The sequence below is a fragment of the Micromonospora sp. CPCC 206061 genome, assembly GCF_036906915.1.
GTDB lineage: Bacteria > Actinomycetota > Actinomycetes > Mycobacteriales > Micromonosporaceae > Phytohabitans.
The window spans coordinates 1-57671 of the sequence record NZ_JBAKHX010000019.1 but is presented as its reverse complement, the minus strand read 5'-3'; the positions used below and the strand labels follow the sequence as shown (position 1 = coordinate 57671).

General features: G+C 71.2%; 51 protein-coding genes and 2 pseudogenes (1 of these 53 running past the window's edge). 24 read left to right on the top strand and 29 right to left on the bottom strand.

Going from position 1 to position 57671, the window contains the following annotated elements; all coding sequences use genetic code 11:
* Nucleotides 1–475: the start of a circularly permuted type 2 ATP-grasp protein gene (locus V6V89_RS15930; protein ID WP_334619886.1), read on the bottom strand. 1109 nt of this gene lie to the left of the window's left edge; the window shows 475 of its 1584 coding nt (coding positions 1–475); the start codon lies at nt 473–475; its stop codon lies beyond the left edge, outside the window.
* Nucleotides 476–736: 261 nt separating this feature from the next.
* Between V6V89_RS15930 and V6V89_RS15925 the strand changes: the two genes are divergently transcribed.
* Complete coding sequence (locus tag V6V89_RS15925) at nt 737–1438, top strand: DedA family protein (protein ID WP_334619885.1); 702 nt, start codon at nt 737–739, stop codon at nt 1436–1438.
* Here the strand turns inward: V6V89_RS15925 and V6V89_RS15920 are convergent.
* Nucleotides 1395–2798 carry an NAD(P)H-quinone dehydrogenase gene (locus tag V6V89_RS15920; protein WP_334619884.1) on the bottom strand — a complete coding sequence of 468 codons (1404 nt, stop codon included), beginning with the start codon at nt 2796–2798 and terminating at the stop codon, nt 1395–1397. The genes V6V89_RS15925 and V6V89_RS15920 overlap by 44 nt on opposite strands.
* Before the next feature lie 72 nt (nt 2799–2870).
* Here V6V89_RS15920 and V6V89_RS15915 point away from each other — a divergent pair, with 72 nt between their 5' ends.
* Nucleotides 2871–3326 (top strand): gamma-glutamylcyclotransferase, encoded by a 456-nt coding sequence (locus tag V6V89_RS15915; RefSeq protein ID WP_334619883.1) that lies wholly within the window; start codon nt 2871–2873, stop codon nt 3324–3326.
* On the opposite strand, the gene V6V89_RS15910 is transcribed toward V6V89_RS15915, so the two are convergent.
* From V6V89_RS15910 to V6V89_RS15900, 3 genes are read right to left on the bottom strand one after another with little or no spacing between them, the layout of a single operon-like run.
* Complete coding sequence (locus V6V89_RS15910) at nt 3278–4288, bottom strand: GNAT family N-acetyltransferase (protein ID WP_334619882.1); 1011 nt, start codon at nt 4286–4288, stop codon at nt 3278–3280. The genes V6V89_RS15915 and V6V89_RS15910 overlap by 49 nt on opposite strands.
* A gap of 8 nt (nt 4289–4296) precedes the next feature.
* Nucleotides 4297–5148, bottom strand: coding sequence for an SCO6745 family protein (locus V6V89_RS15905; RefSeq protein WP_334619881.1), 852 nt, complete (start codon nt 5146–5148; stop codon nt 4297–4299).
* Complete coding sequence (locus tag V6V89_RS15900) at nt 5145–6053, bottom strand: hypothetical protein (RefSeq protein ID WP_334619880.1); 909 nt, start codon at nt 6051–6053, stop codon at nt 5145–5147. Before V6V89_RS15900 ends, V6V89_RS15905 begins: the two co-directional genes overlap by 4 nt.
* An 83-nt stretch (nt 6054–6136) precedes the next feature.
* Here V6V89_RS15900 and V6V89_RS15895 point away from each other — a divergent pair, with 83 nt between their 5' ends.
* Nucleotides 6137–7009 (top strand): DUF4349 domain-containing protein, encoded by an 873-nt coding sequence (locus tag V6V89_RS15895; protein WP_334619879.1) that lies wholly within the window; start codon nt 6137–6139, stop codon nt 7007–7009.
* A gap of 7 nt (nt 7010–7016) precedes the next feature.
* On the opposite strand, the gene V6V89_RS15890 is transcribed toward V6V89_RS15895, so the two are convergent.
* Together V6V89_RS15890 and V6V89_RS15885 are read right to left on the bottom strand one after the other, a co-directional pair.
* Nucleotides 7017–8282, bottom strand: a complete 1266-nt coding sequence (locus V6V89_RS15890; RefSeq protein WP_334619878.1) for an amidohydrolase — start codon at nt 8280–8282, stop codon at nt 7017–7019.
* A gap of 344 nt (nt 8283–8626) precedes the next feature.
* Nucleotides 8627–10210, bottom strand: a complete 1584-nt coding sequence (locus V6V89_RS15885; protein ID WP_334619877.1) for an acyl-CoA mutase large subunit family protein — start codon at nt 10208–10210, stop codon at nt 8627–8629.
* A 186-nt stretch (nt 10211–10396) separates the two neighbouring features.
* On the opposite strand from V6V89_RS15885, the gene V6V89_RS15880 reads away from it, so the two are divergent.
* Nucleotides 10397–12277 carry a serine/threonine-protein kinase gene (locus V6V89_RS15880; protein ID WP_334619876.1) on the top strand — a complete coding sequence of 627 codons (1881 nt, stop codon included), beginning with the start codon at nt 10397–10399 and terminating at the stop codon, nt 12275–12277.
* Between the two features lie 67 nt (nt 12278–12344).
* A complete protein-coding gene (locus V6V89_RS15875; protein WP_334619875.1) occupies nt 12345–13961 on the top strand; it encodes a phospho-sugar mutase in 1617 nt (538 codons plus the stop codon).
* Between the two features lie 6 nt (nt 13962–13967).
* On the opposite strand, the gene V6V89_RS15870 is transcribed toward V6V89_RS15875, so the two are convergent.
* Together V6V89_RS15870 and upp are read right to left on the bottom strand one after the other, a co-directional pair.
* Complete coding sequence (locus V6V89_RS15870; protein ID WP_334619874.1) at nt 13968–14648, bottom strand: GOLPH3/VPS74 family protein; 681 nt, start codon at nt 14646–14648, stop codon at nt 13968–13970.
* 71 nt (nt 14649–14719) lie between these two features.
* Nucleotides 14720–15352: a uracil phosphoribosyltransferase gene (gene upp / locus V6V89_RS15865; RefSeq protein WP_334619873.1), complete on the bottom strand. Its 633-nt coding sequence runs from the start codon at nt 15350–15352 to the stop codon at nt 14720–14722.
* A 162-nt stretch (nt 15353–15514) separates the two neighbouring features.
* Between upp and deoC the strand changes: the two genes are divergently transcribed.
* From deoC to V6V89_RS15815, 10 genes and pseudogenes are all read left to right on the top strand, one after another.
* Nucleotides 15515–16465, top strand: coding sequence for a deoxyribose-phosphate aldolase (gene deoC, locus V6V89_RS15860; RefSeq protein ID WP_334619872.1), 951 nt, complete (start codon nt 15515–15517; stop codon nt 16463–16465).
* Nucleotides 16466–16468: 3 nt separating this feature from the next.
* Entirely contained in the window at nt 16469–17893 is a 1425-nt protein-coding gene (locus V6V89_RS15855) for an aldehyde dehydrogenase family protein (protein ID WP_334619871.1), read from the top strand.
* Nucleotides 17886–18710, top strand: coding sequence for an aldehyde dehydrogenase family protein (locus tag V6V89_RS15850; protein ID WP_334619870.1), 825 nt, complete (start codon nt 17886–17888; stop codon nt 18708–18710). The genes V6V89_RS15855 and V6V89_RS15850 overlap by 8 nt, the downstream gene beginning before the upstream one ends.
* A gap of 91 nt (nt 18711–18801) precedes the next feature.
* Nucleotides 18802–19140 (top strand): annotated as a pseudogene (locus tag V6V89_RS15845) (BlaI/MecI/CopY family transcriptional regulator); the annotation flags it as partial.
* Nucleotides 19141–19172: 32 nt separating this feature from the next.
* Nucleotides 19173–20066 (top strand): M56 family metallopeptidase, encoded by an 894-nt coding sequence (locus V6V89_RS15840; RefSeq protein WP_334619869.1) that lies wholly within the window; start codon nt 19173–19175, stop codon nt 20064–20066.
* 88 nt (nt 20067–20154) lie between these two features.
* Complete coding sequence (locus V6V89_RS15835) at nt 20155–21420, top strand: cytochrome ubiquinol oxidase subunit I (RefSeq protein WP_334619868.1); 1266 nt, start codon at nt 20155–20157, stop codon at nt 21418–21420.
* 10 nt (nt 21421–21430) lie between these two features.
* Nucleotides 21431–22378: a cytochrome d ubiquinol oxidase subunit II gene (locus tag V6V89_RS15830; RefSeq protein WP_334619867.1), complete on the top strand. Its 948-nt coding sequence runs from the start codon at nt 21431–21433 to the stop codon at nt 22376–22378.
* On the top strand, nt 22375–24033 hold the full coding sequence (gene cydD / locus V6V89_RS15825; protein WP_334619866.1) for a thiol reductant ABC exporter subunit CydD: 1659 nt from the start codon (nt 22375–22377) through the stop codon (nt 24031–24033). Before V6V89_RS15830 ends, cydD begins: the two co-directional genes overlap by 4 nt.
* Nucleotides 23964–25679, top strand: a pseudogene (gene cydC, locus V6V89_RS15820) (thiol reductant ABC exporter subunit CydC); the annotation flags it as partial. The gene cydD and the pseudogene cydC, both read left to right, overlap by 70 nt.
* A gap of 50 nt (nt 25680–25729) precedes the next feature.
* On the top strand, nt 25730–26398 hold the full coding sequence (locus V6V89_RS15815; RefSeq protein ID WP_334619865.1) for a permease prefix domain 1-containing protein: 669 nt from the start codon (nt 25730–25732) through the stop codon (nt 26396–26398).
* A gap of 12 nt (nt 26399–26410) precedes the next feature.
* Here the strand turns inward: V6V89_RS15815 and V6V89_RS15810 are convergent, their stop codons facing one another.
* Nucleotides 26411–26737 carry a PadR family transcriptional regulator gene (locus tag V6V89_RS15810; protein ID WP_334619864.1) on the bottom strand — a complete coding sequence of 109 codons (327 nt, stop codon included), beginning with the start codon at nt 26735–26737 and terminating at the stop codon, nt 26411–26413.
* A gap of 96 nt (nt 26738–26833) precedes the next feature.
* On the opposite strand from V6V89_RS15810, the gene V6V89_RS15805 reads away from it, so the two are divergent.
* The gene (locus V6V89_RS15805; RefSeq protein WP_334619940.1) at nt 26834–27799 is read left to right on the top strand and encodes a DNA primase; all 966 of its coding nucleotides are present in this window, start codon (nt 26834–26836) and stop codon (nt 27797–27799) included.
* A gap of 37 nt (nt 27800–27836) precedes the next feature.
* On the top strand, nt 27837–30449 hold the full coding sequence (locus V6V89_RS15800) for a transposase (RefSeq protein WP_334619939.1): 2613 nt from the start codon (nt 27837–27839) through the stop codon (nt 30447–30449).
* Nucleotides 30450–31199: 750 nt separating this feature from the next.
* Here the strand turns inward: V6V89_RS15800 and V6V89_RS15795 are convergent.
* The 5 genes from V6V89_RS15795 to V6V89_RS15775 all read right to left on the bottom strand — a co-directional run bounded on the left by V6V89_RS15795 (nt 31200) and on the right by V6V89_RS15775 (nt 37587).
* Complete coding sequence (locus V6V89_RS15795) at nt 31200–31808, bottom strand: GTP-binding protein (protein WP_334619863.1); 609 nt, start codon at nt 31806–31808, stop codon at nt 31200–31202.
* Nucleotides 31789–32166 (bottom strand): DUF742 domain-containing protein, encoded by a 378-nt coding sequence (locus tag V6V89_RS15790; RefSeq protein WP_334619862.1) that lies wholly within the window; start codon nt 32164–32166, stop codon nt 31789–31791. The genes V6V89_RS15795 and V6V89_RS15790 overlap by 20 nt, the downstream gene beginning before the upstream one ends.
* Nucleotides 32167–32237: 71 nt before the next feature.
* Nucleotides 32238–32642, bottom strand: coding sequence for a roadblock/LC7 domain-containing protein (locus V6V89_RS15785; protein WP_265253123.1), 405 nt, complete (start codon nt 32640–32642; stop codon nt 32238–32240).
* A complete protein-coding gene (locus V6V89_RS15780; RefSeq protein ID WP_334619861.1) occupies nt 32642–36067 on the bottom strand; it encodes a sensor histidine kinase in 3426 nt (1141 codons plus the stop codon). Before V6V89_RS15780 ends, V6V89_RS15785 begins: the two co-directional genes overlap by 1 nt.
* Before the next feature lie 446 nt (nt 36068–36513).
* On the bottom strand, nt 36514–37587 hold the full coding sequence (locus V6V89_RS15775) for an adenosine deaminase (protein WP_334619860.1): 1074 nt from the start codon (nt 37585–37587) through the stop codon (nt 36514–36516).
* 69 nt (nt 37588–37656) lie between these two features.
* Here V6V89_RS15775 and V6V89_RS15770 point away from each other — a divergent pair, with 69 nt between their 5' ends.
* Nucleotides 37657–38487, top strand: a complete 831-nt coding sequence (locus tag V6V89_RS15770) for a putative RNA methyltransferase (RefSeq protein ID WP_334619859.1) — start codon at nt 37657–37659, stop codon at nt 38485–38487.
* On the opposite strand, the gene V6V89_RS15765 is transcribed toward V6V89_RS15770, so the two are convergent.
* From V6V89_RS15765 to V6V89_RS15725, 9 genes are all read right to left on the bottom strand, one after another.
* Nucleotides 38442–39119 carry a DUF4272 domain-containing protein gene (locus V6V89_RS15765; RefSeq protein WP_334619858.1) on the bottom strand — a complete coding sequence of 226 codons (678 nt, stop codon included), beginning with the start codon at nt 39117–39119 and terminating at the stop codon, nt 38442–38444. The genes V6V89_RS15770 and V6V89_RS15765 overlap by 46 nt on opposite strands.
* A gap of 114 nt (nt 39120–39233) precedes the next feature.
* Nucleotides 39234–40511, bottom strand: coding sequence for a thymidine phosphorylase (locus tag V6V89_RS15760; protein ID WP_334619938.1), 1278 nt, complete (start codon nt 40509–40511; stop codon nt 39234–39236).
* Between the two features lie 11 nt (nt 40512–40522).
* Nucleotides 40523–41212 (bottom strand): cytidine deaminase, encoded by a 690-nt coding sequence (locus V6V89_RS15755; RefSeq protein ID WP_334619857.1) that lies wholly within the window; start codon nt 41210–41212, stop codon nt 40523–40525.
* A 9-nt stretch (nt 41213–41221) separates the two neighbouring features.
* The gene (locus tag V6V89_RS15750; RefSeq protein WP_334619856.1) at nt 41222–42502 is read right to left on the bottom strand and encodes an ABC transporter permease; all 1281 of its coding nucleotides are present in this window, start codon (nt 42500–42502) and stop codon (nt 41222–41224) included.
* 5 nt (nt 42503–42507) lie between these two features.
* Nucleotides 42508–43770: an ABC transporter permease gene (locus tag V6V89_RS15745; RefSeq protein ID WP_334619855.1), complete on the bottom strand. Its 1263-nt coding sequence runs from the start codon at nt 43768–43770 to the stop codon at nt 42508–42510.
* The gene (locus V6V89_RS15740; protein ID WP_334619854.1) at nt 43767–45284 is read right to left on the bottom strand and encodes an ABC transporter ATP-binding protein; all 1518 of its coding nucleotides are present in this window, start codon (nt 45282–45284) and stop codon (nt 43767–43769) included. Before V6V89_RS15740 ends, V6V89_RS15745 begins: the two co-directional genes overlap by 4 nt.
* Nucleotides 45285–45349: 65 nt before the next feature.
* Nucleotides 45350–46414, bottom strand: a complete 1065-nt coding sequence (locus V6V89_RS15735) for a BMP family lipoprotein (protein ID WP_334619937.1) — start codon at nt 46412–46414, stop codon at nt 45350–45352.
* A gap of 269 nt (nt 46415–46683) precedes the next feature.
* A complete protein-coding gene (locus tag V6V89_RS15730; protein WP_334619853.1) occupies nt 46684–47028 on the bottom strand; it encodes a hypothetical protein in 345 nt (114 codons plus the stop codon).
* A 75-nt stretch (nt 47029–47103) separates the two neighbouring features.
* Complete coding sequence (locus tag V6V89_RS15725) at nt 47104–48105, bottom strand: hypothetical protein (RefSeq protein ID WP_334619852.1); 1002 nt, start codon at nt 48103–48105, stop codon at nt 47104–47106.
* Nucleotides 48106–48201: 96 nt separating this feature from the next.
* On the opposite strand from V6V89_RS15725, the gene V6V89_RS15720 reads away from it, so the two are divergent.
* Together V6V89_RS15720 and V6V89_RS15715 are read left to right on the top strand one after the other, a co-directional pair.
* On the top strand, nt 48202–48792 hold the full coding sequence (locus tag V6V89_RS15720; protein ID WP_334619851.1) for a TetR/AcrR family transcriptional regulator: 591 nt from the start codon (nt 48202–48204) through the stop codon (nt 48790–48792).
* 34 nt (nt 48793–48826) lie between these two features.
* Nucleotides 48827–49735, top strand: coding sequence for a MerR family transcriptional regulator (locus V6V89_RS15715; protein ID WP_334619850.1), 909 nt, complete (start codon nt 48827–48829; stop codon nt 49733–49735).
* 53 nt (nt 49736–49788) lie between these two features.
* Here V6V89_RS15715 and V6V89_RS15710 read toward each other — a convergent pair whose 3' ends face one another.
* The 4 genes from V6V89_RS15710 to trpS are packed head-to-tail and all read right to left on the bottom strand — an operon-like array spanning nt 49789 to nt 52669.
* Nucleotides 49789–50205, bottom strand: a complete 417-nt coding sequence (locus V6V89_RS15710) for a hypothetical protein (protein WP_334619849.1) — start codon at nt 50203–50205, stop codon at nt 49789–49791.
* A gap of 5 nt (nt 50206–50210) precedes the next feature.
* Nucleotides 50211–51089, bottom strand: coding sequence for a YhjD/YihY/BrkB family envelope integrity protein (locus V6V89_RS15705; protein ID WP_334619936.1), 879 nt, complete (start codon nt 51087–51089; stop codon nt 50211–50213).
* A 2-nt stretch (nt 51090–51091) separates the two neighbouring features.
* The gene (locus tag V6V89_RS15700) at nt 51092–51628 is read right to left on the bottom strand and encodes a 2'-5' RNA ligase family protein (RefSeq protein WP_334619848.1); all 537 of its coding nucleotides are present in this window, start codon (nt 51626–51628) and stop codon (nt 51092–51094) included.
* Between the two features lie 3 nt (nt 51629–51631).
* Complete coding sequence (gene trpS, locus V6V89_RS15695; protein ID WP_334619847.1) at nt 51632–52669, bottom strand: tryptophan--tRNA ligase; 1038 nt, start codon at nt 52667–52669, stop codon at nt 51632–51634.
* A gap of 82 nt (nt 52670–52751) precedes the next feature.
* Here trpS and V6V89_RS15690 point away from each other — a divergent pair, with 82 nt between their 5' ends.
* Both V6V89_RS15690 and V6V89_RS15685 read left to right on the top strand, forming a co-directional pair.
* Nucleotides 52752–53252 (top strand): RNA polymerase sigma factor, encoded by a 501-nt coding sequence (locus V6V89_RS15690; protein ID WP_334619846.1) that lies wholly within the window; start codon nt 52752–52754, stop codon nt 53250–53252.
* Nucleotides 53245–54414 carry a WD40/YVTN/BNR-like repeat-containing protein gene (locus V6V89_RS15685; RefSeq protein ID WP_334619845.1) on the top strand — a complete coding sequence of 390 codons (1170 nt, stop codon included), beginning with the start codon at nt 53245–53247 and terminating at the stop codon, nt 54412–54414. Before V6V89_RS15690 ends, V6V89_RS15685 begins: the two co-directional genes overlap by 8 nt.
* Here V6V89_RS15685 and V6V89_RS15680 read toward each other — a convergent pair.
* Nucleotides 54407–55357 (bottom strand): hemolysin family protein, encoded by a 951-nt coding sequence (locus V6V89_RS15680; RefSeq protein WP_442935151.1) that lies wholly within the window; start codon nt 55355–55357, stop codon nt 54407–54409. The genes V6V89_RS15685 and V6V89_RS15680 overlap by 8 nt on opposite strands.
* 155 nt (nt 55358–55512) lie before the next feature.
* Here V6V89_RS15680 and galE point away from each other — a divergent pair, with 155 nt between their 5' ends.
* Both galE and galK read left to right on the top strand, forming a co-directional pair.
* A complete protein-coding gene (galE, locus tag V6V89_RS15675) occupies nt 55513–56487 on the top strand; it encodes a UDP-glucose 4-epimerase GalE (protein ID WP_334619843.1) in 975 nt (324 codons plus the stop codon).
* The gene (galK, locus tag V6V89_RS15670; protein ID WP_334619842.1) at nt 56484–57587 is read left to right on the top strand and encodes a galactokinase; all 1104 of its coding nucleotides are present in this window, start codon (nt 56484–56486) and stop codon (nt 57585–57587) included. Before galE ends, galK begins: the two co-directional genes overlap by 4 nt.
* Nucleotides 57588–57671: the final 84 nt, after the last annotated feature.

Below are 57671 nucleotides of genomic sequence, written 5' to 3'. Positions count from 1 at the left end.
GGAACGTGCCCTGCTCGTCGCGGATCAGGTCGACGCCCGCCACGTGGATGCGGACCCCGTTGTGCGGCGTGATGCCCGCGGCCTCGCGATGGAAGTGCGCGCTGGTGACCACGACTTTCCGGGGCACCACCCCGTCGGCGAGCACCTGCGCGGCGCCGTACACGTCGGCGAGGAACGCCTCCAGCGCGCGGATGCGCTGCCCCACCCCCGCCTCGACGGTGCGCCACTCCTCGGCGGCGATGATGCGGGGCACGATGTCGAGCGGAAAGGGCCGCTCGACGCCCTTCAGCGCGAACGTGATGCCCTGATCGAGGAAGGCGCGCGCCAGGACCTCGGCGCGGACACCCAGCTCGGCACTGGACAGCGGCTGGAGAGTCGCGTGCAGCGCCTCGTACGACGCGCGCGGCATGCTGGCCTCGCCGAACATCTCGTCCCAGCCTGGGCCGAGGCGATAGTCCTCGAAAAGATCCGCCATGGCCCGACGCTACGCCGATCTCGTTGCGCACGCGTAACGCGAGTTACATGGTGGACCGGCGGCACGGGACCTGCCGCCGGTCCGTGAGCGCTTCGGGAGACCAGGAACGGGGGACCCGGCCTCAACGCGCTCATATGCAACGGTACGCCCCCGGCGGGCGGCGGCGGCGCAAGACGCTTACTGAGATATGGCTGAGCGAGAATTCCCAGCTTGACAGGGGTCCGGGAAACTATTCTGACCGCGGGTGGAGGGAGGTCCGGCGTGCTCGAGCTGCTGAGCGGCGTCGCCTCGCCCGTAGCCGCGTATCTGCTGCTCATGGCCCTGTTGTGGATCGACGCTTTCGTCCCGATCGTGCCTACCCAGGCGGTGATGATCACCGGTGGGGCATTGACGGTGTACGGGGGCCTCAACTTGCCCTTGATCGTGGCGGTTGGCGCGCTCGGCGTGTTCTGCGGTGATCTGGCGTGCTATCTCCTTGGTCGGCTGACCCGGCAGTCCCGCTCGTCCAGGCCGCAGATGGGTGCGGGCCGGGTACGCGCCACGGCTGAGCGGCTCACCCGCGGGCTGCGCCGGCCCGGTCCGGTGACGATCTTCCTGTGCCGGTTCGTGCCCGGTGGCCGGATGGCCGCCTGCTTCCACGCCGGCCGGATGCGCTACCCGTACCGGCTGTTCCTGCCCTACGAGGGCGCCGCCGCGCTGGCCTGGGCCGCGTACGGCGGCCTGGTGGGGCACCTGGGCGGCGCGGCCCTGACCGCGTCCGCCTGGCGCCTCTTCGCCGTCGCCGCCACCGCCGCGACCATCTTCGCGGCGGCGGGCTGGGCGCTGGCCCTCACTGGCCATTCGCACTGGCGTCCGGGCCCACGGCCTGGAGAGGGACACAGCGAGCACTACGGCGCTCAACCACTGCCCGAAGGGCGGTCTACTCCAGTCCGTGAAGCATCAGTTGCCGCGCCGCCTCGGTGATCGAGCCGGACAGCGACGGATAGATCGTGATGGTGTGGGCCAGTTGGTCCACTGTCATGTGGTTTTCCACCGCCATCGTGATCGGCAGGATCAACTCGCTCGCCTTGGGCGCCACCACCACGCCACCGATCACCGTGCCGGTGGCGAGACGGCAGAAGAGCTTGACGAACCCGTCCGTCAGGCCGGCCATCTTGGCCCGCGCGTTGCCTGACAGCGGCAGCATCACCTGACGGGCCGGCACCTTGCCCGAGTCGACCTCGTCCTGCGAGACGCCGACGGTGGCCAGCTCCGGGTCGGTGAAGACGTTCGCCGAGACGGTGCGCAGGCGCAGCGGCTGGACCGCCTCGCCGAGCGCGTGCCACATCGCGATCCGGCCCTGCATGGCCGCGACGCTCGCGAGCGGCAGCACCCCGGTGCAGTCGCCCGCCGCGTAGATGCCGGGCACGTTGGTACGCGAGACGCGGTCGACGGTCAGGTAGCCACCCTTGGCGACGGCGACGCCGTACTGCTCCAGCCCCAGGTCGGCGGTGTTGGGCACCGAGCCGACCGCCATGAGCGCGTGCGTGCCCGCCACCGCCGCGCCGCCGGCCAGCTCGACGAGCACCCCGTGGGCCGTGCGGCGAACCGCTTCGGCCCGGGAGTTGCCGAGGATGGTCATGCCCCGGGCCCGGAACACCTCTTCGATCGCCATGGCGGCGTCGGCGTCCTCGTGGGGCATGACCCGGTCGCGGCTGGACACCAGCGTGACCTTGACACCCATGGCCAGGTACGCACTGGCGAACTCGGCGCCGGTCACGCCGGAGCCGATCACGATCAGGTGCTCGGGCAGCTCAGGCAGGTCGTAGACCTGGCGCCAGGTCAGGATGCGCTCGCCGTCCGGCACCGCGCTCGGCAGCACCCGCGGCGTCGCCCCGGTGGCAATCAGCACGGTTGAGGCGTCGACCGAATACTCTCCGTCGTTACCTTCAGAAGACACGAGCACACGGTGCGTGTGACCGAGCGTGTCTTCGCCCAGGCGTGCCCGGCCGTGGACAAAGGTCACACCCGCCTTGATCAGCTTCGCCTGGATGTCGCTGGACTGGGCCAGCGCGAGCCGCTTGACCCGCTCGTGCAGGGCTGTGGCGTCGACGGTGACCGCCTCCAGCCCGCCGGAGTGCACGCCGAACTCATCCGTGTCGTGGTAGCCGGTCACCACATCTGAGCTGGCAATAAAGGTCTTCGATGGGACACAGTCGGAGAGCACGCAGGCACCACCGGCACCTTCGGCCTCAACCACCGTCACGTCGGCGTCGAGCTGGGCGGCCACGAGTGCGGCCTCGTACCCAGCCGGACCCCCGCCGATGATCACGATGCGGCTCATTTTCCCCCCAGAAGGACTCGACACGCTCCGTCGTATTCTCCCCTACCCGTCCGCCGGGCTATCGTCATCGCCGTGCGTCATTACGCCGCGTACGGCTCTAACCTCGACCCCGCTCGGATGCGTGCTTACTGTCCGCATTCGCCCATGGTGGGCACCGGCTGGCTGGAAGGCTGGCGTCTCACCTTCGCAGGCGAGGGGGTGCTCGGATGGGAAGGGTCGGTCACGACGATCGTGGAGTCACCAGGTGACCGCGTCTTCGTGTCGATCTACGACGTCCACCCGTGGGACGCCTCCCAACTCGACGAGGTCGAGGGCGTGGTGGCAGGCACCTACCGCAAGCTGACCGTGCGCGTGGTCACGCTCGACGGGGAGATGACCGCCTGGGTCTACGTCTTCGACGGGTACGAGGGCGGCATGCCGACCGCCTGGTACCTGTCCGAGATCGCCAACGCGGCGGAGAAGGCGGGCGCTCCCGACGACTACGTGGCGGAGCTGCGGTCGCGCCCCACCCGCACCGCGTCGCCGTAGCCGGCGGCGCTCACCTTCCGCTCGTACATCTCGACCTCGAACGCCGGGCTCATGCCCATCGCCGTGTAGAGGTTGGCCGCGCGGGTCGGGTTGGTCAGGTCGACGCCCAGCCCGGCGGTGTCCCGCCCCTTCGCCGCGTACGTGGCGAAGGCCCGCGCCAGCAGTGCCGCACCCAGCCCTCGGCGGCGGTGCTCGGCCAGTACCGCCAGGTGCTTCACCCAGCCCTCGTTCTGGTCGAGCGCCTGGTCGGCAGATTGCAGGATGCCGGCCGGCACGCCGTCGACCGAGGCGACGAACCACTCGTCCCACGTCACGCTCGGCAGGGCGGCGACCCGCTCGCGCCACTGCTCGTAGGTGAGCGGCACGTAGTCCGGCGTGTCGCGGAAGGCCGTGTCCAGGATGCGGTGGAAGTCGCGCATGTCGACGTCGTCCTCGGCGCGCAGCAGCCGGACGGTCACCCCGTCGGGCAGCACCGGCTCCGGCGGCAGGTCGGCGAGGGTCCGGCGCATCCGGGCGTACCGCTTGACGAACCCGAAGCCGGCCTCGCGCAGGGCCGCGAGCCAGCTCTCCTCGTTGGGTATGCCCCCGCCGCGGACGGTGACCTCGGGGTGGCCGAACGCGGCGGCCCGCTCCGCGACCCGGGCCAGGACCAGCGCGAGCAGCGGGCGCTGCGCGGGTACGCCGTACTCGGGGTGCACGTAGACCTCGATGAACTCGCGGTCGCCGGCGTTCGGGTTCTCCAGGTACGCCCAGCCGGCCAGCGTGCCGTCGGGGGTCACTGCTAGCCAGGAGTCGACGGCCGGGTCGACGTGTGGCGAGGTCAGCGCCTCGCGGACGTCGTCGGCGGTAAAGTCCGGGTGCCCAACCGCCGCGATGTCGCTGGCGTGCACCATGGCCAGGATCGCCGGGACATCGTCATCGAGCGTCGGGCGGCGGGTCGTCCATCCGGTAGGCAGGTCCACCCCCGCATTCAAGCGGCCGGCGGCTTGCCCCGCTCCCCATTTACCGGGCCCGACTCCCCCATCACGCGGCGCGCGGCCGCTCCCAGGTCGTCGGTGATCCCCTCTTTCGGCCCTGCCCCGGTGCGCGCCTGCACCATGTGCAGGGCGCTGTCGAGCAGGCCGACGAGCTCGACCCGCTCCGACGACTCCAGCACCGCGAACGCGCTGGAGCTGATCCGGTCGGTGACCGCCTCGGCCCACATGCGACGGCGCACCAGGGGACCGATCGGCGGGTAGGGCGGCTGCCAGCCGAACGCCACCGCCCCGGCTTCCCCGTCCGGCCCGGCGATGATCGCCTCCAGCGGCGTGAGGCCGCTGGCACGTACGGCCAGCAGGTGACCGCCGCCCCGGTACTCGCGAAGCAGGTGGAGCAGCACCGCAGCGCGGGCCGCGGGTGCGTCGTCGGGCACCGGCATCGCCCGCCACGCGGCGAACAGGGGCATGCCGGCCGGGTCTGCCGAGACCACCAGCCGCTGGACCAGCTCGGTCAGCCTGTCGAGCCGCGCGAAGTCGCCGAGGTTTTCCACGCCCCACCGGCAGCACTCGGCGAGCCGGGCGGAGGCGACCTCCATGGGCGGCACGACGCGGCGGGCGGCCTCCCAGCCGTCGACCACCGCTTCCGGCGCGATGAAGCCCAGCGCTGCGGCCACTGTGTCGGTGCGCACGTCGCCGAGGGCGCCGCCCCGACCCGCCACATAGAACGCCCAGCCGGACAGCCCCATGAGCCGGGCGCGGCGCAGCGTACGCGGATCGTCGCTGAACGCCCCACCCAGCTCCAACACACCGGGCTTGGCGGCGGTGGCGGCCTGTTCGGGGGTCACGCGCCAGATTGTGCCCTTCCCGCCCCTTTCCGGTCGAGCGCTTCTAGTGCGCCTTCCACTTCACCGGTGCGCCGCCGGGCCACCGCCGCGGCTCTCTCGGCCGTTTTTCGCGCCAGCTTGCGCTGGCTGACGTCCTGCTCGGCCGCTGCCCGGCGGCGTTCTAGGTCGGCGAGGGCGGCCACGATCTCGGCAAGGGCCTCGGCGCCGCGCCGCTCGTCGTCGACGGCGCGAGCCAGGTCCTTTTCCGCCCGTTTCTCTCCGGTACGCGCGACCGCCAGCTCCTTGGCAAGGGCGTCCCGGCGGTCCTCTTCGGTCCGCTCGGGTGCCGGCTTGGCCGGCGACGGTTCGTCGTCGCTGTGTCTGATGCCCTCGCCTCGCTCGGGTCGCTCGTGCGAGCGTGCGCCGACCAGCCGCAACCGCGGCCTCGGCACCTCTCCGAACCCCGCGTACGTGGCCGCACGCACCAGCCGGCCGGAGCGCACCTGGGCGGCGATGTCCTCGTCGGACATGGCCGCGTTCAGGGTGTTCTCCACGTCGGCGAGCGGGAGCTTCGCGCGGGCGAGCAGGGGGTCTTCGGCCACCGCGAGGGCTCGTGCCGCCGCGACCAGTGCCGCGACCGCCTGCCGCCGCTGCTTGGACAGGTCGCGCAGCTCGGCGCCGCGCAGGTTGCGCTGCGCCGCGCGCAGCGCAGCCGACAGGTCGGCGAGCTCGTCGACCAGCTCGGGCCGCCGGTGCGCGAGCAGGTTGACCAGCCAGGCGGCCACGGTCGGCTTGCGCAGCTTGGCGATCTGCCGCGCGGCGTCGAGGTCACCGGCGGCACGCGCCTTAGCCACCGCCTCGTCGCGGGCGGCCACGAACCGGTCCGGCGCCTCCGTGTACAGCCGGGTCGCGACGTCCTGCTGCATCGTGACCTCCTCGTCCCCGAACCGTGACGCTACCGGGGCCAGCCTTCCGGAACCGGTAACCGGGCGGGCCCGTCGGAGGAACCATGCGAATCAGGTGGTGGATAGGTGCGACGAGTGTCGCGGCAGCGGTGTTGCTGGCGGGCTGTAGCAGCGGGGACGACGGGGGCGGCAGCACGGGCAGCGCCACGGACGAACAGGCCGCGGTGGCCCCGCAGGGTGCCGCACCCGCGGACAAGGCCGAAGGCGGCCAGGCCGGTGCGCCCATAGAGTTCCGGCAGGACGACCGGGCGATCATCTACACGGGCTCGATCGCAGTGCGGGTCGACGACGTGGAGCAGGCCGCGACCCGGGCCACGTCGATCGCCAGCGGAGCCGGCGGGTTCGTCGGTGGCGACAAGCGCAGCAGCGACGACTCGTACACGCAGGCGACGCTCACGCTGCGGGTGGCGGCCGACAAGTTCGCCGGCGTGGTCGACGAGTTGGCCAAGCTCGGCGAGCAGGAGCGCCGGGACATCAACACCGAAGACGTCACCGAGGAGGCGCTGGACCTCGACGCCCGGATCGCCACCCAGCGCGCGCGGGTCGACAGCGGCCGCCGGCTGCTCGCACAGGCCAAGACGCTCAGCGACCTGGTGATGCTGGAGAGCGAGCTGGCCAAGCGCGAGGCCGACCTCGCTTCGCTGGAGGCCAAGAAGCGCCGGATCGACGACCTCACCGCGCTCTCGACGATCACGGTGGAGCTGCTCGGGCCGGGCGCGACGATCCCGGAGGACGACGATGACGCGACCGGGTTCCTGGCCGGCCTCAAGGGCGGCTGGAAGGCCCTGACCGCGACCTTCGTGCTGTTGGTGACGGTGCTGGGCGCGCTGCTCCCGTGGATGATCGCGATTGGCGTGCCGGCCCTGGGCGGCGTGTGGCTGTATCGCCGACTTCGCCGCCCGCGGCCGTCTACGTGATCGTGACCTACAGCGAGGGTGTGGACAGGGCGGCCAGCGCGGTGTGGACCATCACCCGGACGCCGTACCCGATGGCCCGCTCGTCCACGTCGAAGCCGGACTGGTGGATGTCGAGCTTGACGCCCGAACCGGGCGTGCTCGTGCCCAGCCGGATCATCGCCCCCGGCACCTGCTCCAGGTAGAACGCGAAGTCTTCGCCGCCCATGCTGATCTCGGCCTCGACCACCCGGTCGGGGCCGAGCGCGGCGCCGGCCGCACCCGCGATGATCGCCGAGGCCATCCGGTCGTTGATCACCGGCGGCACGCCGCGCGTGTAGATCACCTCGGCGTCGGCGCCCGTGCCCGCGACCACGTCCTGCACGAGCTTGGTGATCAGCTCGGGCGCCTCGCGCCAAGCGTCGCGGTTCAGCACCCGCACGGTGCCCTTGATGCTGCCCTCGCCCGGGATCGCGTTGTAGGCCTCACCCGCGTGCACCCGGCCCCACACCATCGACACGCCGGCACGCGGGTCGACCCGCCGGTCGAGCAGCGACGGCACGTCGACGATCACGCGGCCGAGCGCGTGGATCAGGTCGGCGGTCAGGTGCGGCCGGGCGGTGTGCCCACCGGGACCGATCAGCTTCACCTCGACGGTGTCGGCGGCCGCGGTGAACGGGCCGGAACGCACCCCCACCAGGCCGGCGGGCAGCTGCGGCGCGCAGTGCAGAGCGTAGATGCCGGCGACGTCCTTCAGGCCGCCCGCGTCGATCACGTCGGGGGCGCCGGACGGGATGCACTCCTCGGCCGGCTGGAAGATCAGCCGGACCCGGCCGGGCAGCTCGTCGCGCTCGGCCAGCTGCGCCAGCGCCAGCCCGACGCCGAGCAGGATGGTCGTGTGCACGTCGTGCCCGCAGGCGTGCGCAACGCCTTCCACAGTGGATCGGTACGGGACGTCCTTGCCGTCCGGCAACGGGAGCGCGTCGAGGTCGGCCCGGAGGGCGATCACCCGCTCGCCGTGGCCAATATCACAGATCACTCCGTTTCCTTTGGGCAGGAAACGGGGGTTCAGACCGGCGACCGCCAGCTCGCGGGCGATCAGGGCAGCGGTCTCGAACTCCTGGCCCGAAAGCTCCGGATGGGCGTGAATGTGACGGCGTACGGCTACCAGCTCGGCACCTCGGGAGGCGAGCCAACGGTCCAGCTGACCTGGCAAAGGGTCTGCCCCGGGTGGCGTCTCGGGCCAGGACGATGCCAGTGGACTGCCGCTCTCGGGCAGCGTCAACGCAGTCGTCACGTCTGATTCTCGATCACTGTGAATGGGATAGGACTTGGACAGCCTAGACCGAAAACGGTGACGCTGCGCAACATCGTTCTGGTAGTGGTCTGAGCGCGCTGCGTCACGAATGCCCTGGTAGGAGCGCTCCGCAAGCCTAGGAACACTGTTAGCGTCGTTATCGAACGCTGACATGTGTCCCACACCTCCTACAACGAGTAACGGTCACGTCGGTCACGAGCGACACGTGAAACCCGACAAATTGCCATCGGGTAGGTGCCCGACAGCCTGATCTTCAAGCCTGGCACGCTGGTGATCGCAGCGCCGGACACCCCGTCCGTTAACCCAATACCCCGTTACGCCCGCTAGAAGCGATCTGTCGGGCGGTAGACACCCCAGATCTCCCGGAGCGCACCGCTGACCTCCCCGACCGTGGCACGGGCCCGCAACGCCTCCTTCATCGGATAGAGCACGTTGCCGGTACCCGACGCCGCTGCCCGAAGATCATCGAGCGCGCGCTCGACGGCGCCCGCGTCGCGCGTGGCCCGCAGCTCCGCCAAGCGCGCGGCCTGCGCCTTTTCGATCGTCGGATCGACCCGCAGCGGCTCGTAGGGCTCCTCCTCGGACACGGCGAAGCGGTTGACGCCGACCACCACGCGCTCGCCCGAGTCGATCTGGAGGGCCACCCGGTACGCGGACGTCTCGATCTCCCGCTTCTGGAACCCGGCCTCGATCGCGTCGACCGCCGAGCCGTACCCGAAGACCCGCTCCATCAGCGCGACCGCTTCCTCCTCGACCTGGCTGGTCATCGCCTCGACCACATAGGAGCCGGCAAATGGATCCACAGTGGAGGTCAGGTCGGTCTCGTACGCCAGCACCTGCTGCGTGCGCAGCGCGAGCCGGGCCGCCTTCTCGGTGGGGAGCGCGATCGCCTCGTCGTAGCTGTTCGTGTGCAGTGACTGGGTACCACCCAGGACGGCACCCAAACCCTGTACGGCCACCCTGACCAGGTTGATCTCGGGCTGCTGGGCGGTCAATTGCACGCCCGCCGTCTGGGTGTGGAAGCGCAGCATCCACGACTTCGGGTCCCGCGCGCCGAACTCCTCGCGCATCAGGCGGGCCCAGATGCGCCGCGCCGCGCGGAACTTGGCGACCTCTTCCAGCAGCGTGGTGCGGGCGACGAAAAAGAACGACAGGCGTGGCGCGAAGTCGTCGACGGCCAGCCCGGCGGCCAGCGCGGCCCGCACGTATTCGGCGCCGTTCGCCAGCGTGAACGCCACCTCCTGCACGGGCGTCGCACCGGCCTCCGCCATGTGGTAGCCGGAGATCGAAATGGTGTTCCATTTCGGAGTCTCCTTGCGGCAGTACGCGAAGGTGTCGGCGACCAGCCGCAGCGAGGGCTTGGGCGGGAAAATGTACGTCCCGCGTGCGATGTACTCCTTGAGGATGTCGTTCTGGATCGTGCCGTTGAGCGCGTTGCCCGGCACACCCGACTCTTCCGCCACGAGCTGGTAGAGCAGCAGCAGCACGGACGCCGGCGCGTTGATCGTCATCGAGGTCGAGACCCGGTCGAGCGGGATGCCGTCGAAGAGCAGGCGCATGTCGTCGAGCGAGTCGATCGCGACACCGACCTTGCCCACCTCGCCGTGCGCGACCGGGTCGTCGGAGTCGTATCCCATCTGCGTGGGCAGGTCGAACGCCACGGAAAGGCCCATCGTGCCGGCGGCGAGCAGTTGGTGGTACCGGGCGTTGGACTCGGCGGCGGTGCCGAAGCCGGCGTACTGGCGCATCGTCCACGGCCGCGACGTGTACATCGTCGGGTAGACGCCCCGGGTGTACGGGTACGTGCCGGGGGCGCCGAGCCGCGAGTCGAGGTCTTCCGGAACATCCGCCGCGTCATAGACGGGCTTGATCGGGAACCCCGACTCGCTTAACCGCCGTTCACTCATAGCGGGATCGTATGGCCACGAAGGGCGGTGCAGGGTGAGGGATACCACACAATTCCCGCACGCAGTGCGGTTGGCCAAGCACGAGGGGTCATGTTCCTGCGTCTGGCTTTTCTCTGAGGCGAGCACCCCGCAAGATAGGGGGGTTGGTTTCCTCGGCCCCTCGATCCCCCCTCGGTGGCATTAGCAGTGACTCAGATTCCGACGTGGAGTGGCGGACAAGTCAGCCCCACCAACGGACGCGCGGCACCAGGCACCACCATCGGCGGACGGTACACATTGCGTGCGGCCGTGGGACACGGCGGCATGGGCACGGTCTGGCGCGCGGCCGACACGCTGCTCCGCCGCGACGTCGCCGTCAAGGAGGTCGTCCTGCCGCCAGGCTTGGCGCCGAGCGACCGCGACGCGATGTACGAGCGCACTCTCCGCGAGGCACGCGCCGCGGCCGCCCTGCAGCACCCGGCGGTCGTGCAGGTCTACGACGTGGTCCACGAGGGCGGCCGCCCCTGGATCGTCATGGAGCTGCTCGACGCCCGCAGTCTCGCCGACATGATCATTGAGGACGGTCCAGTCCCACTCCGTGCCGTCGCGAAGATCGGCATCGCCCTGCTCGGCGCGCTGGAGGTGGCCCACGCGATCGGTGTGCTGCACCGCGACGTCAAGCCCGCCAACGTGCTGATCTGCTCCGACGGCCGCTGCGTGCTCACCGATTTCGGCGTCGCCCGGATGCCCACCGAGGTGCAGCTCACCACGCCCGGCATGGTGCTCGGCTCACCCCACTTCATCTCCCCCGAGCGGGCCATGGGGCAAGACTTCGGTCCGCCCAGCGACCTGTTCTCGCTCGGCGTGACGCTGTACACCGCTGTGGAGGGACGGCCGCCGTTCGACAAGGGCGACCCCATCGAGACCATGCACGCCGTGGTCGAAGACCCGCCCGCACCGCCGACCCGGGCCGGAGCGCTCACGCAGGTACTCATGGGCCTGCTGGAGAAGGACCCGGCCCGCCGGTACGACGTCACGATGGCCCGCACGATGCTCCGCGAGCTGCTCGCCGGGCCGCTGGCCAGCAAGGCGCCGGGCCACATGATGACCGACCCGTACGCGGTCGTGCCCGCGCAGCGCAGCACCTGGCAGCCACCGGTGCCGGCCCCGGCGCCCACGCCGCCACCCGGTGGCCAGATCGGTGGCCGCGCGATGCTCCAGCCGGGTGAGTCGCTCACCGACCGGCTCAAGGAGCTGGGCAACAAGCCCAGGCCCGCGCCGGTCGAGTTGCCCCCGACCGGGGCGTTCCCGGCACCCGCCGCCGCACCCGCTGGGCCGTCAGCGGACCGCACCGTCCCGATCCACTCCGCCCCAGCGCCCTACGAGATGCCCACCGGGGTCCAGCCGGCGCCGCAGTGGGCCCAGCCGCAGCGGGCGCCCAAGCCCGCCGCCCTCGACACCGCCAAGCGGATCGGCACCGACCTGGTGTCCACCGTCCAGAGCTGGCCACGCAAGGTCCAGATCGGCGCGGCTGCCGGGCTGGCCGCGGTCGTGCTGCTCGGCGTCATCGTGCTCGCCAGCGGCGACGACGCCGAAAACAAACCGGCCCAGGTCGGCTCGACCGAGCAGGCAGCGCCGAGCTTCCCCACCCAGACCCACTCCGAGCGCGGCGTCACCGTCAACGTGCCAGACGGCTGGAAGAAGAGCAGCGCCACCCTGTACATCGACTACACGGACCCCGATGACAGCGGCCGCCGGGTGCGCATCCTGGTGGAGCAGGCCAACTCCAACCCGGCGCCCACCCGCTTCATGGAGATCGCCGAAAGCGGGCTGAAGAAGAACACCAAGTCGTGCGTCAAGCCGTACAAGCAGGTGGCGCTTACCGAGGTCGAGGTCGGCGGCAAGCCGGCCGGCGAGCTCGAATACACCTGTGGCTCCGGCGACACGATGCGGCACGGCGTGTGGCGGGCGATCGTCCAGAACGGCAAGGCGTACTCGTTCTACCTGACCGCCGCCGAGAGCCGGTTCGAGGAGAGCAAGGCGATCTTCGACGAGATGGTCCGCACGTTCCAGGTGAGCGCGAGCTGACTTCGCCCTCGGCCTGATTTCGCCCTCGGTCGCCGAACCCTAACGGACACGTGCTATCAAAGCTGACATGGATGAACTTCGCGAGCGCGCGGAGGCCTGGCTCCACGACGACCCCGACCCGGTGACCCGCGAAGAGCTGCGCGGCGTCATCGATCGGCTCCCGGAGACAGCCGCCGACCTGGCCGACCGCTTCGCCGGCCGGCTGGCGTTCGGCACCGCCGGGCTTCGCGGCCCGCTGCGTGCCGGCCCCAACGGCATGAACCTCGCTGTGGTCACACAGGCGGCGGCCGGTCTGGTCACGTGGCTCTCGGCCCGCGGCACATCAGGTCCGCTCGTCATCGGGTACGACGCCAGGCGCGGCTCGAAGGCGTTCGCCGAACAGACCGCACGGGTGGCCACCGGCGCGGGACGGGCCGCGCTGGTACTGCCCAGGCCGCTGCCGACCCCGGTGCTCGCTTATGCGATCCGCACCCTGGGCGCGGCCGCCGGCGTCATGGTGACCGCCAGCCACAACCCGCCCCAGGACAACGGGTACAAGGTGTACCTGGACGACGGCGCCCAGATAGTCCCGCCCGCCGACCGCGAGATCGAAGCGGCCATCCAGGCGGTCGGCCCACTGGCGGAGGTGCCGCTCGGCGCGCCGGGCGAGATCCTGGGCGAAGAGCTGATCGCCTCCTATGTGGATGGCGCCGCCGCAGTCGTCGAACCCGACGGGCCGCGTGAGCTGGCCGTGGCGTATACCCCGCTGCACGGCGTCGGTGCGGTGGTGTTGGCGGCGGCGTTCTCGCGAGCCGGCTTCGCCAAGCCCGCCGTGGTGGCCGAGCAGGCCGAGCCCGACCCCGACTTCCCGACCGTGGCGTTCCCCAACCCCGAGGAGCCGGGCGCGATCGACCGGCTGATCGCGCTCGCCGCCGCCAACGGTGCCGACATCGCGATCGCCAACGACCCCGACGCAGACCGGTGCGCGGTGGCGGTGCCCGACCCCGTGCGCGGGTGGCGGATGCTACGCGGCGACGAGGTCGGCGTGCTGATCGCCGACCACCTCATGCGCCGGGGCGTGCGCGGCCGGTACGCCACCACGATCGTGTCGTCGTCGCTGCTCAAGGCCATGTCCGCGGCCCGCGGCGTGCCATACGGCGAAACGCTGACCGGCTTCAAGTGGATCGTGCGGGCCGGCGACGACCTCGTCTACGGGTATGAGGAGGCGCTCGGCTACTGCGTGGCGCCGCGGCACGTGCGCGACAAGGACGGCATCACGGCCGCGCTGCTGGTGGCCGAGCTCGCCGCGGGCCTGAAGGCGGAACTGCGCACCCTCACCGACCGGCTGGACGAGATCGCGGCCGAGTTCGGCGTGTACGCCACCGACCAGCTCTCCGTGCGGGTCGACGCGCCACACGAGATCCAGGAAATCATGGCTCGCCTGCGTGGCAAGACCCCCGACGCGCTCCTGGACGAGCCGGTCACCACGGTCGAAGACCTGCTGCCCGACGCCGACGTGGTGATCCTGCGCACCGACGCGGCCCGGGTCGTGGTCCGGCCATCGGGCACCGAGCCGAAGCTCAAGGCGTACCTGGAAGTGGTCGAACCCGTCGTGGAGGACGACATCCCCGCGGCCCGCGAACGCGCGGCGGCGTCCGTCCGCGCCCTCCGCACCGAGACCGCCGCCGCATTGGGCATCTGGTGACACGGGTTACGGGCGGGGGGCGCCCAGGGCAGCGTGGATGGCTCGGGCCAGGGTCGCGATCACGAGGGCGACCGATGGGCGGATCGTGGACTCCTCCAGGCTCACCTCGCCGGTGAACCCGGCGATGCCGCCGACCTTCTCGAGCTGGTTGTGCGCCTCGCGCAGCTCGTCACCGGTCAGGCCGAGCGCCGGCTCCATGCGCACCGCCGCAACCAGCGTGGCCAACGCCGCCGTCCGCTCGTCCGGGGGCTCGCCGCCGCCGAGCGCCTTGGTGAGCCGGGCGCGGATGTCGACCTCGACGCTGCCATCCACGGTCGGGTAGCGGTGCACGTGGATGAAGCCCAGCGCGGTCTCGTCCACATCCCGGATCACGCCGCGGGAGCACAGGTCGGCGAGCACCCGGTCGCGCAGGCCGTGCCGGAGCCGCTGTACCCAGGACGCGGGCGTGTGCGGCGCGTCTTCCGCCATCCGCCGCAGCACGTCGTCGGCGATCGGCTCGCCGGTCGGCGTGTCGTCGGTAACCACGATCATTCCGTCGGAGTACGCCACCTTGCCGGCGAGCGCGAGCTCCACCAGCACAGCGGCGGCCATGCCCAGATCAAGCCCGATGCGCGAGCCAACCGCCTTGCCGGACACGTCGTCGTAGGCAAGCAGGAGGAGCTCTTCGGGCAGCGCAACGGTGGTCATGGCCTGGAACGGTAATCGCTCGCGGCATCCTGTGCATTAAAGCGCGCGCTGAGCTGGTCCTATACCGAGATCTAGAAGCGCGGCATGCCGCCGAACTGGCGGTCGCCGGCGTCGCCGAGGCCGGGCACGATGAACGCCTTGTCGTTGAGGCTCTCGTCGATCGCGGCCGTCACCAGGCGCAACGGCAGACCGGATCGTTCCAGCCGCTCGATACCGGCGGGCGCCGCGAGGACGCACAGGACCGTGATGTCGGTCGCGCCGCGCTCGGTGAGCAACCGGCAGCAGTGCTCCAGCGAGCCGCCCGTGGCAAGCATCGGGTCCAGCACCAGCACGGGCAGGTTCGTGAGGTCGACGGGCAGCGACTCCATGTACGCCCGCGGCTCGAACGTGTGCTCGTCGCGAGCCAGCCCGACGAAGCCCATGGACGACTCCGGCAGCAGGGCGAGCGCCGAGTCGGCCATGCCCAGGCCGGCACGCAGCACGGGCACCAGCAGTGGCGGGTTGGCCAGCCGGGTGCCCTCGGTGGGCGCTACGGGCGTGTCGATCTGGTAGTGCTCGACCGCGGTGGTGCGGGTGGCCTCGTACACCAGCATGGTCGTGAGTTCGTGCAGCGCGGCGCGGAACGCCGCCGAATCGGTGCGGGCATCGCGCATCGCGGTCAGCCGCGACTGGGCAAGGGGATGATCAACCACGAGTACGTCCACGGCCGTCAACCTACCGGTTGCGAGCGCGCCGCCGTCCGCAGACGCCGCCAAGCGCAAGGACCGGAGCGACCGGAGTGACCGGCGTCTACAGGGCGGCTTTCCAGGCGCGCGAGCCGCCCGCGCGCAGGGCGGGCCAGAATTACGATGTCTAGACTCGCGGGTATGACGGCGACAGCTACCTCGGCGTTCGCCGACATCGGGCGGTCAGACGCGGCGTTACGCACATTCCTGCACGGATTGCCCGGTGTCGACCAGGTCGGCGCCGAGCAGCGCGCCGCGATGCTGGGCACGCGTTCGATCAAGACGACCGCCAAGGCGTGGGCCATCGACCTCGCCATCCGGATGGTCGACCTCACCACGCTGGAGGGTGCCGACACCCCCGGCAAGGTGCGGGCGCTGTGCGCCAAGGCACGCCGCCCCGATCCGGCCGACCCCTCGACGCCCGCGGTCGCGGCGGTGTGCGTGTACCCGTCGATGGTGCCCGTAGCGGCGCCGGAGCTGGCCAGCTCCGGCGTCCACCTGGCCAGCGTCGCCACCGCCTTCCCGTCCGGCCAGGCCCCGCTCGACGTCAAGATCGCCGACACCAGGGCGGCGGTCGCGGCCGGTGCTGACGAGATCGACATGGTGATCAGCCGGGGCGCCTTCCTCTCCGGCCGGTACGCCGAGGTGCACGAAGAGATCGTGGCCGTCAAGGAGGCCTGCGGCGACGCGCACCTCAAGGTGATCCTGGAGACCGGCGAGCTCGCGACGTACGACAACGTGCGGCGCGCCTCGTGGCTCGCCATGCTGGCCGGCGGCGACTTCATCAAGACCTCCACCGGCAAGGTCCCGGTGGCCGCCACGCTGCCGGTGACGCTCGTGATGCTGGAGGCGGTGCGCGACTTCCGGGCCGCGACCGGTCGGCAGGTCGGCGTCAAGCCGGCGGGCGGCATCCGCACCACCAAAGACGCGATCAAGTACCTCGTCGTGGTCAACGAGACCGCCGGCGCGGACTGGCTCGACCCGGACTGGTTCCGCTTCGGCGCCTCGACGCTGCTCAACGACCTGCTGATGCAGCGCACCAAGCTCAGGACCGGGCACTACTCCGGCCCGGACTACTTCACGGTGGACTGAACCATGTTCGAATACGCTCCGGCGCCCGAATCCCGCTCGATTGTGGACATCAAACCGTCGTACGGCCTGTTCGTCGGCGGGGAGTGGGTCGACGGCGAGGTACGGAACAAGACCGTCAACCCGGCGTCCGAAGAGGTGCTCGCCGAGGTCGCCTGGGCCACCGAGGCCGAGGTCGACAGCGCTGTGCGCGCCGCGCGGACGGCGTACGAGCGGATCTGGTCGCGGACCTCTGGCCGCGAGCGGGCCAAGTACCTCTACCGGATCGCCCGGATCATCCAGGAGCGCTCGCGCGAGCTGGCGGTGCTGGAGTCGCTCGACAACGGCAAGCCGATCCGCGAGTCGCGCGACGTCGACGTCCCGCTGGTGGCGGCGCATTTCTTCTACTACGCCGGCTGGGCCGACAAGCTGTCGTACGCCGGGTTCGGCCCGTCGCCGCGCCCCCTCGGCGTCGCCGGCCAGGTCATCCCGTGGAACTTCCCGCTGCTCATGCTCGCGTGGAAGATCGCACCTGCGCTGGCCTGCGGCAACACCGTGGTCCTCAAGCCCGCCGAGACCACCCCGCTGACCGCGCTGCTCTTCGCAGAGATCTGCCAGGAGGCCGACCTGCCTCCGGGCGTGGTCAACATCGTCACCGGCGCCGGCGAGACCGGGCACGCGCTCGTGTCGCACCCCGAGGTCGACAAGGTGGCGTTCACCGGCTCGACCGACGTGGGCCGGGCCATCGCCCGCGCCGTCGCCGGCTCTCGCAAGAAGCTCACGCTCGAACTGGGCGGCAAGGCAGCCAACATCGTCTTCGACGACGCGCCGATCGACCAGGCGGTCGAGGGCATCGTCAACGGCATCTTCTTCAACCAGGGCCACGTGTGCTGCGCCGGCTCCCGCCTGCTCGTGCAGGAGTCGGTCTACGACGAGGTGCTGGAGTCGCTGAAGCGGCGGATGGCGCTGCTGCGCGTCGGTGACCCGCTCGACAAGAACACGGACATCGGCGCCATCAACTCGGCCGCCCAGCTCGACCGCATCCGCACCTTCTCGGAGATCGGCGCCGAAGAAGGCGCCGCGCGGTGGTCGCCGCCGTGCGAGCTGCCCGAGCGGGGCTTCTGGTTCGCCCCCACGATCTTCACGGGCGTCACCCAGGCGCACCGGATCGCCCGCGAGGAGATCTTCGGGCCGGTGCTGTCGGTGCTCACCTTCCGCACGCCCGCCGAGGCCGTCGAAAAGGCCAACAACACGCCGTACGGGCTGTCTGCCGGGGTCTGGACCGACAAGGGCTCGCGCATCCTGTGGACGGCAGACCGGCTGCGCGCCGGCGTGGTGTGGGCCAACACGTTCAACAAGTTCGACCCGACCGCGCCGTTCGGCGGGTACAAGGAGTCGGGCTACGGCCGCGAGGGTGGCCGGCACGGGCTGGAGGCGTACCTCGATGTCTGACCGGTTGGCGGTCCGGAAGACCTACAAGCTGTACGTCGGCGGGAAGTTCCCGCGCAGCGAGTCGGGACGGTCGTATCTCGTGCAGGACTCCAACGTGGCGCTGGCATCCCGCAAAGACGTCCGAGACGCGGTGCTCGCCGCCCGCGCGGCCGTGAAGGGCTGGTCGGGCGCCACCGCGTACAACCGGGGGCAGATCCTCTACCGGGTCGCCGAGATGCTGGAAGGCCGCCGCGACCAGTTCATCGGGCTGGGCGAGGTACCCGCCGACGTCGACGCGGCGATCGACCGCTGGGTCTGGTACGCGGGCTGGTCCGACAAGATCGCCCAGGTGTACGGCAGCGCGAACCCGGTCGCCGGCCCCTACTTCAACCTCTCCGCGCCCGAGCCCACCGGTGTCGTCGGCGTCGTCGCGCCGCCAGAGTCACCCCTGCTGGGCCTGGTCAGCGTCGTGGCGCCCGCCATCGTGACCGGCAACACGGTGGTGGTGCTCGCCTCGGAGGGTCGGCCGCTGCCGGCGGTCACGCTCGCCGAGGTGCTCGCCACGTCCGACCTGCCCGGCGGCGTGGTCAACATCCTGACCGGTCGGGTCGCCGAAACCGGGCCGTGGCTCGCGGCGCACATGGACGTCAACGCGGTCGACCTCACCGGGGTGCCCGGTGCCGACCTGGCGCGGTCGCTGGAGGAAGCCGCGGCCGACAACCTCAAGCGCGTCGTCCGCCCGCCCGCGGAGCCGGTCGACTGGACCGCCGACCCGGGCCTGGGCCGCATGACCGCATTCCTCGAAACCAAGACGGTCTGGCACCCCAAGGGCACCTGATCAGCCCGGATCACGGTGGCGGCTGTCCGAGTTGGAATGCGCGGGCGGCTAGGTGGGCGCGAGAGCTACTACGACCGGTAGCATCGATGTTGTGATGCGCCTGGGTGAGCTCGAACGTGCTGTGATGGACGTGCTGTGGGATCGGCGCACGCCGTTGACCGTCCGCGAGGTGGCGGAGTCTTTGCACGACCGCGAGCTGGCGTACACAACCGTCATGACGGTGCTCGACCGCCTCGCCGGCAAGGGCATGGTCGAGCGCGAACGCGCGGGCCGCGCCTGGAGCTACCGGCCGGCGGCCAGCCGCGAGGCATACATCGCGCAGCTCATGCTCGACGCCCTCGACCTGGCCGGCTCGCGCGACGCGGCGCTGGTCCGGTTCGCCCGCTCGGTCAGCGGCACCGAGGCCGACGTGCTGCGGGCGGCGTTGGCTGAGGAAGCCGCGGACGGGAAAAGCTGACCGCCATGGTGTACGCGGCTCATTTCGCTGGCGCGGTCATGGCGTGCTACCTCACCGTGCAGGTGCTGACCCGCTCCACCTGGACCTATCAGGCTCCCCGGGTCGCGATCGTCTGCTGGCAGGCGCTGGGCCTCGCGCTGGGCCTGTCGGCGATCGGGCTGCCGCTGGCGCTCGGCCTGGCGCCGTACGGCACGAACGTGAGCACCGCGCTGGGCCGGCTGGTCCGGGGCGACCTCGCGCCGGGGTTCGGTCTCGTGCACGCCCTGCAGGTCGTGGCCGCCCTCGGCGTGGCGGCGGTGCTGCTGGGCACGACGGTGACCTGCGGGATTCGCGCGATCCGGGTGCAGCGCCGGCACCGCGAGCTGCTCAACCTGGTGGGGCGCGACGACCCTGCCGCGCCCGGGGCGCTGGTGCTCGATCACCCGAGCGCCGCGGCCTACTGCCTGCCGGGTATGCGCCCGCAGGTCGTGGTCAGCGCCGGCACCCTGAGCCTGCTCGACAGGGCGCAGCTCGCGGCGGTGCTGAGCCACGAGCGGGCGCACGCCGACGAGCGGCACGATCTGGTGCTGCTGCCGTTCACCGCGTTGTGCCGGGCGCTGCCGTGGGCCGGTTGGGTCGAGGCGGCCCGAGAGCGGGTGTCGCTGCTGGTCGAGATGCGCGCCGACGACAAGGCGCGGCAGCTGCACGCCGACGGGCCGCTGGCGGCGGCGCTGCTGCGCTTCGCGACCGCGCCGTCGCGGGTCACGCCCGCTGGGGCGCTGGGTATCGCGGATACGGAGTTGGACGCGCGGGTGCGCCGGCTGCTCACGACCGGACGGCCGCCGCGGGTGCGGGGTGCGTTGGCGCTCGCCGTGACCCTGACGCTGGTGGCGCTGCCGGTGTCGCTGTTCCTCAGCTGACCTCCTGGGGTTAGCCTACTACAGGTTGTCGTAGGTTAATATGTAGCTAGGCTACGCGTAGGCTAGCTACACCGAGAGGGGCCGACCTGTGGACCCGCTACTCCTCGCACGACTCCAGTTCGCCACGACGACCTCGATCCACTTCCTTTTCGTGCTCGTGACACTGGGCCTCGTCACCGTGCTGGTCTACCTCCAGACCGCCTGGATGATCACCAAAAAGCCGGTCTACGAGCGCCTCACCCGCTTCTGGGGGACCCTCTACCTGATCAACTACGTGCTGGGCATCGCCACCGGGCTGGTCATGGAGTTCCAGTTCGGGCTGAATTGGAGCGGCCTCTCGCATTACGCCGGCAACGTCTTCGGCGCCCCACTGGCGATGGAGACGTTGGTCGCGTTCTTCCTGGAGTCCACGTTCCTCGGCATGTGGATCTTCGGGTGGCATCGGCTGCGGCGCGGCGTGCACCTGGCGCTGCTCTGGGGCGTCGCCATCACGGCATACGCCTCGGCGTTCTGGGTGATGGTGGCCAACTCGTTCCTCCAGCACCCCGTCGGCTACGAGATGCGAGACGGCATCGCGCACCTGACCGACTTCGGCGCTCTGCTGCGCAACCAGTCGTTCGGCATGGCCTTCGGCCACGTGACCTTCGCCGCACTGACAGTCGGCGGCTTCCTGGTCGCGGGCATCAGCGCCTGGCACCTCATCCGGCGCACCGCCGACTACGGGCTGTTCCGCAAGTCGCTGCGGATCGGCGTGGTCACGGCCAGCATCGGCACCGTCATGGTTACCGGCTTCGGATTCGCCCAGTTCGGTTACCTCGGCGCGATCCAGCCCACCAAGTTTGGCGACGAATACGACAAGATGGCCGCCGCGACCGACTTCGCCGCCAGGCTCGGCGGAAGCCCCGCCGACTACCTGCCACCGGAGTGGATCGGCGCCCCCCTCGGCTTCATGATCATAATTGGCAACCTGCTGGGCCTCGTGGTCTTCCTGCTCCCGCTCTTCTTCCGTGACTGGATCATCCGGCTGCGGGCGCCGCTCTACATACTGCTGTTCGCCGTGCCCCTGCCGTTCGTCGCGGCGATCTTCGGCTGGCTGTTCCGCGAGGTCGGCAGGCAGCCGTGGGTCGTCTACGGGCTGCTGAAGACGTCCGACGCGGTCAGCCCGGTAAGCGGCGGGACGATGCTCGCTTCCTTCCTCGGCTTCACCGCACTGCTGCTGACGCTGGCGGTCACCAACTGGTACCTGATGGCCCGATACGCCCACACGGGCGCCGCCGACCCCTCGCTCGGGCGCCAGCACGGCAGCCCGGTCCCCGATCCCGAGCCCCGGCCCGAGCCGGTCCTGGCCGCCTGAGGAGGTCTGCGTGAGCACCGCCTGGTACACCCTTCTCGGGCTCTTCTTCGCCACCTATTTCGTGCTCGGTGGCTACGACTACGGCACCGGCCTCCTGCTCGCGCGGGCCCGCACCGCGCGAGAGCGCCGCGCCATGCTGACCGCGGTCGGCCCGTTCTTCCTCGGCAACGAGGTCTGGCTGGTCGCCGCCGTCGGCATCCTCTTCGGCGCGTTCCCGCTGCTTGAGGGCGAGCTGCTCTCCGGCCTCTACCCCGCCGTGGCGGTCGCGCTCGCCGCCGTGCTCACCGTGACGGCCTCGGTGCAGCTACGCAGCCGGCCCGCCAGCGAAAGGGCCAAGCACGCCTGGGATCGCGTGATCATCGTGAGCAGCACGGTCGCCGCCTTCGCCTGGGGAGCGGTGCTCGCCGGGCTGCTCCAAGGCGTCCCCGGGCCCGTACTCACCTCGTTCGTCCTGGTCTCCGGGCTCGCCTTCGTCGCCCTGGTCGCGACGCACGGCGCCGCGTTCCTCGCACTGCGCCTCCCCGAGGAAGGCTTCGACAAGATCGGCCGCAACCTGATACCTCTGGCACTCGCCGCGGTCGGCGCGGCCACCGTCGCGGGCCTGCTTTCATCTCGTGTACGCGGACACGCGCACCGCCCAGGAGTGGTGATCGCCGGACTGGCGCTGCTCATCCTCGGCCTGATGGTGGCCCGCGTCACTCTCGGGCGGCGAAACGGTGTCGCCTTCGCGGCGACGTCCCTGACACTGGCGGTGCCCGTGCTGCTGGTGGGGGCAACGTTGTGGCCGTTCTCGCCGGTCACGGGCCTGACGGTCGCCGACGCCGCGGCGAGCGGTCCCACGTTGCGGCTGTTGAGCTGGCTCGCCGCCCCCCTGCTCCCGGCCCTACTAGGCTTCCAGGCGATGTGCTGGTGGGCTTTCCGAGGCCGGATCGACGACCGGGCGCCGGTGTACTGGTGAGCCGACGGCCGTTCGATCCACGACTGCTCCGCCGGGTCCCCGCGACCCGGCGGCAGTTCGGCGCACTCGGTGCGCTGGGGATCGCGGCCGGCGTGGTCGTCATCGCCCAGGCCACCGCCCTCGCGACGCTGCTCGCCGCGGCCGCCGACGGGCAGCTCGACCGCCCCGCGCTCGCGGCCTTCGTGGCCGCCGTGGCCGCCCGGGCCGGCGTGGTGTGGGGGCAGGGTGTGGTGGCCGCCCGCGCGGCTGCCACCGTCAAGGCGGCGCTGCGCACCGAGTTGCTCGGCTCGGTCGGCGCTCGCGGACCGGCATGGGTGGCGGGCCAGCGGGCCGGCGAGATCGCGACGCTGGCGGGCCGGGGCCTCGACGCGCTCGACGCCTACTTCACCGGCTACCTGCCGCAGCTCGTCCTCAGCGTGACAGTGCCGGTCGCGGTGCTGGCGCGGCTGACGTTCGCCGACTGGAGCTCGGCGCTGATCGTCGCGGTGACGCTGCCGCTGATCCCGATCTTTGGGGCGCTGCTGGGTTGGCAAGCGCAGGCCGCCACCGAACGCCAGTGGCGGCGCCTGTCGATGCTCGGCGGCCACTTCCTCGACATGGTGGCCGGCCTGCCGACGCTGCGGGCGTTCGGGCGGGTGCGCGCCCAGGTCGAGGTGGTCCGGCGGATGGCCGACGGGCACCGGGTGGCCACGATGCGCACGCTGCGGATCGCGTTCCTGTCCGCGCTCGCGCTGGAGCTGGTCGCCACGCTGTCCGTGGCGCTCGTGGCCGTACCGGTCGGGTTGCGGCTGCTGTCCGGCGGCCTGACGCTCCAGATGGCGCTGCTGGTGCTGCTGCTCGCGCCCGAGGCATATCTGCCGCTGCGGGCGGCCGGCGCCAAGTTCCACGCGAGCATGGAGGGTCTCACCGCCCTCAACCAATCGTTCGGGCTGATCGGTGACCCGCCGGCCAGGCAGACCGCCGCCGTGTCCGTGCCGGCCGGCGAGATCCGGTTGGAGCGGGTGACGGTCGAATACGAACGGGGCGTCGCGCTGCGCGACGTGTCGCTCGTGATCCGGCCCGGCGAGCGGGTCGCGCTGATCGGGCCCAGCGGGGCCGGAAAGAGCACGCTGCTCGGGCTGGTGCTCGGGTTCGTGACCCCCACCTCCGGTCGGGTACTGGTCGGCGGCGTCGACCTCGCCACCGCCGACCTCGACGGGTGGCGGCGGCAGATCGCCTGGGTGCCGCAGCGGGCGCACCTGTTCGCCACGTCGCTCGCCGACAACATCAGGCTCGGCACGCCCGACGCCACCGACGAGCAGGTGGGGATCGCGCTCAAGGCCGCCGTGCTCGACGAGGTCGTCGACGCCCTGCCCGACGGGCTCGACACCGTCCTCGGCGAGCGCGGCCACGGCCTTTCCAGCGGGCAACGGCAGCGCCTGGCGCTCGCCCGGGCATTCGTGCGCGACGCGCCGATCCTGCTCCTCGACGAGCCGACCGCCCGGCTCGACGCCGCCTCCGAAGCGGCGGTATTGGCGGCCACCCGCCGGCTCGTCGCGGGCCGCACCGCCCTACTGGTCGCGCACCGGCCGGCGCTGCTCGCCGAGGCCGACCGGGTCATCCGGGTCGAGGACGGCCGGGTGACCGCCGACTCCCCCGTGGGAGCGCCGGCATGAGCATCTTCACGGGTCCCGAGCGCCGCGTCCTGCGGCTGGCCCGCCCTTACCTCGGCCGGCTGCTGCTGGCCGGCGTGCTCGCCGCCGGCACCGAGCTGGCCGGCCTCGCCCTCATGGCCACCGCCACCTGGCTCCTGATCACGGCCGCCGGCCAGCCTCCGGTCGCCGCGCTCACCGTCGCGATCGTCTCGGTGCGCGCGCTGGCCATCGGGCGCGGCGTGCTGCGATACACCGAACGGCTCGCCGGGCACGACGCGGTGCTCCGGATCGTCACGGACGTACGGGCTCGGGTCTTCGCGACGCTGGCCGCGCGGCGGGAGCAGGCCCGTTCCGGCGACGCGCTCAGCCGGCTCGTGTCCGATGTGGACGCTGTACAGGACCTGCTGCTCCGGGTGCTCGTCCCGGGTGCCGCGGCGGCGGCTGTCGGCGTACTCGCGCTGGCTGGTGCGACGGCGATCTCGCCGCCGGCGGCGCTGGCCCTGGCCGCTGGCCTGCTCGTGGCCGGCGTGGTGCTGCCCGCCACCGCGACCGCCCTGACCAGGCGCAACGCCGATCGTGTCGCCCCGCTGCGCGCCGCCCTGGCCGCCGACGCCATCGACCTCACGCACGGCGCCGCCGACCTGGCGGCGTTCGGCGCCACCGGCACCGCGCTCGACGTGGCGTCCGGCCGGGCCCGCGAGCTCGCCGTGCTGGAGCGTCGCCTCGCCGCGGCCGGATGGGCGGTCGACGCGGCCGGCGTGCTGGTAGCCGGCGCGACGTCGGCCGCTGTGGTGGCCGCGGCGCTCGCCGCCGACGTCGACGGGGTGCTCGTCGGCGTTCTCGCGGTCGGCACGCTCGCCGCGGTAGAGGCCTGCCTGGCGCTCGTCACGGCCGCCCGCCAGCACACCGAGCTGCGCACCGGCCTGCGGCGCGTCGCCGACCTGCTGGATCCACCCTCACTAGCGGACCGGTCAGGAGACGCGCCAACCGCCCTGCGCGAGGTCACCGTGCGGTACCGGCCGGACGGGCCGCCCGCGCTCGACGCCGTCAGCCTCGACCTGCCGCCCGGCCACCACATCGGCATCGTGGGGCCGAGCGGGGCGGGCAAGAGCACGCTGCTTCGGGTGCTCAGCGAGTCGGCCGCACCGTCAGCGGTGGGCGGGCTGCTCGCCGAGGCGCACGTATTCCACGCCACGGTGCGGGAAAACCTGCTGCTCGGCCGGGCCGGCGCCACCGACGACGACCTCGCGGCGGCCTGCGCGACCGCGGGGCTCCTGGACTGGGTACGTGAGCAGCCGGACGGCTGGGACACGGTGGTGGGCGAAGACGGCGGCCAGCTCTCCGGTGGGCAGCGGCAGCGGCTCGCACTGGCCCGCGCCGTGCTGCTCGACCCGGCGGTACTGGTGCTCGACGAGCCCACCGAAGGCCTCGACCCGACCGCCGCCGACCGGGTGCTCGCCGCTGTCGTGGCAGCCGCCCGCGGCACAGTGGTACTCGTCACACACCGGCTGCGCGGCCTCGCCGGCTTCGACCACATCCTGGTGCTCGACAGCGGCCGCGTGGCGCAGCGGGGCCGCCATGCCGAGCTGGTCGAGGCCCCGGGCTGGTACCGCGATCAGTGGCTCGCCCAGGAGACCGCCGAACGCGGCTATCTCAGTGCCGCGTAAGGGTGTAACCCTGATGCACCTTGTCGGTGCGTCATGGCACGCTCGGCGGTATGCGCGTCACCATCGACGAGTTCATGCGCCACCTCGACGGCGCGCTCATCGGTCCCGGCCGCCTCAAGCAAGACATGCTCACCGAGGCGCGGCACGGGCTGATCGACGCCGCTGAGGGCTACCGCGAGGCCGGTCTGTCAGAGCCCGAGGCCGAGCGGCATGCGGTGGCCGAGTTCGGCACGGTGGCGGAGCTGGCCCCTGCCTACCAGGCGGAGCTGGCCATGGGCGCTGCCCGGCGGCTCGCGCTGCGGCTGGCGCTGGTGCCGGTGTTGCTGTCACAGCTCGCACAGCTCATGTGGTGGCGGGCGCCGTGGACCACGTCCGGCCCGTTCCCACCAGACGCCTACATCTTCGCTTCCAACGTGCAGGACCACCTCGGATACGTGGTCGCGCTGGTGGCCCTGTCGGCATACGCGCTGATGATGTGGTCGGCCCGGCGGCGCGGCCCGACGCGGCGAGGGCTCGCCAAGGCGGTGGGCGTGGGGGCGTTCGCCCTGGTGGCGGTCAACTCCCTGGGTGGCTTCGTCCTGTACACATGGTCGGTGGTGCTGTGGGATAGCGCGCTCACCTGGCCGCCTATGCTGCTCGGTGGAGCGGCGATCATGACGGCGTACTGGTGGCTGGGCCGCTCGGCGGCGACATGTGTGGCGGCGGCGCGCCTGGCGTAAGTGGTCGCCTGCTCAGGCCGGCGCGGCACCCAGGAAGCGGCTCACCGTCGTGCTGAACTCCTGCCAGCTCGCACGCTCACCGGCCAGCGCGCCGTGCCCGGCCCCGGTGAGCTGGTACGTACGCCGCTCCCGGCCATTGACGGTGCTCCACGCGCTCTCCACGTATCCGGCACGCTCCAGCCTCCGCAGGGCCGGATAGACCGTGCCGGTGGGCAGATCGAGCGAACCGCCGCTGCGAGATTTAAGCGCCTCGATGATGGCGTATCCGTGCAGCGCCCCACCTTCCAGCACGGCAAGGAGCAGCGCATCCAGGTGCCCATGCAGGGCCTGCGCCTTCATAAGTAGATAGACTACCGATTACTGCCACGAGTTCCAACGGGGTGCGGGCGCTCGTGTCCCAGGGCGGACGACTAGGGTGTGTGTGCGCAGAGTCACCTGCACGACAGTTCACACACGGAGGTCAGCGTGGCCCGCCAGTCGCCCCACCGGCCAAACGCCGACGAGCCCGAGGTTGACGAGCTCGAGGCCGACGAGCTCGACGAGGAGCTCGACGACGACACCCCCACCGCCGAAGGCGCCGCCGCGACCGGAGATCGGTCGCTCTGGGCCGACACGCGCATCGAACCGGTCGAGATCGCCCTGCCGTCCGGCGTTGGCCTGACGCTGCGGGCTTACCGCCTCTCCACGACGCTGACGCCGACCGACATCGGCGAGCGCGAGGAAGATCCGTTCGAGTCACGCGCCCGGCACGCGGTGCCCGAAGACGACGAAGACACCGTCGTCATCCTCGACGACGACTTCCCCGCCGAAGAAGACGAGGACGCCACCGAGGAGATCGAGCGGCGCGGCAAGCACGAGCGCAACGACGAAGACGACGAGACCGACGCGGACGAGGAAGAAGACGAGGAGCCAGCCGAAGACGTCCCGGTCTTCCTCAGCCACAAGGGCGAGCTGCTGCTGTTCAAGAACCCTGAGTCGCTGGTCGCCTTCGTCCGGTCCGGCGCGCCCAACGACCTCGCCCAGCTCGACACCTGGAACGAGCTGCGCGAGCGGATTCAGCCGTCCGACGTCGCAGCGTCCGAAGAGGACTCCTACGAGCTCGACCTCGTCGTGGAAAACCTGCGCGGTGGCCACGATTCCTGGGATCTGCACCTGCTCATCGACGCCGGCGAAGTGGCTCGTGACCTCGCGTATGCGTTGCGGCTACAGCCTGTACTCACCGCCTTGTCGCCCGGATCCCCTCTGGACGACCTGGATGAGGCGCTCCGTTCCGCCGCTGGCGGAGGGCTTGGAGCGTTTCGCGGCCGGCGCCGATTGAAGAAAATCGGGGCACAACAGGCAAGTATTGGTTGGCGCACGATTATCGGCAAGATCTCTGCCGCTGTGGACTGGCGCGACTGACCCCTCACCAGGGAGCATCAGTCCTTGGCACACGACACTGTCCGGGGAGGAGGACGACGCCGTGGCGCTCGTGCGGGTGTACTGCGGGCTGGCGTCGGCAGATCCAGCAGCGAGACCGGCTCCGGCCGAGTCATCGCTGACGGTCGCCGTAGTTGACGACGCGGGACGGCTGCTCGACGTCTGCGAGATCGGTGACGATCCAACCGGGTACGCCCGGCTGGCCGCGCTGCTCGTGGAGCGTTCGAGTGGACCGACCGGTGTCGCCATCGCGGCGGATAGCGACGACCACCTCGTAACGTCGCTCCTCACCGCGGCAGGTCGCCCGCTGGTCATCGCCGACGACGACGCCGCTGACGACTACGCCGAGCGGTTCGCCGACGACGAGTCGATGGAGGAGATGCAGTCGCCCGCGGCGGAACGCCGCGCGGTCGGCCTCGCACGCGCTCTCCAAGCCGGTGCGCTCTCCGCCGTCGTCCTGCCCGTGCCGCGTGACCTGCTTCCGTACAAGCCGGTGCTCGCCGCGCACGCGGCACTGTGCAACGGCAGGCTGTCGGCGGCAGTCGCCCTTCGCGAGGTGCTCCGCGAGCTGTACCCGGCCGCCCTGCGCGCCTATCCCGACCCGGCCGAGCCGGTGTCGTTGGCCGTGCTCGACGCCCTTCCCGAGCCGAGCATGCTCAACGGTGGCAGCGGTGGTCGCCGCGAGTCGGCCGCCGTCAGTGAGGCGCTGATCACCCGGCTCGCCGCCGACGGGCTGGCCGAGGCCGACACGATCGACGACGCCATCACCGCGCTGCGCGTAGCGATCTCCGAGACGCCCCGCCGCAGCCCGGCCAACAAGTCGCTGACCTCGGCGGTCGCTGAGTCCGTGCGCCAAGCCGTCGCCGCCGTGCGAGCCTGCGACGCCGGTTGCGACGCGCTTGTCGGCACCCTCAGCGCCCGGCTCACCAGCCAGCCCACAAACGCCCGGCGAAGCACCGTCCGCCGTGCCGCGACGCCTGCCACTTCTCCGGCGGCGGGCCTGCACGCGGTCCGCACGCCGACCTCCGAGCACCCGGCCACCCGCGCCGGCCGCCGGGCCCGCCCGGAGCCGGCCGCGGCGAGTTCCACACCCGCGTCGCCGCAGCCTCTCACCACGCCGCCCGTCGCACCCGCACCCGTACACCGCCCGCCGGTGGCTCCGCCGCCGGTCAACCGTCCCGCCGCGGTGACTCCTCCCCAACCGCCCGCGGCACCCACCCAGCCGCCCGCGGCACCCACCCCGCCGCCGGCCCGACCGGCGCCAGCGGCTCCAGCGGCCGCGTCGGTGGAAATGCCAGCCGCCAGCCGCCCGGCGCCTCCCCCGCCGGCACCGCTGCCGTTGACCCCACCCATGTCGCCGGCCGCGCTCAGTGCTCCGACGCCGCTACCGATCCGGTCGTCCGCGCCGCCGGCGCGGTCATCGCCGTCGCGCGCTCTCGAAGCGCCCGCCGCGCGGGCCGAGGTCGCCGCTCCGCGTCCGCCGGAGATCACATCCGATCTGGGACGCCCAGTCGAAGCGCTGCCAAACCGGCCGATCTCCGCGCCGCCGCCCCCGCCGCCGGGCATCACGCCGATCGCACCGGTCGTGCCGGGACAGCGCGCGACGGCCCCGGTCGACGCGGGCGAGCCGTTCCGCGCGACGCTGACCACAGCGGCGATCAACAGCGCTCGCGCCGAGCGGCGCCCTACGCCGATCGTTCCGCGCCCCAACACCCGCACCGACCCGCCACCGGCTCCCGCCGGCGGTGGGTTCGCCGCCACCGACCTCACCGTGCCGGTGCCGACTCCGCGTCCGGCTCCCGACGCCCCACCCGGGTCGCGGGCCAACTGGCCGCTCATGGGCAGCGACGACGACCGCGCCGCCGTCCCAGCGGGCCGCCAGCCGGGCGTCAACGACCGCCCCTACGGCTACAACGAGCTCGACCGTCAAACCGTCCCAGCGGCCTCTGAGAGCGGTCGCGTAAAGCCCCCGTGGCAGGCCGACGACCTCCCCCAGGAGCCGCCGAGCCTGCGCCTGGTCGAGCCACCCCCGCTGGCCGACCGCGCGCTGCGCGACGACATCGCCCCGGCGGCGGCACTCGGCCCGTCCGCGCTCGACAGCCCATCGCTGCGCCTGGTCGACAGCGACAGCGGCGCCCGCAGCCCACGATCGCGCCGCGCCGTCGAGCGCAGCGCCGTCCCCATGGCCGAAGAGGGCGACGGCGACCTGCTGATCTTCGCGCAGGCCCGGTCGGCGTGGTTCATCGGTCACCCCGAGCAGGACACCGAGCTGACCTGGACCTCGTCCTCTGTCGACAGCGGCTGGCGCGCCGCCGAGCAGGCCGCCCGGCCCGCAGTGGGCGCCGAGACCACCTCCGGCCTGCCACGACGCGTGCCCAACGCCAACCTGGTGCCCGGCTCGCCGCTGCGCGAAGAGCGTCCACTCCGGATCGTCCGCGACGCCGAAAACATCGCCGCGCACACCAGCAGCTACTTCCGCGGCTGGCGACGAGGCCAGGAGATCGGCGGGTACGCGGTCGGCGGCCGCCCGGGCCGCGAGGCCGGCGGCGGCTGGGACTTCAGCCGCGACACCGTCAACCAGGACGACACCGACGGCTACGGCTACCGCTCCTCAGCGGCCTACCGCACCTAACCCCGCGACCCGCCCCTTTCTTGTCGATCAAGGGCAAATGCACGTGGTTGGATCTCTTTTCCGCGTGCGTTTGCCCTTGATCCATGCAAGATCCCTTGATCGCTGCGCGACGTTGGCCCGGCACGCAGCCCGCCGGGCGGGGGGTCAGGCACGCCGGCGAGGCGCCGCGCTCTACGCGCGGACTCGCGGTGTCTGTGGCGACTTGGCGGCCTCTGTACGGGCAGCTGGTCGCCACAGTCGCGCCCATCGCCACGCCATCCCCGCAACATCCGCGAAGCTGCGGCCTCCGGGGACGCGTTGACGCAGCGTCTTCCCCAAAATCGTGAGGGCCCGCAGCCCAAGCAACCGGACGAACATCGGCAGGCCGCCAACAGCGGGTGGCCGGCCCGGCGGCCGCCGGACGGCAGCGGATGACGGACGGCGGATCACGGCGCCTAGCGGTCCGCGCGACGGGGAAGATCGCGGCCTTCACCGCCGCGATCAAGGAAAAGCTCATCGATCAAGGGCGAATGCACGCGAATCGGAGATCCAACCACGAGCGTTTGCCCTTGATCGGCGGGGGTGGGCGCGCCGTGCGGACGGCACGGGGGTGGGCGGGCCGTGCGGACGGCACGGGATGGGCGCGCCGTGCGGACGGCACGGGATGGGCGCGCCGTGCGGACGGCGCGGGGTGGGCGGCGTGCGAGGGCCCGCGAGGGGCGCGTGCGAGGGCGCCGCGTGGCGGCGCGGCGCGTCTTGGGAACGAACCGGTTAGGCGGGGGCTACTGCGCGGGAGCGGCGCATCGTCAGCACGTACTCGACGAGCGAGATCAGGACGTGCTTGGTCGACTCGCGGTTGCGGGCGTCGCAGCTGATCACGGGCACGTCGCTGGAGATGGCGAGTGCGTCGCGGACGTCCTGCGGGTCGTGGTACTGCATCCCGTCGAAGCAGTTGATCGCCACCAGGTACGGCAGCCGCCGGTGCTCGAAGAAGTCGATAGCCGCGAAGCAGTCGGCGAGACGCCGGGTATCGACGAGCACCACCGCGCCGATCGCGCCGCGGACCAACTCGTCCCACATGAACCAGAAACGCGTCTGACCCGGCGTACCGAACAGGTACAGGATGAGATCGCGATCGATCGTGATACGACCGAAGTCCATGGCGACCGTGGTGGTCGTTTTGCCCGGCACCTGGCGCGTGTCGTCGACACCCACGCCTGCCGAGGTCATGATGGCCTCGGTGGTCAACGGTGTGATCTCCGAGACCGAGCCGACAAGCGTCGTCTTGCCGACGCCAAACCCACCGGCGATGACGATCTTCGCCGAGGTCACGCGCCCAGTCACGGGGCGGTGCGACGTGTCAGAGCCTGCGAAGTCCACTCAGCACCCTCTCCAGCAGTTCAGTGCCCACCGCGTCATTGGTGTCTTCGAGGGACGCCGGTTCGTACACCGCGAGAAGGCCATCGGAGGCCATGTCGGCGATGAGGACCCGGGCCACCCCGAGCGGCAGTTGCATACGCGCCGCGATCTCCGCGAGCGACTGCAGCCGGCCGTCGCATAGCGCGGCGATGTATTGATGCTCCCTGCCCTGGCCGCCCTTGGTCGCACCCGCGGACCGGCCTCGCACCGTGGTCTCGACGAGCGCTTCCAGCGCGATATCCAGCTTGGGACGGGTTCTCCCCCGGGTAACGGCGTACGGCCTGACCAGCGCACCGGTTGGTTCGTCACGTTCGGCCATCAACGCCGTTCACCCCCTTCAACAGACCCGTTGGTTACGACAGCCGGTCGCCCGGCTCACGCGTGTTTTGATCAACCCAGCATGCCCGCGGCTGTGCGCGGTGCCGGGGTGAGCGCGTCGCCGACCCGGTCGACGAGCAGTGCCATTTCGTATCCGACCTGACCGACGTCGGAGTTGCGGGCGGCCAGCACAGCGAAGGACGAGCCGTCTGAGATCGACATCAGGAACAGGAAGCCGTTGTCCATCTCGACCACTGTCTGGAGCACGGCACCACCTTCGAAGCACCGGGCGGCGCCCTGGGTGAGGCTCACCAGGCCGGACGCGATGGCGGCGAGCTGGTCGGCCCGGTCACGCGGCAGGTCGCGCGAAGACGCCAGCAACAGGCCGTCCGCCGACACCGCGACCGCGTGAGCGACCCCGGGCACACGATCGGCGAAGTTGGCGAGCAGCCAGCCGAGATCCTGCGTTGTTGTCATCACTCATGCTCCTTCTGGCCGTTCCCGGCCGCGGGGCCTGCGCCGGCTGCTGGAGGCTTCTCCGTGGGAGTGGCCTCCGAGCTGGCCGGTTGCTCGTCCTTGGGGTGCGTGCGTCCGCGTTGCACCCCTCGGTGGTACGCGGACAACAGACCGCGCACCGCCTCTGGCGTACGACGCTGCACCGAAGTGGCGCCCTTGTCCACCCCTCCGGGCACAAGTTGTGCCATTGGCACACGCTTGGGCAGGCCGGCCTGGGTGGTCTCGCTGGATGAAGAGCCGGCGGCCTTGGTGGCCGCCCGCCAGCCATCGTCGGCAGCGGTCTGCCAACCGCTGGTCGCGGCTTCCGGGCGCACGGCGCCATTTCCGGCCGGCGCGCCGGTGGCCGGCGGACCGCTACGTGCCGCTACCGGCGCGGCGACCATGCCGGCGTCGACGGTGACGAAGTCGTCCTTGGTCTCGGCCGGTTTCGCCGGAGCCGCGGTTGGAGCGTCGGCGGGCTTGGCCACCGGAGAGGGCGTCGGGGCGGGTGTGGCGGTCGGCTTCTCGGATGTCGACCGGCGCGTGCGGAACCACGCCGACTCCAACTCGCGGAAGATCGGCAGCTCCATCGTCTCGTCGGCGAACCGCTGCTTGGCCCCGGCGGCCGCGGCTGCCGCTGACGCGGCGGCGGCCGCGTTGGCACCAGCGGCGGTCATGGGCGGCTGGCTCCCGCCCTCGGCGGGCTGCGGCCGGCCGACCTTCGGCAGCTCCGCGGTCATGTCGAGCGCCGCGGCGAGCTTTTCGGGTACCGGAGGAGTCGCGCCTTCGCGATCGGGCGTGTTGACCGGCGGCCACGCCGGCGGCGCGGCGGCCGGCGGTGTGGCGCCTGCCGGCTGCTGGGGCGGCACGTGCGACGACGGCGGAGCCGACATGGGCGTGCCGGACACCGGGACACCGGAGACGGGCGGCACCACGTTGGGCGCACCGGAGACCGGGCGGGCAGGCGGCGCCGAGACCGGGGGCGGCATCTGGCGCGGGATGTTGCCCGCCGGGCTGCTGACCTCACCGTCGACGGTCCAGTGGTCGCCACCACGACGCTGCGGCAACGGGCCGCTGGGCTGCCCGTTGGTCGGCGTGCGCGGGCTGAACATGTCGCCGTCGGGCGCCCCGGTGCCGTTGGCCGTGCCGTTGACGGCCGACGAGGCGCCGGTCAGGTCGGACCAGGCGGGCATGGAGCGCGGGGTGGCCATCGGGCCGGGCGAGGTGCCGCCGCCGTTGAGCGGAGCGGGCTCGAACGAGCGGGAGGGGCCGGGCTGCTGCGGCACGGCCGGTGCCGTCGAGCCGCTCTCCAGTGCCAGCGGTGAGCTGAACAGCGGGCGCGGCGGCGCCGGCGGCTCCTGCGACAGCGGGGTGGGCGGCGGCGGCAGCGGCGCCCCGGGCTGGAGGCGACCGGAGAGCGCGCGCGGCACCAGTACCGAGGTGGGGAGGGTGACGTCGGCGACGGTGCCGCGATCGGCGGCGGGCCGCAGCTCGACCTTGACACCGTGCCGTGCGGCCAGCCGGGCGACCACGACGAGACCCATCATCCGGGAGACGGCCACGTCGACCATGGGCGGCGTGGCGAGCCGCTCGTTGAGGTCGTGGAGCTGCTCGGACGACATGCCGATGCCGCGGTCCTCGACGTACAGGACGGCGCGGTCGCCGACCCGGCGCGCCTCGACGACCACGTGCGAGTCGGGCGGCGAGAAGGCGGTCGCGTTGTCGAAGAGCTCGGCGACCAGGTGCACGAGGTCGTTGACCGCGTTCGCGGAGACCTCGATGTCGCGGTCGACGACCCCGAACTCGATGCGGGTGTAGTGCTCGACCTCGGACTGCGCGGCCCGGAGCACGTCGATGAGGGCCGCCGGCTCGCGCTGCACGCGGGTGGAGTCGGCGCCGGCGAGCACCAGCAGGTTTTCGTCGTTACGGCGCATCCGGGTGGCGAGGTGGTCGAGCTGGAAGAGCTCGGCCAGCCGGTCCGGGTCTTCCTCGCCGCGCTCCAGCCGGTCGAGGTGGCCGATGAGCCGGTCGACCAGGATCTGGGAACGGCGGGCCAGGTTGACGAACATGGTCGCGACGGAGGCGCGGAGGGCGGCCTGCTCGGCGGCGGTCCGAACGGCCTCCAGGTGGACCGCGTTGAACGCCTCGGTCACCTGCCCGAACTCGTCCTTGGTGCGTACCGGCAGCGGCTCGGCGATCTGGTTGGCCACCTGCACCGGGGAGAGCTGGCTGGAGAGCTGCGGGTCGCGCAGCCGGGCGACCGCCTGCGGCAGCCCGTACTGGGCGACCGAGAGCGCGCCGTGCCGCAGCTCGCGCAGCGATCGGGCCATCGACCGGGCGACCGCCCAGGCGAACAGGATCGCCAGCAGGAGCACGCCCAGCAGCACACCGGCCTCGACGAGGAGCTGCTCGTACTCGTCGTCGCGCAGCACGGTGGCGCGCTCGGCGACGTCGCCGTCGATCTGCGTCTCGACGCTGCGGATCAGGTCGGCCTTGGCGACCATCGCGGCGTCCCAGGTGTCCGTGTTGAACGGGACGTCACTCATCGTCACGGAGTCTTTGCTGGTCAGGAACCCAGCGAAGGTGGCCGCTTTGCGCTCGTCGGGACCGGCGACCGTCTGGCTGAAGAGCTCCTGGTACTCGCGGGTGGCGACGGTGCTGAACGACTGCTCGGCCTGCTTCTGAGCAGCCTGCGTCTCGATGAAGCTGTTACGCAGGTTGGGCGTGAACTGGCCCTTGCTGAGCATGTCGTGCACGACGACGCGCTCCTGCGAGGAGGCTTCCTTGTCGCGGGCCAGTGCCGCCGCGGAGCGCATCTGGTCGCCCAGGGTGCTGTCGCCCGCGAGCTGGGCAGCCGAATCGCGGATGGACAGGAGCGCGGTGAGCAGCTCCGTGTAGTCCTTCGACGCGTCACTGAACGTGAGCCGCGCGTTGGTCACCTGGCTGCGGGTGGCGGGCAGCTCGGCGAGCCCTGTGTCGATGCGGTCGAGCAGGTTGCGGAAGTTCGTGGGCAGGTCGCCGGCGTTGAGGGCGTTGCGCTCCTGCTGGTACGGCCGCTTGGTGTCGTCGACGGTCGGGTGCAGCTTGTTGTATTTGTCGAGGTAGCCCTTCTGGGCCTGCTCGTCGCGGGCGCCGAGCAGCGTCACCGCGGCTGCTCGCTCGTTTTGCAGGTTGTGCACCAGAGCGCCAGAGGCCTCGGTGAGCTGCGCGAGTGTGCGTGCCCGGTCGGCATCGTTGGCCGTGCCGAGGTGCTCGATCAGACCGTTGGTGCCCACCCCGATCGTCGCCAGTGTCGGGACGATCATGATGAGGCCGAGCTTCGACCAGATTGGAAGATCCCGGAGCCGACCCAGAGGCCGGCGGAGACGCGACATGACAGAGTCCGCCGTCTTCGGCCGCTTGCTCACGTCACCGCCCTCCCGTACCGGCGCCCGATCCTTCTTGCTGGGCACCGCTCATCGACCGACCCGGTCGGGTCGAACCTCCGAGATTCCATCACGACGAGTGTCAAAGAGAAAGGCCAGGTTGCCCCTGAACGCCCCGATCTTGGGGGAGCAACAACATTTGATAGCAAGGTGTCTGCGACCAATAACACTTAGTCACCATGGGTGCTGTCCGAATTGTCGCGCCAACGGCTTTTTAGGCCGGGACAACCCAACCTATGTCGGACGTACCGGACCGCCCGTTCTGCGCTTCTTGATAATTTCTCAAGGTCCAACCCTGCCGACCATTGCCCGACCGTACACCTCGGGCAAGACCAAAACGCCGGTTTACGCAGTCCACGCATACCACTGAGTAACCAGTCGTCCCCTTGACAGTCACCGAATCGGCATTGTCGCCATCCGAAGGTTGATCAAATCAGCTTCGCGTACGCGGGCTTGATCACTTCATTGATGATCGCCAGCCGTTCGTCGAACGGGATGAACGCGCTCTTCATCGCGTTGATCGTGAACCACTGAAGCTCTGCCCACCCGTATCCGAACGCCTCCACCAGCAGTGCCATCTCCCGTGACATGGAGGTGCCACTCATGAGCCGGTTGTCCGTGTTCACCGTCACCCGGAAGCGGAGGTCGCGCAGTAGCCCGATCGGGTGTTCGGCGATGGAGGTCACCGCGCCGGTCTGCACGTTCGACGAGGGGCACAGCTCCAGCGGTATCCGCTTATCCCTGACATATGCCGCAAGCCGTCCGAGCATCGGAGACGACCCCTGTGTGACGTCGTCCACGATTCGTACCCCATGCCCCAGCCGATCGGCCCCGCACCACTGGATGGCCTGCCAGATCGAGGGCAGCCCGAAGGCCTCCCCCGCATGGATGGTGAAGTGGAAGTTCTCCCGCTGGAGGTACTCGAACGCGTCGAGGTGCCGGGTGGGCGGGAAGCCCGCCTCCGCGCCCGCGATGTCGAAGCCGACCACCCCACCGTCCCGGTACCGCACGGCGAGCTCGGCGATCTCCATCGAGCGGGCCGCGTGCCGCATGGCGGTGAGCAGCGTCCCGATCCGGATCGGGCGACCCGCCTCGGCGGCCTGCGCGGCGCCGTCGGCGAACCCCGCCAGCACCGCCTCGACCACCTGGTCGAGCGTCAGCCCGCGGGAGAGGTGCTGCTCCGGCGCGAACCGCACCTCGGCGTACACGACGCCGTCAGCGGCCAGGTCGAGCGCGCACTCGGCGGCGACCCGGTGCAGCGCGGGCGCGGTCTGCATGACGGCCACCGTGTGCGCGAACGTCTCCAGATAGCGCTCCAACGACCCGGAGTCGGCCGCCGCGACGAACCATCTGCCCAACTGGTCGGGGTCGGTGTGCGGCAGCTCATGGCCCACCGCGCCGGCCAGGTCGACGATTGTCGCCGGACGCAGGCCGCCGTCGAGGTGGTCGTGGAGCAGCGCCTTCGGGGCCTTGACGATGTCGTCGTACGCGATTGCGACCATGAAGAAGAGTATCGCCGCCCCTGCGGCCTGGAAGAGAGAATCGCCGCTTCGCGGCCTTGGAGGAGGAGTATGGATGCTCTCGGTTTCCTCCGGTGTCCACTGTGCCGTGAGTCGATGACGGTCTCCGCCGGCGCGCTGCACTGCACCCGCGGGCACAGCTTCGACCGAGCCCGCCAGGGCTACGTCAACATGGCCGCCGGCCGGGCACCGCACTCGGGTGACACGGCCGAGATGGTGGCGGCCCGCGTCGAGTTCCTGGCGGCCGGGCACTACGACTTCATCTCCACCGCGCTGTGCGAGGCCGCGCGGTCGGCGTACCCAGGCGGCTTGATCGTGGATGCCGGCGCTGGCACCGGCCGGCACCTGGCCGCGGTGCTCGATGCCCTGCCCGCCGCCCACGGCCTGGCGCTCGACGCTTCGAAGCCGGCGCTGCGGCGGGCCGCCCGCGCACACCCGCGAGCCGGCGCGGCCCTATGCGACACGTGGGGGCGGCTGCCTCTCGCGGACGGCGCCGCAGGCCTGGTACTCGACGTGTTCGCGCCGCGCAACGGCCCGGAGTTCCGCCGGGTGCTGCGCCCCGGCGGGGCGCTGCTGGTGGTCACGCCGGAGGCCGACCACCTCGCCGAGCTGGTGTCGCGGCTGGGCCTGCTACGGGTCGACCCCGACAAGGCCGAGCGGGTGGCGGCCAGCCTTGACGGGTTCGCGCTCGGGAGCGAGACCACCCTGCGCCGCACCCTCACGCTCAGCGGTGCCGAGGCGCGCACGCTGGTGGCGATGGGTCCGAGCGCCTGGCACACCGCGCAGGTGGCAGTGCCCGACGGGATCACCGTCACGGCGTCGGTCAGGCTGGGTGTCTACGTGGACAGGTCGATCTCTTCCCAGCCCGCCGGCGGGTCGTGATACGGCCCGCGCAGGATCACCGCCCACTCCAGCGCCCAGCGCCGCTGCCCGATGGCGTTCGCGTCGATCATGCGGGGCGGAGCACCCAGCCGCTCCGCCTCCAGGAACGCCCAGTCAAGGCAGTAGTACAGGTCGAGCGCGGCGGCACACTCCGCGACCGCGCGGGGCGCGGCCAGCGTGCGGGAGCGCCACTGCGCGAACGTCTCGGCGGCCGGCAGGTGCGGCAGCATCTCCGCCAGCCGCTCGTCGGGCGGCACCTCCGGGTCGAGGTGCTTGGTGAGCCCGAGCACCCAGGCGAGCGCGTACACCGCCTCGTGGTGCAGCACGAACGACCGGTGGTCACCCCGGCCGCCGATCACGAACTGCCACTCCGGCGGCGTGACCTGCTCGACGAGGTGGGAGCCCAGCAGCCAGCTCATCGCCGCGTCCGGCGGCATCCCGAAGCAGCGGGCGAGCACGAGGTGCAAGATCGCCGCGCGCGCCTCGATCTCCGCGGTCGGGCGCAGCTCGACCTGGTCACCCGGTTCCCAGACGAGCGGGAACTGCGGAGGCGGCAACGGTAGGCGCAGCTGGCGCAGCACTTCGACGCTGGCGGCGCGGACGGATCGAGGGTCAGGGGCGAGTACAACCACGTTGTCAGATCCCTGCTGGTCGCGACGTTGCACCCCGCGAAAATGCTCCGCTTCGCTCCACATCTCCGCGGGGGCCCCGCAATCTTTCCCCCTGGGCCGGAAGGATAGCGCCGCTCAGGCGACGCGGTCGAGCACCAGTGGGCGGTTGGGCGGCGCGGCGTCGCCGATCACGACCGCGCCGCCGGCCACGTCGCGCGCCGCCGCGATCCGGCTGGCTTCGTCGGTACGCAGTTCGTAGAGCGTTTCTCCAGCCCGTACCGGATCACCCGGCTTCTTGTGCAGCACCACGCCCGCCGCCGCGCTGACCGGGTCTTCCTTGCGCGCCCGGCCGGCACCGAGGCGCCAGGCGGCCACCCCGATGGCGTACGCGTCCACCGCCGTCACGAAGCCGTCGCGCTCGGCGCGCACCGTCTCGGTCTCCCGGGCGACCGGGAGCGGCGCGTCCGGGTCACCGCCCTGTGCCCGGATCATCGCCCGCCAGCTGTCCATGGCGCGCCCGTCGGCGAGGGCCTTGGCGGGGTCGGCGTCCAGCCCCGCGGCGGCGAGCATCTCGCGGGCCAGCGTCAGCGTCAGCTCGACCACGTCCGGCGGCCCGCCGCCGGCCAGTACCTCGACCGACTCGGCGACCTCGACCGCGTTGCCGACCGCGTTGCCGAGCGGGGTGGACATCTCGGTGAGCAGGGCGACCGTGCGCACACCGTGCGCCCCACCCAGCTCCACCATCGTGCGGGCGAGCTCGTGGGCGTCCTCGGCCGACTTCATGAACGCGCCGGAGCCCACCTTCACGTCGAGCACCAGCGCGCCCGTGCCCTCGGCGATCTTCTTGCTCATGATCGAGCTGGCGATCAGCGGGATCGCCTCGACGGTTCCGGTGACGTCGCGCAGGGCGTACAGCTTGCGGTCCGCCGGGGCTAGCCCCTCGCCCGCGGCGCAGATGACCGCGCCGACGTCCTGGAGCTGCGCGATGAACTCGTCGTTGCTCAGGGCGGCGCGCCAGCCGGGTATGGCCTCCAGCTTGTCGAGGGTGCCGCCGGTGTGCCCGAGCCCGCGCCCGGACAGCTGGGGCACCGCCGCGCCGCAGGCCGCCACGAGCGGGGTGAGCGGCAGCGTGATCTTGTCACCGACGCCGCCCGTGGAGTGCTTGTCGGCGGTCGGGCGGGACACGCCGGACAGGTCGAGCCGCTCGCCACTGGCGATCATCGCGGCGGTCCACCGGGCGATCTCGGCGGGAGTCATGCCGCGCAGCAGGATCGCCATCGCTAGCGCGGACATCTGCTCGTCGGCGACCGCCCCGCGGGTATAGGCGTCGACCACCCAGTCGATGGCCGCGTCGGACAGCACACCGCCGTCCCGTTTGGTCCTGATCACGTCCACGGCACTGAACCGCCCTATGGACACGGCCATCACCCCTCTCCCGGCGGCGGTCCTTCGCCGACCCAGCGCATCGTGCCGTCTTCGTTCACGAGCACCACGCGCGGCGTGCGGGCCCGGCCCCAGGCGATGGCGTCGTCGACGTCCGCCCAGGTGGGCGCCTCCTCCAGGATGCCGGTCTCGCCGCCGTCGGCGCCCGTGGACTGGTCCCAGTACCCGGTCCAGACCCGCTGGCCGTCGGCGAGATCGGGGTGCACGAAGACCGTGCCGCGCCCCCGCCACCGCAGTAGTCGTGGCGGCACCGGCGACTTGCCGCCCTGGTCGCGGATGGCCGCCGCTATCAGGTCGTTGGGACCGAACGCGTACGGCAGCAGCTCGTCCACCCGCAGCGGGCGGGGCACCGCCTCGACCAGGCAGTCCGGGCCGCCGTGCTCGAACAACAGCTGGCGGCAGCGCCCGCACGGCATGAGTAGCTGGCCGTCACCGTCCACGCAGGACACTGCGACGAGCCTGCCGCCGCCGGTGGCGTGCAGCGAGGAGACAAGGCCGCACTCGGCGCACAGGGTCACGCCGTACGAGGCGTTCTCCACATTGCAGCCGACCACGACCCGACCGTCATCGACGAGCCCGGCCACCCCGACGGGGAAGTTCGAGTAGGGCGCGTACGCGGTGCGCATCGCCTCGACGGCGGCGGCCCGCAACTCCGCCCAGTTGATCTCCACAATCCGACCTTAGCCCTTGATGTACGGCTTGCCGTCCGCCGCTGGCGCGCGGACGCGACCGACCAGCCCAGCCACCGCGAAGATCGTCGCCAGGTACGGCAGCATCGAGGTGAACTGGCTGGGGATCACGCTGTTGATCGCGCTCAGGTACGTGCCGAGCTGGTCGGCGAAGCCGAAGAAGAGCGCCGCCAGCAGGGCACCCGTGGGGCTCCACCGCCCGAAGATCAGCGCGGCGAGCGCGATGAACCCCTTGCCGCCGATCATGTTCTTGGTGAACGAGTACAGCAGCAGCGTGTAGGAAGCGCCGCCGATGCCGGCCACCACGCCCGCGAGCAGCACGTTGCGGTACCGCAGTCCAAGCACCCGTACGCCCAGGGTGTCGGCGGCCGTCGGGTGCTCGCCCACCGATCGGGTGCGCAGGCCCCAGCGGGTGCGGAACAGCGCGACGTGGATGACCGCCACCAGGATCAGCGCGGTGTACAGGAAGATGTTGCTGCGAAACAGCGCCGGTCCCAGCAGCGGGATGTCCTTGAGCAGCGGGATCTCCCACACGCCGAAGTGCGGCGGCTGGTTGTACGCCTGCTGGTCCGTCTGCATCAGCCGCTCGTAGAGGAAGCCGGTCAGGCCGACCGCGAGCAGGTTGAGCACGATGCCCATGACGACCTGGTCGACCAGGTAGCGGATGGTGAAGATCGCCAGCAGCAGGGACACGAACGCACCGCCCAGCGCCGCCGCGAACAGCCCCGCCCAGACGCTGCCGGTCATCGTGCCCACCAGCGCGCCCGCGAAGGCGCCCATGAGCAGCTGGCCCTCGATCGCCACGTTGACCACGCCGGACCGCTCGCAGAGCACGCCCGCGAGCGAGCCGAAGATCAGCGGTACCGCCAGCAGGAACGTGCCGCGCACGATGTTGACCAGCGGCATGAAGTTCTGGCCGGCGGGCGCGTCGGAGATCTGCCAGCAGAGGAACGACAGCACCAGCCCGACGACGCCCACGCCGAGCAGCCAGGGAAACCACTTCTTCTCCGGCACGGCGAGCAGCACGCCACCGGCCGCCGCCGCGATGAGGCCGAAGAGGATCGCGCCGACCGTACCGTCGATCTTGAGCGCGGCGCCGCCGGCGTCTTCGCTGAGCGTGAACCGCACGGTTTCGGACGTGGCCAGCGCGCCGAAGATCACGGTGGCCAGCGCACCGGCCACCACGATCCCGGCGCCGACCTTGCGTGAGCGGGTCCAGAAGCCGACCGGTACAGAAGCGACCGCGACGTCGTCCGCGGTTGTGGTGGACACCCCGCTCACCAGCCCTTCGCCATGCTCGTCGACAGGCGCGCGGCCCGCGCGGCCCGCAGCCGGAAGATCGCCTTCACCAGCGCAGGCGCGGCGATGAAAATGACGATCAGCGCCTGGAGCACGGTCACCAACTCCAGCGAGATACCACTGAACGACTGCATCGTGTTGCCGCCGGCCCGGAGCGCGCCGAACAGCAGCGCGGCGAGCGCGACGCCCCACGGTTTCACCCGGCCGAGCAGCGCGACGAGGATGCCGTCGAAGCCGATCTGCGCGACGACCGCGGGCGTGAGCGCGTTCGCTGTCGAGCCGATCACCATGTTGGCACCGCCGAGGCCGGCCAGCGCGCCCGAGATCACCATGACCATCGTGTATGTGGCGGTGACGCTGATGCCGGCGGTGCGGGCGGCGTCCGGGTTGGCGCCAACCGCGCGCAGCTCGAAGCCGAACGTGGACCGGTTGAGCAGCCACGCCACCGCCCAGGTGGCCACTACCGCCAGCAGGATGCCGGCGTGCACCCGCAGGTCGTCGCCCAGCAGCCGCGGCAACTGCGCCGACGAGTCCACGGGCTTGCTGATCGCGTCGGTGCGGTCCGGGTTGTGGACACCACCCTGGACGATGATCCAGCCCAGGAGGTACAGCGCCACGTAGTTGAGCATGATCGTGTTGATCACCTCATGGGCGCCGGTGCGCGCCTTGAGGAAGCCCGGGACGAAGCCCCAGATCGCACCGCCGACCGCGCCTGCCAGCAGCGCCACGATCAGGTGGATGACCGGCGGCAGCGGCAGCAGGAACCCGGCCAGCGCGGTCAGGATCACGCCGACCGTGGCCTGGCCCTGCGCGCCGATGTTGAACAGGCCGCCGCGGAACGCCAGCGCGACGGCCAGGCCGGTGAAGACCAGCGGCGCGGTGTACGTCAGTGTCTCGGAGATCGGCGCGAACACCGGCTGCCAGTCGCCGTCGCCGCTGATCCAGGCGCTCACCGCCTCGGGGTTGACGATCGAGCCCTTGAAGAGGTTGGCGTACGCCTCGCTCACCACGCTCCAGCTGCTGTTGAAAGCGTCGCTCGGCCGCGAGGTGATGTAGCCGTATGTGGCGAGCACGTCGGGATCGGAGACGATGATCAGGATCGCGCCGATGACCAGGGCGAGCACGATCGCGAGCACGGTGACCGTGACGGTGTTGGCCGCCCAGAGGTTCTGGAGGAAGAGCTGCCCGAGGCTCGGCTGCCGGCTGGGCTGCGGCGCTTCCTTCTCCTTCACGTCGGTCATGCCGCCTCCTCACCGCGGATGCCGGCCATCAGCAGGCCGATCTCCTCGCGGGGCGTGTCTGGGGGCACGATCGCCAGGATCCTGCCGCGGTACATCACCGCGATCCGGTCGGCCAGCCCGATGACCTCGTCCAGTTCGCTGGAGACCAGCAGCACAGCGGTGCCGATGTCGCGCTCGTGCACGATCCGGCTGTGGATGAACTCGATGGAGCCGACGTCGACCCCGCGGGTGGGCTGGGAAGCGACGAAGAGCTTGAGCGGCCGGGACATCTCCCGCGCCACGATGACCTTCTGCTGGTTGCCGCCAGAGAGCGTGCCGACCGGAGCCTCGGACGACGGGGTACGCACGTCGAACTGCTCGATCCGCTCCCTGGCCGACTCGGCGATCGCGTCCGGCTTGAGCACGAACCGGGTGCCGAACGGCGGCCGGTTGTACATGTCGAGCACCAGGTTCTCCGCGACGGTGAACTCCCTGACCAGGCCGTCCACGCTGCGGTCCTCGGGCACGTAACCGACACCGGCGTTCAGCACCTTCTTGGTCGGCCAGCCGCCGATCCGCTCGCCCGCGAGCATCACGTTGCCGGCCACCGCCGGGCGCAGCCCCATGATCGCTTCGACCAGCTCGGTCTGGCCGTTGCCCTGTACGCCCGCGATGCCGAGCACCTCACCTGAGTGGACGGTGAGGTCGACACCGGCGACAGCCTGGTGGCCGCGCTCGTCGTCGACCACGAGCCCTTCGACGAGCAGGACGGGCTCGCCCGGCTCCTTCGGCTCCTTGTCGACGGTCAGGCTCACGCTCCGGCCCACCATCAGCGCCGCGAGCTCGTCGCGGCTCGCGTCGGGCGTGGCGGTGCCGACCGTACGCCCGCGGCGGATCACGGTGATCCGGTCGGCGATGGCCTTCACCTCGCCGAGCTTGTGGGTGATGAAGACGATGGACTTGCCCGACTCCTTGAGCGACCGCATGATCGCGAGCAGGTCTTCGGTCTCCTGTGGAGTGAGCACCGCCGTCGGCTCGTCGAGGATCAGCAGATCGACCTCGCGGGTCAGCGCCTTGACGATCTCGACACGCTGCTGCACGCCGACCGGCAGGTCTTCGACGACCGCGTCGGGGTCGACGCGCAGGCCGTACCGGGTGGAGACCTCTTCCACCTCGCGGCGGGCTCGGCGGTGGTCGAGGAAGCCCGCGATGCCGCCGCGCACCTTCTCGGCGCCGAGCATCACGTTTTCAGCCACGGTGAAGACCGGTACGAGCATGAAGTGCTGGTGCACCATGCCGATGCCCGCGCCGATAGCGTCGCGCGGGCTGCGGATCTGCACTGGCTTGTCGTCGACGAGGATCTCGCCCTCGTCCGGCTGGAGGAGGCCGTAGAGGACGTTCATCAGCGTCGACTTGCCGGCGCCGTTCTCGCCCAGCAGCGCGTGGATCTCGCCCGGCTCGACGGTCAGGTCGATGTGGTCGTTGGCGACCAGGTCACCGAATCGCTTGGTGATGCCCCGCAGTTCCAGCTTCACCGGCTTCCTCCCTAGTGGTGACCAAGGCGCCCCTCAGGCTCGAGGGGCGCCTTGGTCACAGAACCTTACTTGGGCTGAGCCGCCGAGGTGACCTTGATCGTGCCGGCGATGATGTCGGCCTTGAGCTTGTCGACCTCAGCCTTCAGGTCGGCCGGGACCTTGCTGTCGAACTCGTGGTACGGCGCGATGGAGACGCCGTTGTTCTCCAGCGTGCCGAGGAAGCCGGCCGAGCTGGAGAGCGTTTCGCCCTTGGCGCCCTTGAGCACGGCGTCCTTCACGGCGTCCGGGATGTTCTTGACGACGGTAGTGAGGAACGTCGAGCAGTACTGCTGTGCGCTCTCGCACCCGTCGACGTCGACCCAGATCACGCTGTACGCGCCGTTCGCGGCCTGTGCCGCGGCGGCGGTGCCGAGACCGGCGCCACCGGCCACCGGCATGATCACGTCGGCGCCCTGGGCGACCAGCGTGTCGCTGACCTTCTTGCCCTCGTCCTGCTTGACGAAGTCGTTGGTGAAGGAGCCCTTCTGGGTGCCCTTGTTCCAGCCAAGCACCTGGACGTTCTTGCCCTTGGCCGTGTTGTAGTGCGCCACGCCGTCGGCGAACCCGTCCATGAAGATCGTCACCGGCGCGATCGGCAGGCCGCCGTACGTGCCGACCTTGCCCGACTTCGAGAACCCGGCGGCCAGGTAGCCGGCCAGGAACGCCGCCTGCGCGGTGTCGAACTGCATCGGGTAGACGTTGGTGGCTTCGAGCTTCGCGTCGACGATGGCGAACTGCTGGCTCGGGTTGGCCGCGGCCACCTTCTGCGTCGCATCGCCCATCAGGCCGCCCACCGCGAGGATGAAGTCGCACTTCTGGTTGACGTACTGCGTCAGGTTGGGCTCGTAGTCCGCCTCCGCGCTGGAGACGGTGTTCTTCGGATCGATGTCCTTGTTTTCCTCCGCAGCGGCCTTGAGGCCGTTCCAAGCGGATGTGTTGAAGGATCGGTCGTCGATGCCGCCGACGTCGGTCACCATGCAGGCGGTGTATTTTTCGGCGGCCGTGCCGCCGGTGTCTTCTTCCGGAGCGTCACCACACGCGGCGGCGCTCAGTGCGAGCCCGCCCACCGCGATTATCGAGACGACCCGCATACCTCGCGCAGAGCGCAAGACGGTCTCCTTCCCCACAGCGCACCGCGACGTTGCGGTGTTTCCACGGTCGGGAGCGTACGCCCCAGACCGCCCGACGGCTGAGAATCGTGCACGGTTGTTTAGCCGCTGTTACCCGGCCGTGACCGGCGGGTACGGACAGCATGTTGCCCGTATTAGAACAGCCGTCCGGCGGTCGATGTATGGATGCCCGATCCAAAGTGAAGATCGCCGCGCGGACGGGGGCTCGTAGCTTTCTCCAAGGGGGCGGGTCACCAGAAGACGGCGACCGCCGCGTTACCAAGGGTCAGCACGAGGATGCCGATGAAGTGACCCCGGTTGACTTCCTCCCGTTTGCGCGAGAAGAAGACCATCGCGAAGATCATCAGCGCGATCACCAGCTTGACGGCCAGCTTGGCCGGGGCCGGTTCGTCGTCGCCGCCGCCGCGCAGCGGTGCCGCGAGGGCGAAGCCGGTGAGCACCTGGATGCCGGAACCCCACAGCATCGCCCAGTTGATCCGCAGCTTCGCCGAGACGTACTGGACGATCGCGCCGCCCAGCAGGAGCGCGAAGCCGATTAGGTGGATATACCGCAGGATCAGCCGAAGAGCTTCCACGCTGGGCGACTATACGGTGAAGGGCTCCCCGGCGATGACCGAGGAGCCCTTCGTTGGTGGGTCAGGCGGTTGCGGTCAGGCGGCGACCAGTTCCCGGTCGACGACGGTGGCGGGCTGATCCGGCCGGGCCTTCCGGCGGATGGCCACGAGTGCCAGACCCACCAGGGCGTACCCCGCCAGGATCAGGGCCGCTGTGCCGCCGCCGGCGCCGTCGAAGTACGCCGTCGAGCGCAGGAGCGTGGCGCCCGCGCCGACCGGCAGCCACTGGCCGACCGCGCCCCACGGCTCCGGCAGCAACTCGGGTGCCGAGCCGACGGCCGACAGCGGGTTGGCGACGAGGAAGACGACCAGGGCGCCGAGCATCACGCCGGGCCGGCCGAGCACCGAGCCGAGCCCGGCGACGGTCGCGGCGGCGGCGAGTGTGAACAGGCCGATCGCGGCGGCGTTCATCAGATAGTCGCCGGGGATGACGCCGAGCCAGTACTGGAGGACCGCTGCTGCCACCAGGCCGGCCAGCGTCGCGTACGCCGCCAGGCCGAGCAGGCGCGGGCCGCGGCGCCGCAGTACCAGGACCAGCAGTGCGCCCATGGCCAGGCTGGTCATGGCGAGCGGCAGGAACCCGGACGAGAACCCGGCACCGCGCGGGTCGCCGGTGTCGGTCGGCACGACATCGGTGACCGGCACGGGCTGGCCGCCACCGAGGTGCTGCGTGGCCTGGGTGAGCAAGCTCGCGACCGTCGGGCTGGCGCCCGACGCGGTGTGCAGGGCCACGCCGTCGGCGCCGACCACGAAGGCGGCGTACGCCTCGCGGTCACGCAGCGCCGCGTCGGCGGTGGCCGCGTCGGGCATGGTGGTGATCTCGAACGCGCCGGGTCGCGCGCTCGTCAACTGGTCGGCGAACGCGCTGGCGGCGGGCTCCGGGCCAGCGACGATCACCGGCAGGTCGTGCGGCTCGGGCTCGGCGACCGGGGTGACGAACAGCGGCACGAGCAGCGCCTGCAACAGAACCACGGCAACGGCGATGACGACGCCCAGGACGAGTGCGGGCGGCTGGCGGTGCGCTTGTGGCTGCGCCATCTCAACTCCTAAACGAACCCTCGTTCTCTTATAGCTACAGGGTGGTCTGTTGATCTTCGGGTGTCAAGAACGAACATTCGTTTTACACTGTGTGCCATGCCACGCGTGTCAGACGAACACCTCGCCGCCCGCCGCCAGCAGATCCTCGACGCCGCCCGCGTCTGCTTCAGCCGGGACGGCTTCCACGCCACGTCGATGCAGGACGTGATCGCCGAGGCGGGCCTGTCCGTGGGGGCGGTCTATCGCTACTTCAAGAGCAAGCAGGAGCTGGTCACCTCGATCGCGGAGGACGTGCTCGAAGGGGCCGACGCGGTCCTCGGCGAGATCGCGGCCCACGAGCCGCCACTGCCGCTCGCCGACGCGGTGGAGCGAGCGCTCGACTTCGCCGACGGCCAGACCGGGCCGGACGGCCTGTTCCGCATCGCGATCCAGGTGTGGGGCGAAGCGCTGCGCGACCCGGAGCTGGCGGTGTTCGTGAAGGACCGGTACAGCCGCTTCCGGCAGCACTACGCAACCATCGCGAGGCGGGCGCAGGAGGCCGGTGATCTACCGCCCGACGCCGACGTCGAGGCCGTTGGGGCCGCCCTCTTCGGTATGGTGCCCGCCTACGCCATCCAGCGCGTCCTTGCGGACGGCCCGGACAAGAAAACGTACGCGGCGGCGGTACGGACGCTTTTAATGCGTTGAACCTCCAGCGGCGGGAGATCTGACCATCGACCACATGCACATCGGAGAGCTGGCCGAGCGAGCCGGCCTGTCGGTCAAGACGGTGCGGTACTACTCCGATCTTGGGCTGGTGCCCGAATCGAGCCGCACCCACTCGGGGCACCGCCGGTACGACGCCGAGAGCGCGGTGCGCCTCGACCTCGTCCGGACGCTCCGCGAGCTGGGCCTCGACCTGGCCACGATCCGGCGGGTGCTCGATCAGGAGGCCGACCTGGGTGGCGTCGCCGCCCGGCACGCCTCGGCGATCGACGCACAGATCCGGGTGCTGCGCGTGCGGCGAGCCGTGCTGCGCGCGCTGGCCAGAAGCAACCCGTCACCACAGGAGGTGGACCGCGTGAACCGCATCGCCAGGGCGACCGCCGAAGAGCGCCGCCGCATCATTTCCGAGTTCCTCGACAGCATCTTCGACGGCGTACCGGTGAATCCGGAGCTGGAGGCAAGGCTGCGCTCGGCGACGCCCGAACTGCCCGACGAGCCGACCGACGAGCAGATCGAGGCGTGGCTGGAGCTGTCCGAACTGGTCAGCGACCCAGAGTTCCGCTCGCTGCTGCGTGGCATGAGTGCCGCGCAGCAAGGCGGCGAGGCGGCCGAGCCGGCCGTCGGGGCTCAGACAGGTCAGCTGATCAGCGAGCAGGCCGGCGCCGCGGTCGCGGCCGGCATCGACCCGGCCTCCGCGGAGGCCACGCCGGTCCTCGACCGGCTGGTCAGTGCCATGGCGGAGGCGTCCGGCCGCGCCGACGACTCGACGTACCGGCGTGCCGTCCTCGACCAGCTCGAGATCGGCACAGACCCGCGCCCGGAGCGGTACTGGCAGCTCATGGCCGTGATCAACGGCTGGCCGGCTTTTCCACCCCAGACGCCTAATTACGTCTGGCTCCGCGACGCCCTCCGCGCCCGCGCCTAACCGGTGATCAAGGCGTCCTTGCAAGTTGCCGGCGACTTTCAAGGACGCCTTGATCATGAGGGGGCGTACGTCGCTAGGCGGGCGGCGATGCGTTCCAGGCCGGCGCGGATCTCCTCGGGCCCGGGGGGATCGTGTGGCTCGTCCATCACCCGCGGTTCGTCCGGCTCGCCCTGGTCGGAGTCGAACTCCTCCTCCGGCTCGCCCTCCTCGACCGCCAGCCGCGCCGCCGTGATCTCCCCGCGGATCTCGTCGACCGAGATGTGCGGCAACAGCGGCTCGACCACCGCCATCAGGTCTTCGTCGGCCACGACAGCTTCGGCGAGAGCGAGCGCGTGCGGCCGCTCGTATGGCCCGCACACCACGGGCTCCCAGCCGTCGTCGTCGTCATCCAGCGGGCCGAACGTGATGATCCATGGCAGGTCGAGCACAGGCGAGTCGTCCGCCAGTTCGAGTGTGACCAGTGCACCCATCTACGTCATGATGGGGGGTCTTCCTCCGGCTGACTGCCGTTTTGGGCAGAAAGGTCGATCACTTTGCCGTGACTACTCGTCGCGGCCAGCGTCGCACCGAAGAGCAGGAGCTGGTTGAGCAGGTACAGGTACAGCAGCAGGCCAACCGCGCCGGTCACCACGGTGTACGCCGGATTCCGGTCGGTGCGCACCACCCACTCCCGCCCGAGCGTGTTGAGCAGCGTGATGCCGACCGCCACGACCAGCACCGCGGGGAGCAGCCGGCGCGGCGGCATACGCAGTCGAGGAATCGCCACCAGCAGCGCGGCAGCAAGCACCAGGTTGACCAGCCCGGTCAGCACCCAGCTCACCGCGGTGAGCGCCGCCGACGGTAGGAACGAGCGCAGCAGCGACTCGACGCCGTCCGCCGCCGCCACGGACAGGGCGAGCAGCGCGAACACGACGACCATTACGGCGAGGTCGACCACCCGGCGGGTGATGATGTTGCCCGGCTGCTGCGGCATCCCGTGGATTAACCGCTGCGACGAGCGGATGGCCTCGACCCAGGCGATGCCGGTGAGCACGAGCACCGCGAGGCCCACGATGCCGACGGTGCCGCTGCTGTCCTGGATCGTGGCCCGGTCGAGGAACGGCAGGTTCTGCTGGAGGAAGTCCTCGACCGCGTCCTGCAGGGCAACACTGCGGTCGAGCACGAAGCCGAACGCCCAGTACGCCACCAGCGACACCGCGAACACCGCGAAGAAGCCGTAGTACGCGATCGCAGCCGCCAAGCGGGCGCCCAGCACCTCGCCGTACCGGTCCATCGCCCGCCAGAAGTGGTCGAACGCCGGGGATCGCCGGCGGGCCGCGGCTAGCGTGCCTGTGATGCGCCCGACGACGTTCACCCTCAACCGCCGAGGGGGAAGTCCCGCCGAGGCTGCCAACGCGCCTCGCCGGTATGCGAGAAGAGCGTGAAGGCGTCCACCTCGAAGCGGGCCTCGAAGCCCGCCAGGTCGTCGTACACCTTGTCGAGCGCGTCGGACGGCACGTCCTGCGCGACGGTGACGTGCGGGTGGTACGGGAAGCGGGTCTCCCGGCGCAGCTCGCCCGCGCCGCCGATGGCGGCGTTGAGCTGCTCGCACTCGCTGATGCCGGCGGCCACCACGACGAAGACCACCTCGGTGAGCGGCCGGAACGTGCCGGTGCCCCGCAGGTGCAGGGTGAAAGGCGGCTGCCCGGCCGCGACCGCGGCGAGGTGCTTCTCGATCGCGCCGAGGCTGTCGGGCTCGATCTCGGTGGGCCCGAGCAGCGTCAGGTGCGCGGGCACGTACGCGGCCTGCGGGTCGCCCGCCTCCGCGCGCCGCCTGGTCAGCAGGCCGCCCCAGGGCTCGGGGATGTCGATGGCCACCCCGATGCGGGTGAGCCGGTCGTCGGTGCCGGCCACGTGCTAGGCGCTCCGTGCCGGGGGCAGGAAGCCCACCCGGTCGTACACGGTCTGCAGCGTGACCGCGGAGACCGTGCGCGCCTTCTCAGCGCCCACAGCGAGCAGCTTGTCCAGCTGCGACGGGTCGTCGAGGAAGCCGCGGGTGCGCTCCTGGATCGGCCGGACGAACTCCAGCACCACCTCGGCCAGGTCCTTCTTGAGGTCGCCGTAGCCCTTGCCGGCGTACGCGTCGACGAGCTCGCCGACGCTCCGCCCGCTGAGCGCCGAGTAGATGGTCAGCAGGTTGGAGATGCCCGGCTTTTCCGCCGGGTCGAAGAGGATCTCGCGGCCGGTGTCGGTGACGGCCGAGCGGATCTTCTTGGCCGAGCGGGCCGGGTCGTCGAGCAGCTCGATGATGCCGGCCGGCGTGGACGCCGACTTGGACATCTTCGCGGTCGGCTCCTGCAGGTCGGTGATCTTGGCGGTGTCACGCACGATGTACGCCTCGGGCACCGTGAACGTCTTGCCGAACTGGCGGTTGAACCGCTGCGCCAGGTCACGGGTCAGCTCCAGGTGCTGGCGCTGGTCTTCGCCCACCGGCACGGCGTCGGCCTGGTACAGCAAGATGTCGGCGGCCTGCAGGATCGGATACGTGAACAGGCCGACGCTGGCGCGGTCGACGCCCTGCTTGGCCGACTTGTCCTTGAACTGGGTCATCCGGCTCGCCTCGCCGAAGCCGGTGATGCAGCCCATCACCCAGCCGAGCTGGGCGTGCTCGGGCACCTGCGACTGCACGAAGAGCGTGCACCGCTCGGGATCGAGCCCGGCTGCCAGGAGCTGGGCCGCCGCGACCCGGGTGCGCTGGCGCAACAGCGCCGGGTCATGCCCCATCGTGATGGCGTGCAGGTCGACGACGCAGTAGAAGGCGTCGTGGGTCTGGAGCATCGCCACCCAGTTGCGCACCGCCCCCAGGTAGTTGCCCAGGTGAAACGAGTCAGCGGTGGGCTGGATGCCGGAAAGTACCCGGGGACGGGAAGCGGGGGCGTTGGCTGACACCGACATGTCGGCCATTCTGACAGCATCGCCGGGAACCGGTAACGCCGCCCGTGACTCGTACGGTGAAACCGGGAGAGGTGGGCGGAGCGTGGACGTCGAAGAGGCGATGGGTGAGCTGTACCACGCCTGCTACCGGCGGCTGGTCGCGCAGGCGTACGCCTTCACGACCGACCTGTCCGAGGCGCAGGACGTGGTACAGGAGGCGTTCGCCCGCGCGCTGGCGCGGCCGGGCGCCCTCGCCGACATCGACAACCCCGAGGCGTGGCTTCGCACCGTCGCGATCAACCTGATCCGCCGGCGCTGGCGGCGCCGGAAGCTGCTCGACACGATCCTGCTGCGCGACCGCCCGATCACGCGGGTGGTCGAGGCGGCACCCGGCCCCGAGCGCACCGACCTGCGCACCGCGCTCGCGGCCATCGGCGCCGCCTACCGCGAGGTGATCGTGCTGCACTACTTCGCCGACCTGCCTGTCGAGGAGGTGGCCGAGGTGCTGGCCATACCGGTCGGCACCGTCAAGTCGCGCCTCGCGCGCGGTCGAGCGGCCCTGGCCACCCGGCTGGGCGACTACACGGAGCTGACCAATGCCTGACCTTTCCACTCGGCTGGCTCGCGAGCGCGCCGACGTACTCGACGCGATCGACCAGCCGCCACTGGCGCGGATCGGCGCCCGCGCCCGGCGCCGCCGGCGGCAACGGCACGCGGCCCGTGCCGGGGCTACCGCATTCACGCTGGCGGTCGCCGGCCTCGTCGCGCTGCGGCCGTGGTCGGCCGAGCCGAAGCCGCCACCGCCGGTGGGCAACGAAAACCAGGCGGTCGCCCCCGTGTACACCGACGACGGCATCACGATCAACGGTCTCAGCGGCACCGCAGCAGCCGTCCCCGGGACGATCACCGAGGTCGAGTTCGCCGACCCCGACACCGGATACCTGGTCGCCCAGTGCGTAACCGGCGACCCCTGCTCCCCCACTCTGGCCCGCACCAGCGACGGCGGCCACTCCTGGGTCACGACGGCGCTCCCGCCGATCGAGAGCGACCCGGACCTGCTCCTCTTCCCCGACGGGCGGCTGGCCCTCGGCGGCCACATCTCCGCCGACGAGGGCCGCACCTGGCAGGCGGCGCCCGGCCACGCTGGGCAGCCGGCCGCCGCCGGGCGCGGGCAGATCCTGCGCCTGCGGGACGCCGTCGAGGTCTGGGATTCCGGGTACGGGTACAGCGGCACCCTGGCCACGCAGCCTGGCCTGACGGCGCACTGGCTCGCGAGTACGCCAACCGCCAGCGGTGCCTGGTGGGCCGCGGGCCAGGTGGACGGGCAGGCCGCCGTGGCGGTCACCCGCGACGGCGGCCAGACCTGGAAGGTCACGCGGCTCGCCGTCACCGGTCAGATCGCGCAGGTCGCCACGCTGGGCACGCACGTGTACGCGGCCGTGCTCGACGCCAACGGCGTGATCCAGGCGATCTTCCACTCCGTCGACTCGGGTGCCACGTTCCGGCAGACCTCCACGGGCGGCGGGTCGGTCGCCGGCGACCTCGTGCCGCTGCTCGACGGCCGGCTGCTGGCGGTCGGCACCGATCGCCGGTGGCACGTCAGCGCCGACAACGGCCGCGCCTTCACCCGGGCCGAGGGCACCCTGCCCGCCGTCGGCGCTCTGGCCCGCACACCGGCCGGGTACGTGGCCTACGACCTGTTCAACGCGGGCTGGGCCGCGTTCTCCGCGGACGGCTCGACCTGGCGCAAGCTCCAGATCAACTGACCCGGGCGCGCTCGGTGGCAGCGCTGCGGGTGGCTGGGATCACCGTCGGCGCTAGCGGAAGCGGGGCGATGCCGACGCGCGCCACGCGCCGGCCGTCGAGCTCCAGCACGCGTAGCCGCCAGCCTCCGGGCGCGTTTTCCGGTGCCGGCACCGGAACCTCGTCGCCGACCGCGGGGAGCCGGCCGAGGCGCGCCATCAGGTACCCGCCAACGGTCTCGTAGGGGCCGGGCGGCAGCTCGAACCCGGCCCGCTCGGCGAAGTCCGCCAGGTTGAGCCGTCCGTCCACTTCGGCCGGTCCGCCGGCGGCCACCGGCTCGGGCGCCGCGTCGTACTCGTCATGGATCTCGCCGACGAGTTCCTCGATCAGGTCTTCGAGCGTGACGATGCCGGCGGTGCCGCCGTACTCGTCCACCACGACCGCGAGGTGGTGCCGTTCGCGGCGCATCTCGGAGAGCGCGGCCAGCACCCGCTTGCTGCCAGGCAGCCGCTTGACCTCACGGGTCAGCTCCCCGATCGTCACGCACCCGTCGCCTTCGGGCCGCATGAGCAGGTCGCGCAGGTGCACGAAGCCCACCACGTCGTCGTGGGTGCCGTCCACCACCGGGTACCGGGTGTGCGTCTCCGCACGTACCATCTCGGCGGCGTCGGCAAGGGTGAGGTTCGCGTGCATGAAGACCACGTCGGTGCGGGGCATCATCACCTCCCGGACCAGGCTGGCGCTGGCGGCGAGCACCTCGTCGATGATCCGGCGTTCCACCGGGTCGAGCACCGTGTTGGCGGCGATGAGGTCGCGCAGGTCGGCCTCGCTGATGCGTTCCCGGCCGGCGGCGTGGCCGACGCCGAGCAGCGCGGTGATCGCGTCGGCCGCGCGGACGACGAGTCGCGCGAGAGCACGCGGCACCGGACCGGGTCTTCGTCGAGGACGCCTCGACGCCTTTCCCATGGAGGCCATGCTAAGGCCTACCCCTCATGTTTGAATCTGTTGACTATTGGTAGAACCTGGTGGAATGCTGGACGCGAATGTAACAGCCGGCGCCTAGGCACCGCACGTACCCTGGCCGGGCAGGACCCACCTGAGAACAGGAAGGCACCACCACCGTGAAACTGCTCGTCACCGGCGGCGCCGGCTACATCGGCAGCGTCGTCACGAGGCTGCTGCTCGACGCCGGTCACGAGGTGGTGATCCTCGACGACCTGCGCACCGGCCATGCCGAGGCGCTGGCGCCCGACGCCACGTTCGCACAGGTCTCACTGCACGACGCGGCCACTGTACTGACACCCGACGCCGGCTTCGACGGCGTGCTCCACTTCGCCGGGCTCATCTCGGCCGGCGACTCGATGACCCAGCCCGAGACGTACTGGGACATCAACATGGTCGGGTCGCTCCGGCTCCTCGACGCCGCGCGCGCCGCGGGCGTACGCCGGTTCGTGTTCTCCTCCACCGCCGCCGTCTACGGCAACCCCGTGGAGATCCCCATCCGCGAGTCGTCGCGCAAGTCGCCCACGAATACGTACGGGGCAACAAAGCTCGCGTTCGACCTCGCCCTCACCTCCGAGGCATGGGGGCACGGCCTGGCCGCCGTGTCGCTGCGCTACTTCAACGTGGCCGGCGCCTACCTGCGCCCCGGCGTCGCCATCGGCGAGCGCCACGACCCCGAGACGCACCTGATCCCGATCGCGCTCCAGGTAGCCGCCGGCAAGCGCGACAAGCTCATGCTCTTCGGCGACGACTACCCGACGCCCGACGGCACCTGCGTCCGCGACTACATCCACGTCGAAGACCTGGCCCAGGCGCACCTGCTGGCTCTCGACGCGGCCAAGCCGGGCGAGCACCGCATCTACAACCTGGGCAACGGCAGCGGGTTCACCAACCGGCAGGTGGTCGAGGTGGTCCAGGAGGTCACCGGCCAGCCCGTGCCGGTCGAGGTGGCCCACCGCCGCGAAGGCGACCCGGCCACGCTGGTCGCATCGTCCGAGCTGGCCCACGCCGAACTCGGCTGGACGCCCGCCAAGCCCACCCTGCACGACATGGTGTCGGACGCGTGGACCTTCTACCAGGAGCACACACAGTGAAGCAGTTCGTGGCGGCATTCGGGGCCGAGCCCGAAGGCGTCTGGGCGGCACCCGGACGGGTCAACCTGATCGGCGAGCACACCGACTACAACGACGGGTTCGTGCTGCCGTTCGCCCTGCCGCACCGCACGGTCGTCGGAGCGTCCCGGTTGGACAGTCCACGCTGGACTGTCTGGTCGGAGCAGGCCGACGAGCGGATCAGCTTCGACCTGTCGACGCGGGTCACCGGCTGGGGCGCGTACGTCGCCGGTGTGGTCTGGGTGCTCCGCGAGGCCGGTTTCGACGTCCCGGGCGCCCAACTGGCGATCACGTCCGACGTGCCGCTGGGCGCCGGACTGTCCTCCTCCGCTGCCCTGGAGTCGGCGGTCCTCACCGCGCTGGTCGACCTCGGCGGGCTCGACCTGCCGGTCGACGAGCGGCCGGCGCTGGCGCAGAAGGCCGAAAACGAGTACGCCGGCATGCCCTGCGGGATCATGGACCAGTCGGCGTCGATCCGCTGCCGCGCCGGGCACGCGCTCTTCCTCGACTGCCGCTCGCTCGACGTCGAGCACATCCCGTTCGACGTCGCCACCGACGGGCTCGCCGTCCTCGTCATCGACACCCGCGCCCCGCACCGGCACGTCACCGGCGAGTACGGCAAGCGGCGCGCCACCTGCGAGGAAGCGGCCCGGCTGCTGGGTGTGCCGGCGCTGCGCGACGCGACGCCCTCCTCAGTGTCGAGCCTGTCCGACGACGTCATCCGGCGCCGGGCCCGGCACGTGGTGACCGAAGACCAGCGCGTCCTCGACACGGTCGAGCTGCTGCGCTCCGGCCGCATCCGCGAGATCGGCCCGCTGATGACCTCCTCGCACGCCTCGATGCGCGACGACTTCGAGATCACCGTGCCCGAGGTCGACACGGCCGTCGAGGCCGCGCTCGCCGCCGGCGCGTACGGCGCCCGGATGACCGGGGGCGGGTTCGGCGGATGCGTGTTGGCACTGGTCGACGCCGACGCCGCCCCGGTGGTGGCGGACGCGGTGGCAGCGGCGTACCGGGCCAAGGGCTTCACCCCGCCCGAGTCCTTCTCCGCCATCCCCAGCGCCGGCGCCACCCGCCTCTAGCCACCGCCCGCCCGCACCACCCGCACCGCCGGCACCGCCGGCACCGCCCGCACCGCCCGCGCGGGCCGGCGCACGCGGGCCGGC

Coding starts and splice junctions, on each gene's coding strand:
- V6V89_RS15920 (WP_334619884.1), bottom strand. CDS start 2,798: ATGAGCCGCATCGTGATCATCGGCGGGGGTCCGGCTGGGTACGAGGCC.
- V6V89_RS15900 (WP_334619880.1), bottom strand. CDS start 6,053: ATGCAGCAGGACGTCGCGACCCGGCTGTACACGGAGGCGCCGGACCGG.
- V6V89_RS15895 (WP_334619879.1), top strand. CDS start 6,137: ATGCGAATCAGGTGGTGGATAGGTGCGACGAGTGTCGCGGCAGCGGTG.
- V6V89_RS15885 (WP_334619877.1), bottom strand. CDS start 10,210: ATGAGTGAACGGCGGTTAAGCGAGTCGGGGTTCCCGATCAAGCCCGTC.
- V6V89_RS15875 (WP_334619875.1), top strand. CDS start 12,345: ATGGATGAACTTCGCGAGCGCGCGGAGGCCTGGCTCCACGACGACCCC.
- V6V89_RS15870 (WP_334619874.1), bottom strand. CDS start 14,648: ATGACCACCGTTGCGCTGCCCGAAGAGCTCCTCCTGCTTGCCTACGAC.
- deoC (WP_334619872.1), top strand. CDS start 15,515: ATGACGGCGACAGCTACCTCGGCGTTCGCCGACATCGGGCGGTCAGAC.
- V6V89_RS15855 (WP_334619871.1), top strand. CDS start 16,469: ATGTTCGAATACGCTCCGGCGCCCGAATCCCGCTCGATTGTGGACATC.
- V6V89_RS15850 (WP_334619870.1), top strand. CDS start 17,886: ATGTCTGACCGGTTGGCGGTCCGGAAGACCTACAAGCTGTACGTCGGC.
- V6V89_RS15840 (WP_334619869.1), top strand. CDS start 19,173: ATGGTGTACGCGGCTCATTTCGCTGGCGCGGTCATGGCGTGCTACCTC.
- V6V89_RS15815 (WP_334619865.1), top strand. CDS start 25,730: ATGCGCGTCACCATCGACGAGTTCATGCGCCACCTCGACGGCGCGCTC.
- V6V89_RS15810 (WP_334619864.1), bottom strand. CDS start 26,737: ATGAAGGCGCAGGCCCTGCATGGGCACCTGGATGCGCTGCTCCTTGCC.
- V6V89_RS15790 (WP_334619862.1), bottom strand. CDS start 32,166: ATGGCCGAACGTGACGAACCAACCGGTGCGCTGGTCAGGCCGTACGCC.
- V6V89_RS15785 (WP_265253123.1), bottom strand. CDS start 32,642: ATGACAACAACGCAGGATCTCGGCTGGCTGCTCGCCAACTTCGCCGAT.
- V6V89_RS15775 (WP_334619860.1), bottom strand. CDS start 37,587: ATGGTCGCAATCGCGTACGACGACATCGTCAAGGCCCCGAAGGCGCTG.
- V6V89_RS15770 (WP_334619859.1), top strand. CDS start 37,657: ATGGATGCTCTCGGTTTCCTCCGGTGTCCACTGTGCCGTGAGTCGATG.
- V6V89_RS15745 (WP_334619855.1), bottom strand. CDS start 43,770: ATGACCGACGTGAAGGAGAAGGAAGCGCCGCAGCCCAGCCGGCAGCCG.
- V6V89_RS15735 (WP_334619937.1), bottom strand. CDS start 46,414: ATGCGGGTCGTCTCGATAATCGCGGTGGGCGGGCTCGCACTGAGCGCC.
- V6V89_RS15725 (WP_334619852.1), bottom strand. CDS start 48,105: ATGGCGCAGCCACAAGCGCACCGCCAGCCGCCCGCACTCGTCCTGGGC.
- V6V89_RS15720 (WP_334619851.1), top strand. CDS start 48,202: ATGCCACGCGTGTCAGACGAACACCTCGCCGCCCGCCGCCAGCAGATC.
- V6V89_RS15715 (WP_334619850.1), top strand. CDS start 48,827: ATGCACATCGGAGAGCTGGCCGAGCGAGCCGGCCTGTCGGTCAAGACG.
- V6V89_RS15710 (WP_334619849.1), bottom strand. CDS start 50,205: ATGGGTGCACTGGTCACACTCGAACTGGCGGACGACTCGCCTGTGCTC.
- trpS (WP_334619847.1), bottom strand. CDS start 52,669: ATGTCGGTGTCAGCCAACGCCCCCGCTTCCCGTCCCCGGGTACTTTCC.
- V6V89_RS15685 (WP_334619845.1), top strand. CDS start 53,245: ATGCCTGACCTTTCCACTCGGCTGGCTCGCGAGCGCGCCGACGTACTC.
- V6V89_RS15680 (WP_442935151.1), bottom strand. CDS start 55,357: ATGGGAAAGGCGTCGAGGCGTCCTCGACGAAGACCCGGTCCGGTGCCG.